53 protein-coding genes (2 of these 53 cut by a window edge) are annotated in these 55,944 nt (G+C 65.1%); 27 read left to right on the forward strand and 26 right to left on the reverse strand.

The window, feature by feature from the left end; all coding sequences use genetic code 11:
• Positions 1-855 carry the 5' portion of a putative bifunctional diguanylate cyclase/phosphodiesterase gene (locus AC1RGE_RS24225; RefSeq protein WP_011064326.1) on the reverse strand. It extends 2,010 nt beyond the left edge of the window, so 855 of the gene's 2,865 nt are visible here — the first part of the coding sequence; its start codon is at positions 853-855; its stop codon lies beyond the left edge, outside the window.
• Positions 856-1,102: 247 nt separating this feature from the next.
• On the opposite strand from AC1RGE_RS24225, the gene uvrD reads away from it, so the two are divergent.
• The 4 genes from uvrD (at position 1,103) to AC1RGE_RS24245 (ending at position 5,451) form a co-directional block, all read left to right on the forward strand.
• Positions 1,103-3,286 (forward strand): DNA helicase II, encoded by a 2,184-nt coding sequence (uvrD, locus tag AC1RGE_RS24230; protein ID WP_011064327.1) that lies wholly within the window; start codon positions 1,103-1,105, stop codon positions 3,284-3,286.
• Between the two features lie 124 nt (positions 3,287-3,410).
• The gene (locus tag AC1RGE_RS24235) at positions 3,411-3,851 is read left to right on the forward strand and encodes an EamA family transporter (protein ID WP_492585151.1); all 441 of its coding nucleotides are present in this window, start codon (positions 3,411-3,413) and stop codon (positions 3,849-3,851) included.
• Between the two features lie 180 nt (positions 3,852-4,031).
• Positions 4,032-4,907 (forward strand): Tim44 domain-containing protein, encoded by an 876-nt coding sequence (locus AC1RGE_RS24240; protein WP_011064329.1) that lies wholly within the window; start codon positions 4,032-4,034, stop codon positions 4,905-4,907.
• 136 nt (positions 4,908-5,043) lie between these two features.
• Entirely contained in the window at positions 5,044-5,451 is a 408-nt protein-coding gene (locus AC1RGE_RS24245) for an SMI1/KNR4 family protein (protein ID WP_011064330.1), read from the forward strand.
• Between the two features lie 71 nt (positions 5,452-5,522).
• Here AC1RGE_RS24245 and AC1RGE_RS24250 read toward each other — a convergent pair whose 3' ends face one another.
• Positions 5,523-7,286, reverse strand: coding sequence for a cation:proton antiporter (locus AC1RGE_RS24250; protein ID WP_011064331.1), 1,764 nt, complete (start codon positions 7,284-7,286; stop codon positions 5,523-5,525).
• Between the two features lie 289 nt (positions 7,287-7,575).
• On the opposite strand from AC1RGE_RS24250, the gene AC1RGE_RS24255 reads away from it, so the two are divergent.
• A complete protein-coding gene (locus AC1RGE_RS24255) occupies positions 7,576-8,061 on the forward strand; it encodes an acyl-CoA thioesterase (protein ID WP_011064332.1) in 486 nt (161 codons plus the stop codon).
• 254 nt (positions 8,062-8,315) lie between these two features.
• The gene (locus AC1RGE_RS24260) at positions 8,316-9,728 is read left to right on the forward strand and encodes an APC family permease (RefSeq protein WP_011064333.1); all 1,413 of its coding nucleotides are present in this window, start codon (positions 8,316-8,318) and stop codon (positions 9,726-9,728) included.
• 7 nt (positions 9,729-9,735) lie between these two features.
• On the opposite strand, the gene pdxY is transcribed toward AC1RGE_RS24260, so the two are convergent.
• Complete coding sequence (pdxY, locus tag AC1RGE_RS24265; RefSeq protein WP_492585153.1) at positions 9,736-10,608, reverse strand: pyridoxal kinase PdxY; 873 nt, start codon at positions 10,606-10,608, stop codon at positions 9,736-9,738.
• Positions 10,609-10,725: 117 nt separating this feature from the next.
• On the opposite strand from pdxY, the gene AC1RGE_RS24270 reads away from it, so the two are divergent.
• Positions 10,726-11,118, forward strand: a complete 393-nt coding sequence (locus AC1RGE_RS24270; RefSeq protein WP_011064335.1) for a DUF3301 domain-containing protein — start codon at positions 10,726-10,728, stop codon at positions 11,116-11,118.
• Positions 11,119-11,139: 21 nt separating this feature from the next.
• Here AC1RGE_RS24270 and AC1RGE_RS24275 read toward each other — a convergent pair whose 3' ends face one another.
• The 4 genes from AC1RGE_RS24275 to dksA form a co-directional block, all read right to left on the reverse strand.
• Positions 11,140-12,102 carry a CobW family GTP-binding protein gene (locus AC1RGE_RS24275; RefSeq protein WP_011064336.1) on the reverse strand — a complete coding sequence of 321 codons (963 nt, stop codon included), beginning with the start codon at positions 12,100-12,102 and terminating at the stop codon, positions 11,140-11,142.
• 145 nt (positions 12,103-12,247) lie between these two features.
• Positions 12,248-12,949, reverse strand: a complete 702-nt coding sequence (locus AC1RGE_RS24280) for a DUF1826 domain-containing protein (RefSeq protein ID WP_015637542.1) — start codon at positions 12,947-12,949, stop codon at positions 12,248-12,250.
• The gene (gene zigA / locus AC1RGE_RS24285; protein WP_011064338.1) at positions 12,949-14,157 is read right to left on the reverse strand and encodes a zinc metallochaperone GTPase ZigA; all 1,209 of its coding nucleotides are present in this window, start codon (positions 14,155-14,157) and stop codon (positions 12,949-12,951) included. Before zigA ends, AC1RGE_RS24280 begins: the two co-directional genes overlap by 1 nt.
• A gap of 30 nt (positions 14,158-14,187) precedes the next feature.
• Positions 14,188-14,592: an RNA polymerase-binding protein DksA gene (gene dksA / locus AC1RGE_RS24290; protein WP_011064339.1), complete on the reverse strand. Its 405-nt coding sequence runs from the start codon at positions 14,590-14,592 to the stop codon at positions 14,188-14,190.
• Positions 14,593-14,713: 121 nt separating this feature from the next.
• Between dksA and AC1RGE_RS24295 the strand changes: the two genes are divergently transcribed.
• Positions 14,714-15,091: a hypothetical protein gene (locus tag AC1RGE_RS24295; protein ID WP_015637544.1), complete on the forward strand. Its 378-nt coding sequence runs from the start codon at positions 14,714-14,716 to the stop codon at positions 15,089-15,091.
• Positions 15,092-15,200: 109 nt separating this feature from the next.
• Here the strand turns inward: AC1RGE_RS24295 and AC1RGE_RS24300 are convergent, their stop codons facing one another.
• The gene (locus AC1RGE_RS24300) at positions 15,201-16,424 is read right to left on the reverse strand and encodes an N-acetylmuramoyl-L-alanine amidase (RefSeq protein WP_401260566.1); all 1,224 of its coding nucleotides are present in this window, start codon (positions 16,422-16,424) and stop codon (positions 15,201-15,203) included.
• 129 nt (positions 16,425-16,553) lie between these two features.
• Between AC1RGE_RS24300 and folE2 the strand changes: the two genes are divergently transcribed.
• Genes folE2 through thrS form a run of 8 tightly spaced genes read left to right on the forward strand, consistent with a single transcriptional unit; the run spans position 16,554 to position 24,117 of the window.
• Positions 16,554-17,447 (forward strand): GTP cyclohydrolase FolE2, encoded by an 894-nt coding sequence (folE2, locus tag AC1RGE_RS24305; RefSeq protein ID WP_015637546.1) that lies wholly within the window; start codon positions 16,554-16,556, stop codon positions 17,445-17,447.
• On the forward strand, positions 17,447-18,112 hold the full coding sequence (locus tag AC1RGE_RS24310; protein WP_015637547.1) for a metal ABC transporter ATP-binding protein: 666 nt from the start codon (positions 17,447-17,449) through the stop codon (positions 18,110-18,112). The genes folE2 and AC1RGE_RS24310 overlap by 1 nt, the downstream gene beginning before the upstream one ends.
• Entirely contained in the window at positions 18,112-18,978 is an 867-nt protein-coding gene (locus AC1RGE_RS24315) for a metal ABC transporter permease (RefSeq protein WP_103407634.1), read from the forward strand. The genes AC1RGE_RS24310 and AC1RGE_RS24315 overlap by 1 nt, the downstream gene beginning before the upstream one ends.
• An 11-nt stretch (positions 18,979-18,989) precedes the next feature.
• Positions 18,990-19,874 carry a metal ABC transporter substrate-binding protein gene (locus tag AC1RGE_RS24320; RefSeq protein ID WP_019093406.1) on the forward strand — a complete coding sequence of 295 codons (885 nt, stop codon included), beginning with the start codon at positions 18,990-18,992 and terminating at the stop codon, positions 19,872-19,874.
• Positions 19,871-20,314 carry a phosphoribosyl-AMP cyclohydrolase gene (hisI, locus tag AC1RGE_RS24325; RefSeq protein ID WP_019093405.1) on the forward strand — a complete coding sequence of 148 codons (444 nt, stop codon included), beginning with the start codon at positions 19,871-19,873 and terminating at the stop codon, positions 20,312-20,314. The genes AC1RGE_RS24320 and hisI overlap by 4 nt, the downstream gene beginning before the upstream one ends.
• Positions 20,304-20,864, forward strand: coding sequence for a gamma carbonic anhydrase family protein (locus tag AC1RGE_RS24330; RefSeq protein WP_011064347.1), 561 nt, complete (start codon positions 20,304-20,306; stop codon positions 20,862-20,864). Before hisI ends, AC1RGE_RS24330 begins: the two co-directional genes overlap by 11 nt.
• A 2-nt stretch (positions 20,865-20,866) precedes the next feature.
• Complete coding sequence (locus AC1RGE_RS24335; RefSeq protein WP_019093404.1) at positions 20,867-22,201, forward strand: dihydroorotase; 1,335 nt, start codon at positions 20,867-20,869, stop codon at positions 22,199-22,201.
• A 26-nt stretch (positions 22,202-22,227) separates the two neighbouring features.
• On the forward strand, positions 22,228-24,117 hold the full coding sequence (gene thrS / locus AC1RGE_RS24340; protein WP_492585155.1) for a threonine--tRNA ligase: 1,890 nt from the start codon (positions 22,228-22,230) through the stop codon (positions 24,115-24,117).
• A gap of 35 nt (positions 24,118-24,152) precedes the next feature.
• Here the strand turns inward: thrS and AC1RGE_RS24345 are convergent, their stop codons facing one another.
• A complete protein-coding gene (locus AC1RGE_RS24345; protein WP_492585157.1) occupies positions 24,153-24,677 on the reverse strand; it encodes a DUF3617 domain-containing protein in 525 nt (174 codons plus the stop codon).
• 131 nt (positions 24,678-24,808) lie between these two features.
• On the opposite strand from AC1RGE_RS24345, the gene cls reads away from it, so the two are divergent.
• Positions 24,809-26,248 (forward strand): cardiolipin synthase, encoded by a 1,440-nt coding sequence (cls, locus tag AC1RGE_RS24350; RefSeq protein WP_492585159.1) that lies wholly within the window; start codon positions 24,809-24,811, stop codon positions 26,246-26,248.
• Between the two features lie 9 nt (positions 26,249-26,257).
• Here cls and cfaB read toward each other — a convergent pair whose 3' ends face one another.
• The 8 genes from cfaB to hflK (AC1RGE_RS24390) form a co-directional block, all read right to left on the reverse strand.
• On the reverse strand, positions 26,258-27,445 hold the full coding sequence (cfaB, locus tag AC1RGE_RS24355) for a C17 cyclopropane fatty acid synthase CfaB (RefSeq protein WP_011064352.1): 1,188 nt from the start codon (positions 27,443-27,445) through the stop codon (positions 26,258-26,260).
• 84 nt (positions 27,446-27,529) lie between these two features.
• On the reverse strand, positions 27,530-28,318 hold the full coding sequence (locus AC1RGE_RS24360; protein ID WP_492585161.1) for an HvfC/BufC family peptide modification chaperone: 789 nt from the start codon (positions 28,316-28,318) through the stop codon (positions 27,530-27,532).
• On the reverse strand, positions 28,309-29,154 hold the full coding sequence (gene bufB, locus AC1RGE_RS24365) for an MNIO family bufferin maturase (RefSeq protein WP_072451912.1): 846 nt from the start codon (positions 29,152-29,154) through the stop codon (positions 28,309-28,311). The genes AC1RGE_RS24360 and bufB overlap by 10 nt, the downstream gene beginning before the upstream one ends.
• 65 nt (positions 29,155-29,219) lie before the next feature.
• Complete coding sequence (gene bufA2, locus AC1RGE_RS24370; protein ID WP_011064355.1) at positions 29,220-29,471, reverse strand: BufA2 family periplasmic bufferin-type metallophore; 252 nt, start codon at positions 29,469-29,471, stop codon at positions 29,220-29,222.
• Between the two features lie 118 nt (positions 29,472-29,589).
• Positions 29,590-31,494, reverse strand: coding sequence for a cation-translocating P-type ATPase (locus AC1RGE_RS24375; RefSeq protein WP_015637557.1), 1,905 nt, complete (start codon positions 31,492-31,494; stop codon positions 29,590-29,592).
• Positions 31,491-32,549, reverse strand: coding sequence for a protease modulator HflK (hflK, locus tag AC1RGE_RS24380; RefSeq protein ID WP_019093400.1), 1,059 nt, complete (start codon positions 32,547-32,549; stop codon positions 31,491-31,493). The genes AC1RGE_RS24375 and hflK (AC1RGE_RS24380) overlap by 4 nt, the downstream gene beginning before the upstream one ends.
• Positions 32,546-33,586, reverse strand: a complete 1,041-nt coding sequence (hflC, locus tag AC1RGE_RS24385; protein WP_019093399.1) for a protease modulator HflC — start codon at positions 33,584-33,586, stop codon at positions 32,546-32,548. Before hflC ends, hflK (AC1RGE_RS24380) begins: the two co-directional genes overlap by 4 nt.
• The gene (hflK, locus tag AC1RGE_RS24390; RefSeq protein WP_492585163.1) at positions 33,583-35,520 is read right to left on the reverse strand and encodes a protease modulator HflK; all 1,938 of its coding nucleotides are present in this window, start codon (positions 35,518-35,520) and stop codon (positions 33,583-33,585) included. The genes hflC and hflK (AC1RGE_RS24390) overlap by 4 nt, the downstream gene beginning before the upstream one ends.
• 245 nt (positions 35,521-35,765) lie before the next feature.
• Between hflK (AC1RGE_RS24390) and AC1RGE_RS24395 the strand changes: the two genes are divergently transcribed.
• Genes AC1RGE_RS24395 through AC1RGE_RS24420 form a run of 6 tightly spaced genes read left to right on the forward strand, consistent with a single transcriptional unit; the run spans position 35,766 to position 41,515 of the window.
• Positions 35,766-36,389: a CDP-alcohol phosphatidyltransferase family protein gene (locus AC1RGE_RS24395; protein ID WP_011064360.1), complete on the forward strand. Its 624-nt coding sequence runs from the start codon at positions 35,766-35,768 to the stop codon at positions 36,387-36,389.
• Positions 36,390-36,399: 10 nt separating this feature from the next.
• Positions 36,400-38,157: a bifunctional alpha/beta hydrolase/class I SAM-dependent methyltransferase gene (locus AC1RGE_RS24400; protein ID WP_011064361.1), complete on the forward strand. Its 1,758-nt coding sequence runs from the start codon at positions 36,400-36,402 to the stop codon at positions 38,155-38,157.
• Positions 38,157-39,503 carry a phosphatase PAP2/dual specificity phosphatase family protein gene (locus AC1RGE_RS24405; protein ID WP_492585165.1) on the forward strand — a complete coding sequence of 449 codons (1,347 nt, stop codon included), beginning with the start codon at positions 38,157-38,159 and terminating at the stop codon, positions 39,501-39,503. Before AC1RGE_RS24400 ends, AC1RGE_RS24405 begins: the two co-directional genes overlap by 1 nt.
• On the forward strand, positions 39,493-39,948 hold the full coding sequence (locus AC1RGE_RS24410) for a hypothetical protein (protein ID WP_015637562.1): 456 nt from the start codon (positions 39,493-39,495) through the stop codon (positions 39,946-39,948). Before AC1RGE_RS24405 ends, AC1RGE_RS24410 begins: the two co-directional genes overlap by 11 nt.
• 9 nt (positions 39,949-39,957) lie before the next feature.
• Positions 39,958-40,581 carry a lysophospholipid acyltransferase family protein gene (locus AC1RGE_RS24415; RefSeq protein WP_011064364.1) on the forward strand — a complete coding sequence of 208 codons (624 nt, stop codon included), beginning with the start codon at positions 39,958-39,960 and terminating at the stop codon, positions 40,579-40,581.
• 1 nt (position 40,582) lies between these two features.
• Positions 40,583-41,515, forward strand: a complete 933-nt coding sequence (locus AC1RGE_RS24420; protein WP_011064365.1) for a phosphatidate cytidylyltransferase — start codon at positions 40,583-40,585, stop codon at positions 41,513-41,515.
• Between the two features lie 5 nt (positions 41,516-41,520).
• Here the strand turns inward: AC1RGE_RS24420 and AC1RGE_RS24425 are convergent, their stop codons facing one another.
• Positions 41,521-41,994: an Lrp/AsnC family transcriptional regulator gene (locus tag AC1RGE_RS24425; protein ID WP_011064366.1), complete on the reverse strand. Its 474-nt coding sequence runs from the start codon at positions 41,992-41,994 to the stop codon at positions 41,521-41,523.
• Positions 41,995-42,153: 159 nt separating this feature from the next.
• On the opposite strand from AC1RGE_RS24425, the gene AC1RGE_RS24430 reads away from it, so the two are divergent.
• The gene (locus tag AC1RGE_RS24430) at positions 42,154-42,768 is read left to right on the forward strand and encodes a LysE family translocator (protein WP_015637564.1); all 615 of its coding nucleotides are present in this window, start codon (positions 42,154-42,156) and stop codon (positions 42,766-42,768) included.
• Between the two features lie 173 nt (positions 42,769-42,941).
• Here the strand turns inward: AC1RGE_RS24430 and AC1RGE_RS24435 are convergent, their stop codons facing one another.
• The 6 genes from AC1RGE_RS24435 to AC1RGE_RS24460 all read right to left on the reverse strand — a co-directional run bounded on the left by AC1RGE_RS24435 (position 42,942) and on the right by AC1RGE_RS24460 (position 50,611).
• Positions 42,942-45,092, reverse strand: a complete 2,151-nt coding sequence (locus AC1RGE_RS24435) for a hypothetical protein (protein ID WP_065364986.1) — start codon at positions 45,090-45,092, stop codon at positions 42,942-42,944.
• Positions 45,079-46,281, reverse strand: coding sequence for a DUF3142 domain-containing protein (locus AC1RGE_RS24440; protein WP_019095998.1), 1,203 nt, complete (start codon positions 46,279-46,281; stop codon positions 45,079-45,081). Before AC1RGE_RS24440 ends, AC1RGE_RS24435 begins: the two co-directional genes overlap by 14 nt.
• Positions 46,282-46,498: 217 nt before the next feature.
• Positions 46,499-48,538, reverse strand: a complete 2,040-nt coding sequence (locus tag AC1RGE_RS24445) for a 2Fe-2S iron-sulfur cluster-binding protein (protein ID WP_103290859.1) — start codon at positions 48,536-48,538, stop codon at positions 46,499-46,501.
• A gap of 23 nt (positions 48,539-48,561) precedes the next feature.
• Complete coding sequence (locus AC1RGE_RS24450) at positions 48,562-49,191, reverse strand: glutathione S-transferase family protein (RefSeq protein ID WP_011064371.1); 630 nt, start codon at positions 49,189-49,191, stop codon at positions 48,562-48,564.
• A 126-nt stretch (positions 49,192-49,317) separates the two neighbouring features.
• On the reverse strand, positions 49,318-50,220 hold the full coding sequence (locus tag AC1RGE_RS24455; RefSeq protein WP_123472578.1) for a LysR family transcriptional regulator: 903 nt from the start codon (positions 50,218-50,220) through the stop codon (positions 49,318-49,320).
• Between the two features lie 70 nt (positions 50,221-50,290).
• Positions 50,291-50,611 carry a hypothetical protein gene (locus tag AC1RGE_RS24460; protein ID WP_011064373.1) on the reverse strand — a complete coding sequence of 107 codons (321 nt, stop codon included), beginning with the start codon at positions 50,609-50,611 and terminating at the stop codon, positions 50,291-50,293.
• A gap of 351 nt (positions 50,612-50,962) precedes the next feature.
• Here AC1RGE_RS24460 and AC1RGE_RS24465 point away from each other — a divergent pair, with 351 nt between their 5' ends.
• The 3 genes from AC1RGE_RS24465 (at position 50,963) to AC1RGE_RS24475 (ending at position 53,324) form a co-directional block, all read left to right on the forward strand.
• Entirely contained in the window at positions 50,963-52,189 is a 1,227-nt protein-coding gene (locus AC1RGE_RS24465; protein ID WP_015637569.1) for a PAAR domain-containing protein, read from the forward strand.
• A 5-nt stretch (positions 52,190-52,194) separates the two neighbouring features.
• Positions 52,195-52,656, forward strand: a complete 462-nt coding sequence (locus AC1RGE_RS24470; RefSeq protein ID WP_011064375.1) for a hypothetical protein — start codon at positions 52,195-52,197, stop codon at positions 52,654-52,656.
• Between the two features lie 281 nt (positions 52,657-52,937).
• Entirely contained in the window at positions 52,938-53,324 is a 387-nt protein-coding gene (locus tag AC1RGE_RS24475) for a hypothetical protein (RefSeq protein ID WP_015637570.1), read from the forward strand.
• A 93-nt stretch (positions 53,325-53,417) separates the two neighbouring features.
• On the opposite strand, the gene glmS is transcribed toward AC1RGE_RS24475, so the two are convergent.
• The gene (gene glmS / locus AC1RGE_RS24480) at positions 53,418-55,250 is read right to left on the reverse strand and encodes a glutamine--fructose-6-phosphate transaminase (isomerizing) (protein ID WP_019095991.1); all 1,833 of its coding nucleotides are present in this window, start codon (positions 55,248-55,250) and stop codon (positions 53,418-53,420) included.
• Positions 55,251-55,260: 10 nt separating this feature from the next.
• Positions 55,261-55,944, reverse strand: the 3' portion of a protein-coding gene (locus AC1RGE_RS24485) for a DeoR/GlpR family DNA-binding transcription regulator (RefSeq protein ID WP_169892547.1). The gene runs 87 nt beyond the window's last position; the window shows 684 of its 771 coding nt (coding positions 88-771); its start codon lies beyond the right edge, outside the window; its stop codon occupies positions 55,261-55,263.

Raw genomic sequence — 55,944 nt, forward strand, 5'->3', positions numbered from 1 at the left:
GGCGTTCAGGGCCAGGGCCAGGCGCGCCTCGCTCTTGCTCAGGGCCTGGTTGGCGGCGTCCAGCTCCAGGCTGCGCTGGGCCACTCGCTGTTCCAGCCCGGTCTGGGCTTCGCGCAGTTGCTCCTCGGCACGGCGGCGCTGCTCCACTTCCCGGGCCAGCTCGCGGTTGAGCTGATCGCTGCGGCCCTGGGCATTCTGCAGGTGCTCGATCAGGGCCTGGTTCTGAAAGCGCCGCAGCAGGCCGCGCTGCATCAGGCGGTTGACCTGCCAGGCCACCACACTCAGGGACACCAGCAGGATCAGCCCGAGCCAGCCCCAGCCACGCTGCTGGTCGTCGCCGCCCCAGAACAGGTAGGCGATGGCCGGCAACAGACATGGCAAGGTGAATGAAAGGAAGGCCTGCAGGCTCACCGCGTAGGCTACGCTGGCCGACAGGATGGCCGCACCGATGAGGCCGAAGACCCAGGCCTGCTGCAGGAAATTGTCGGTGGGCACCAGGGCGATGCCGGCGCAGGCCAGGGTCAGGCCACTGACCGCCGAGCCCAGGAGAAACATGCGTTGCCACACCGGCTGTGCCTGGCGGCTGGGAATCGCCGAATCGAAGGCCGCCACCTGGATCACCCGCAAGGCCACCAGGGCCAGCAGCCAGACCATCCACACACTGAGCAACAGATAGCGCGCCGGGCTCCATAGCAGCCAGGTGCACACCAGGCCGTTGAGCAACATGAACAAGGTCGGCAGCAACGAGCCCTGGTACAGCAGGCGCGTACGCTCCACTGCCATCTCCACGGCGTAGTGCTGGCGGATGACCCGGGGCTCCACAAAGGGCCCGGACAGGTCGGGGTTAAGTGTCATAGGCAGTGTTCTTATAATGGTTGAGCCCGAAACGTCGCCGGAGCATACACAAGCAAAGCCCCGAGCCAAACTGCTCCAGGTCATAAAATCGATAAAACCGGATGGCCCGGCTTGCACCCTGAAAGCGTCCGGGCGAGAAGCGCCAATGGCTGGGGCCTGTGACCAACCGGTCGTCATCGGCGGCTGTTTTATCGGCTAATGCAAAGCCGGGTTTGCCCGGGGTGGCGCCGCCCCCTAGAATGCCCCGATGCGCGATGATCTCTCCCTCCTGTTGAACTCCCTCAACGACGCCCAACGCCAGGCCGTAGCCGCCTCCGTGGGTCGTCAGTTGGTCCTGGCCGGTGCTGGCTCCGGCAAAACCCGTGTGCTGGTGCACCGTATCGCCTGGTTGATCCAGGTCGAGAACGCCTCACCCCACTCGATCCTGTCGGTGACCTTCACCAACAAGGCCGCAGCCGAGATGCGCCACCGCATCGAACAACTGCTGGGCATCAACCCGGCAGGCATGTGGGTCGGCACCTTCCACGGCCTGGCCCACCGCCTGCTGCGGGCCCACTGGCAGGAAGCGGGGCTGAGCCAGACCTTCCAGATCCTCGACAGCGACGACCAGCAACGCCTGGTCAAGCGGGTGATCCGCGAGCTGGGCCTGGACGAACAGCGCTGGCCGGCCCGCCAGGCCCAGTGGTTCATCAACGGGCAGAAGGACGAAGGCCTGCGCCCGCAACATATCCAGGCCAGCGGCGACCTGTTCCTGGCCACCATGCGCGGCATCTATGAGGCCTACGAGGCCGCTTGCCAGCGTGCCGGGGTCATCGACTTCTCCGAACTGCTGCTGCGCGCCCTGGACCTGTGGCGCGACCACCCGGGTTTGCTGGCGCACTACCAGAAGCGTTTCCGCCACGTGCTGGTGGACGAGTTCCAGGACACCAACGCCGTGCAATACGCCTGGCTGAGGTTGCTGGCCCAGGGTGGCGACAGCCTGATGGTGGTGGGCGACGACGACCAGTCGATCTATGGCTGGCGCGGGGCGAAAATCGAGAACATCCACCAGTACTCCGCCGACTTCCCGGACACCGAAGTCATCCGCCTGGAGCAGAACTACCGCTCTACTGCCGGCATCCTCAAGGCTGCCAACGCCCTGATCGCCAACAACACCGGGCGCCTGGGCAAGGAGCTGTGGACCGACGGCGGCGACGGTGAAGCCATCAACCTGTATGCCGCCTTCAACGAGCACGATGAAGCCCGCTATGTAGTGGAAACCATCGAGAGCGCGCTGAAGACCGGCCTGGCCCGCAGCGACATCGCCATTCTCTACCGCTCCAACGCCCAGTCCCGGGTGCTGGAAGAAGCCTTGCTGCGCGAACGCATTCCGTACCGCATCTATGGCGGCCAGCGCTTCTTCGAGCGGGCGGAAATCAAGAACGCCATGGCTTACCTGCGCCTCCTGGAAGGCCGTGGCAACGACGCAGCCCTGGAGCGGGTGATCAACGTGCCAGCCCGGGGCATCGGCGAGAAGACCGTCGAAGCCATCCGCGAGCATGCGCGCCACAGCGATGTATCGATGTGGGAAGCCATGCGCCAGCTGGTGGCCAATAAAGGCCTGACCGGGCGCGCTGCAGGTGCGCTGGGGGCCTTTATCGAACTGATCGAAAACCTCGCCGCCAAGACCCTGGAAATGCCCCTGCACCTGATGACCCAGACCGTCATCGAGCAGTCGGGGCTGATTGCCTACCACGAAGCGGAAAAAGGCGAAAAAGGCCAGGCCCGGGTGGAAAACCTCGAGGAACTGGTGAGCGCCGCGCGCAACTTCGAGAACACCGAAGAGGATGAAGACCTGACGCCCCTGGCGGCCTTCCTCGGCCACGCTTCCCTGGAAGCCGGCGATACCCAGGCCGACGAACATGAAGACAGCGTGCAACTGATGACCCTGCACAGCGCCAAGGGTCTGGAGTTCCCCTACGTGTTCCTGGTGGGCATGGAAGAAGGCCTGTTCCCCCACAAGATGAGCCTGGAAGAACCCGGCCGCCTTGAGGAAGAACGCCGGCTGGCGTATGTGGGCATTACCCGGGCCATGCAAAACCTGGTGATGACCTACGCGGAAACCCGACGCCTGTACGGCAGCGAAACCTACAACAAGGTGTCGCGTTTCGTGCGCGAGGTGCCCAAGGGGCTGATTCAGGAAGTGCGGCTGTCCAACAGCGTCAGCCGGCCTTTCGGCGGCGGCCAGTCACAAAGTACCAGCAGCCTGTTCGGCGGCAGCGAAATCCCGGACACCGGCCTGAGCCTCGGCCAGGCGGTACGGCACTCGGTGTTCGGCGACGGGGTGATCCTCAATTTCGAGGGCGCCGGCGCCCAGGCCCGGGTCCAGGTCAACTTCAGCGAAGGCAGCAAGTGGCTGATGCTGGGCTACGCCAAGCTGGAAGCCATCTAACCCCACCCGCTTGGCTTGTGTAGGAGCTGGCTTGCCAGCGAATCTCACTGGCGAAGACCGGCTCAAGGGCCTCTTCGCCGGCAAGCCGGCTCCTACAGGTCGGTGCAGAAAGGGAAGCGTGAACATGGGCACAGGCTTTTTTTCCTCGTGGACATTCTGGGCCCTGTTGTCGGCAATTTTCGCTGCCTTGACGGCGATCTTCGCCAAAGTCGGGATAGAAAACGTCAATTCAGACTTCGCCACCCTGCTGCGTACCGTGGTGGTTCTTGTCAGCCTGGCCTTGATTTTGTACGCAACGGGCCAATATCAGTCCCTGGGATCAATTTCCCCCAAGAGCTACCTGTTCCTGCTGCTGTCCGGGCTGGCCACGGGCGCATCCTGGTTGTGCTATTTCCGCGCCTTGAAACTCGGCCCCGCTTCATTGGTGGCACCGGTGGACAAGCTCAGCGTGGTGTTCGTCGCGATCATCGGCATGTGCCTGCTGGGAGAGAAGCTCGACCTGCGGCAGTGGAGCGGAATCGGCTTGATCACCGCAGGTGTGGTGCTACTGGCACTGCGCCGCTAACGGCTTTCGGGTTGAACCAGAGCCAGGTCCGCGGGGACCAAAAACCTATCGGCGAGCATGACGCCTGGCGAAGCTGAACCGAGGCTGTCAGGCAAAAGCCCGAAACATTATGCCGCTCGCCACTGACACTTCACCTGTGCAATATGGCGCGCGTGCCATCCACAAATGGGAACCCCCTTTATGAAACGTTTTCTTAGCATCGCCATGGCGCTGTGCATCGGCCTGACGATGAGCCTCGACGCCAACGCCAAGCGCTTTGGTGGCGGCAAAAGCGTCGGCGCTGCCCCGACCCACCAAACCCGCCAGGCGGCGCCAACCGCTCCGGGCGCTCCCGCCGCTGCAGCCACCGCGGGCGCAGCCGGTGCCGCGGGCGCTGCTGCCAAGGCCGGCGGTGCTTCGCGCTGGCTCGGCCCTCTGGCCGGTATCGCTGCCGGTGGCCTGCTGGCCTCCATGTTCATGGGCGGCGGCTTCCAGGGCATGCAGATCTTCGACATCCTGATCATGGCGGTCATCGCCTTCGTGATCTTCCGCTTCATCGCCGCTCGTCGCCGCAAGCAGCAGGAGCAATACGCTCCAGCCGGCCACGCGCCGATGCAGCGCGAAGCCTTCGAGCCCCAGCAGCCTGCCGGCGGTTCGATCTTCGGTGGTTCGCCAGCGCCTGCCGCGCGTCCGGTAATCAACGCACCGGCCTGGTTCAATGAAGAGCGCTTCATTGAAGCGGCGCGCAGCCACTTCCAGTCCCTGCAGCAACACTGGGACGCCAACGAAATGGACAAGATCGCCGAGTTCGTGACCCCACAGATGCTGCAGTTCCTGAAACAGGAACGTGCCGATCTGGGCGACGGCTTCCAGTCGACCTACATCGACAACCTGCAAGTGCAGCTCGAAGGTGTGGATGACCGTGCCGACAAAACCATCGCCACCCTGACCTTCAGCGGTGTGTCGAAGACCTCGCGCTTCGACCAGGGCGAAGTGTTCAGCGAAAGCTGGAACATGGAACGCGCCCAGGGCGACAACCAGCCATGGCTGGTAGCAGGTATCCGCCAGAACGGCTGATTCATTCTGCTGTCACAGCTGTAAGGCAAAACCCCGACTCAGGTCGGGGTTTTGCATTTCACGATTGCACTTATAGCGAGCTACTGTATAAACCGCCGTCAAACAACCGCGCCATAGAGCTAAGAGGACCCAGGCCGTGGAAGAAGTCATCGAACAACTCCGGGAAGCCAACGAACCGGTACCCGTCCCCCTGGAACTGCCGGACGAAGACCAACTGGTGGAAATTGAAGAACAGCTGTTCATCAATATCCCGTTCGTCTTCAAGGAGTTCCTGTTGACGGTCAGCGACGTGGTTTACGGCAGCCTGGAACCTGTGACTGTCACCGATCCGCAATCCCATACCTACCTTCCGGAAGTGGCTGCGACCGCCTGGGACATGGGCGTGCCGCGCGAGCTGATCCCGATCTGCCAGGACGGCGACGATTACTACTGCGTCGAGGAAGACGGCACCGTGGTGCTGTGGTCCGGCGAAGAAGAGCTGATCACCGAAGAATCCTGGGAATCGGTGTGGCACTGGGCGCGGGACGTCTGGCTGGAAAGCTGAGACGCCGCCGCGGCTGCGTGCACCGCGGCGACTGAAACAGCTCGCCGGCGCCCTGCCGGCGAGCGGCAAGGTCAATGCCCACTGTTGTCCTTGCTGTGGTCGAAGGTTTCGATCAGCGCCACCTGCATCCGCGTATGCACACGGATGAACCAGCGCCACAGGACCGCGGCCACCGCCGCCGCCACTACGGCGATCAACACCAGCAGTTCCAAGGTCGGCAGGATGCTCGACGAGAGCGCCGCCAGCAGCAGGAAAATCACCAGCAGCGACAGGATCGGGATCACCTCGGCGATCACCCGACGCACTCGCTGGGTATGGCGCCCGGCCATTTCCGGCTTGACCCCCATCTCCGCCAGCAACATCGACAGTGCCTTGAGCTTGCGATAGGCAGCAATCAGGAACGGCAGCGAAAGCAGCAGCGCCCCGCCCCAGATCAAGGCTTTCTGCCAGCTTGGCTCACTGACCCAATCTTCCAGGTAGGTGCCAATGCGCTTCGCGAAATAGCCACCGGAAAAGAAGATCGCCACCACCAGCGCCAGGTTCACCCCCACTTGCAGCAGGATCTTACGGATCATCGTCGCCAGCAGCGCGCCCTCGCCCTGGGGCTGAATGCTGCGCAACCACTCGCCATACATGCCCAGTACCCGGCTCAGGCGCTTGGGCAGAACCCCTGCCAGCTTCAGCGATAGCGGGTCCGCGGCACGGATCAGGTAGGGCGTGAGCAAGGTGGTGATGGCGGACACCGCCACCGCTACCGGGTAGAGGAAGTCGCTGGTGACCTGCAGGGTCATGCCCAGTGCGGCGATGATGAAGGAAAATTCGCCAATCTGTGACAGGCCCATGCCTACCCGCAGTGAGGTGCGTCCATCATTGCCGGCGATAAAGGCCCCCATGCCGCAGGACAGCATCTTGCCCAGCACCACCGCCACCGTGATCACGGCAATCGGCCAGGCGTATTGCAGGAGGATCTGCGGGTCGATCATCAGGCCGATGGCGACGAAGAAGATTGCGCTGAACAGGTCGCGAACCGGTTCGATCAACCGCTCGATCTTCAGCAACTGGCGGGACTCGGCCATGATCGCACCGATCAGGAAGGCACCCAGGACCATGCTGTACTCCAGTTTGACCACCAGCAGGCAGAAGCCGAAACACAGCCCCAGCACGGTGATCAGCAGCATCTCGTTGCTGTCGAACCTGGCCACGTAGGCCAGCAGGCGCGGCACCAGCAGGATGCCGATCACCAGCGCCACGATCATGAACAGCGAAAGCTTGCCGACGGTGGAGAACACCTCGCCGGAACTCACCGTACCGCTGACCGCGATGCTCGACAGCAAGGCGATGATGCCGATGCCGAGGATGTCCTCGACGATCAGTACGCCGAAGATCAGCTGGGCGAAGCGCTCGTTCTTCATCTTCAGGTCATTGAGCGCCTTGACGATGATGGTGGTGGAGGAAATGGCCAGGATCGCCCCGAGGAACAGCGAATCCATGGTGCTCCAGCCGAACCAGCGGCCGATCTCGTAGCCGATCCAGATCATCAGGACGATTTCCAGGAACGCCGCGATAAAGGCCGTGGCCCCGACCTTGAACAGCTTGCGCAGGCTGAATTCCAGCCCCAGGCAGAACATCAGGAAAATCACCCCCAGCTCGGCCAGGGTCTTGATGGTCTGTTCGTCGTGGATCAGCCCGAAAGGCGGAGTGTGAGGGCCGATGATGAAGCCGGCGACTATGTAGCCCAGCACGACAGGCTGCTTGAGGCGATGGAAGAGGATGGTCACCACGCCTGCGACCAGCATGATCACGGCCAGGTCCTGAATGAAGCTGATGGCATGCATGGCCGGGGCTCTCCTTGGAATGCTGGGCGGGGGTGATCGCCTAAAAAGAATGTTCTGATCAGTAGAAGGAAATATCCAAAATAAAAGCGGAAAATGCCCTGGAACGGGTGTTTTGCAGGTTAACACCGCGACTTCCGGCAGGAAGGCGGTGCAATATTAGGAAACAGATCCACCAGGGCGTGACGACGTGGCCCGGCCCGGCGTCCCGTTATCGATGGTTTGAAAACCCTTTGGAGCCAGCACCCGCAGAGGTGCTCCAGCAACCCCTGCCCAGAACCGTGAGCGTGCTATGGAACCCGGAAACGCCCAACTGTCGATGACGGTATTGATGACCCCTGACATGGCCAATTTCTCTGGCAATGTCCACGGCGGCACCTTGCTCAAGTACCTCGATGAAGTCGCCTATGCCTGCGCCAGCCGTTACGCCGGCCGCTACGTGGTGACCCTGTCGGTGGACCAGGTGATCTTCCGCGAGCCGATCCATGTCGGCGAGCTGGTGACCTTCCTGGCCTCGGTCAACTACACCGGCAACACCTCCATGGAGGTGGGCATCAAGGTGGTCACCGAGAATATCCGCGAGCGTTCGGTGCGCCACACCAACAGCTGCTTCTTCACCATGGTGGCGGTGGACGACCAGCGCAAGCCGGCCCAGGTGCCGCCGCTGCAGCCGGAAACCGCCGACGGCAAGAGACGCTTTATCCAGGCCCGGCAGCGCCGGCAGATCCGCCAGGAACTGGAACAGCGCTACCGGGAAATCAAGGCCGACGGCCCTTGATGCTCAAGCTGCACCGCTGATTCAGCAGGGCCACGGACGGTCCTCCCCCCTCCAGAGCTTCCGGCGCTGCGCCGCCACACTCCAACACCCGCCAGCAGGCTTCTGCGGTCATCCCGAATGGCCAGATCCATCCCTTTTTGACCACATCGAGAGTTATGCCCCCAGGGCACCGCTGCCAGAATCGAAGGGCAAGGCACAAACGCACTCCCCGCCCGGGGAGCCTTCGAGCCAACGAACGCGTGAGAACAATAAAAATGCCCAGCGCCAATGCTCTTTCCAGCAGCCCCCCTGCGTCCGCCCATAACGCCAGCCTCGATGGCGGCTTCACCCACAGTGCCCAGGGCACCTCGCTGCGGCGCATCCTCGGCCTGCCGGCCCTGGTGTTCTTCGGCCTGGTGTACATGGTCCCGCTGACCGTCTTCACCACCTACGGCGTGGTCACCCAACTCACCGGCGGGCGCACCGCCGCAGCCTATGTGATCACCCTGCTGGCGATGATCTTCACCGCCCTTTCCTACAGCGTAATGGTCAAGAAATACCCCATTGCCGGCTCAGCCTATTCCTACGCCAGCCTCAGTTTCGGCCCGGGCATCGGCTTTCTTGCCGGCTGGTCGCTGCTGCTGGATTACCTGTTCCTGCCGATGATCAATTACCTGGTGATCGGCCTGTTCCTCAACCTGGCCTTCCCCGCCGTGCCGGCCTGGGTCTTCGTGGTGGCGACCATCAGCCTGGTGACGCTGCTGAACATCCGCGGCATCGGCTCGGTATCGAGCATGAGCAACCTGATCGTCTGCGCGCAGATGGTCTTCGTGGTGGTGTTCATGGCCCTGGTGGTCCGCCAGTTGGCAGGGGCCGAGAGCCTGGACCTGAGCGCACCCTGGGTCGGCGATGGCAGCCAGGATGGGCTGTTGCCGCTGATGGCCGGGGCCGCGGTGCTGTGCCTGTCGTTCCTGGGCTTTGACGCGGTGTCGACCCTGGCCGAGGAAACCCGCGACCCGCGCCGGGACATCCCCCGGGCAATCGTCATCACCACCCTGGGCGCCGGCCTGCTGTTCATCCTGCTGGCCATGACCAGCCAGCTGGCGTTCCCCGGCAGCAGTTTCAAGGACGCCGACTCGGCGGCCAGCGAGGTCATGCTGCACGCCGGCGGACGCTTCCTGGAGATGTTCTTCACCGCCACCTATGTCGCCGGCGCCGCCGGTTCGGCCCTGGCATCCCAGGCCTCGGTATCGCGCATTCTGTTCAGCATGGGCCGTGACGGCATCCTGCCACGTCGGGTGTTCGGTACCCTGTCCGAGCGCTACAAGACCCCGGTGGTGGCCATTGTCCTGGTGTCGCTGGTGTCATTGCTGGCGGTGGTCATCGACCTCACCACCCTGGCGTCGATGATCAGCTTCGGTGCACTGGTGGCGTTCTCGGTGGTCAACCTGGCGGTGATCAAGAGTCACCTGGGCCAGGGCCAGCCGCGCAGCACCGCACGGCTGTTGCAGTACGGCCTGCTGCCGTTGATCGGCTTTGCCCTGATCGCCTGGCTGTGGACCAGCCTTTCGGCCCTGACCCTGGGCATCGGCCTGGCCTGGTTCGCCCTGGGCCTGCTGTACCTGGGCATACACACCCGGGGCTTTCGCCAGCCCGCGCCGACCGTGCAGTTTTCCGAGCAGGCCTGAGCCCGCCTCAGAAGCCGATCGGCATGGCCTCGAAGCGCACCCGTGGGTGGGCGATGCGGTCCTGGGCGCGCACCAGCTCCAGCTCGTAACTGGCGCAGGCCTGGGTTTCCAGCAGTACTTCATGCACCGCCGCGGCGGTGAATTCGAAGGCCGCCACCAGGCTGTCCCCCAACAATACCCGGGCCAGGAACAGGCCTGAGGTCAGGTCGCCCACCCCCACCGGCTGGCGCGGGAACGCCAGTAATGGACGGCGCAGGTGCCAGCTGCCGTCAGCGGTCACCAGCAGCATCTCGAAACCGTCCACCAGCTTGCCCGGGTAGTCCAGGTGCTTGACCAGCACCGCCCTGGGGCCCTTGTCCAGCAGCGACCGGGCCATGCCCAGGCAGTCGAACAGCGATTGCGGCTTGCGCCCGCAAAAGCTGTCCAGCTCCAGCTGGTTGGGGCAGAGAAAATCCGCCATGGCCACGGCCTCGTCCAGCAGGAAGTCGCTGACTTCAGCCGGCACGCTGCAGCCCTTCTCCGGGTGGCCCATCACCGGGTCACACAGGTACAGGGCCTTGGGATTGACTGCCTTGATTCGCGCCACACCGCTGAGGATCGCCCGGCCCTGGGCCGCGCTGCCCAGGTAGCCGGACAGCACCGCGTCGCAGTTGCCCAGCTCGCCGATGGCGGCAATGCCTTCCACCAGCTCGGGAATCTGCTGTGGCGCCAGCACTTCCCCGGCCCACTGACCATACTGAGTGTGGTTGGAGAACTGCACCGTATTCAGCGGCCAGACATTCACCCCAACCCGCTGCATGGGGAATACCGCGGCACTGTTGCCGGCGTGGCCGAAAACCACATGGGACTGGATCGCAAGCAGGTGGGGCGTACGTTTCATGCAGGATTTTCCATAAAACCGGTGGAATTCAAGCCGCGCAGTATGCGACTAAACGCAGCCTGTACGACAGACCGGAGTCGCAGTTAAGCTGACGCCACCTCGTTGGAGCAAACCTTCATGCTGACCCTTGGAAACATCTTTGTGCTGATGCTACTGGCAACCGCTGCTGCCTGGCTGTGGCACAACCACGGCCTGCGCGAACGGGCCCTGGAGCGGGTCAAGCAGCACTGCGCGCGGCTCGACATCGAGTTGCTGGACGGTAACGTGGCGCTCAAGCGCATCGGTTTCGTCAAGGATGGCAATGGCCGGCGGCGCCTGGCGCGGGTCTACAACTTCGAGTTCACCGTGACCGGCGAAACCCGTCATGCCGGGACCATCACCCAGTTCGGCGCCCACAGCACCCATATCGAGCTGGCGCCCTACCCGTTCGAAGCCAAGGAGCCCCTGCCCAGTGCCGAGGTGATCGAGCTGAGCCAGTGGCGCGAGGAACATCGCAAGTTCAAGCCGTAAGAGTGGCGTGCACGCCGTTTCCTACAGGCGACAGGCATCGAGACTGGCCTGCAGGACGGCAATGTCCTGAGGGCTACTGAAGATCAGTTCCAGGCGCGAATCCCGGCGCCATTCGCTGGGCAGCCAGTTCAGCGGTGAATTATCCAGCCCGTTGCCCGACCGCCAGCCTTGATCACTGTGGAGCACCAGCTTGGCCCGGCGCCAGTCGAGGTTCTGCAGCCAGTGCTCGACCCGGACCAGATCGAACTGCTGGCTGGGGTGCCAGCGCCAGCCGATGCTCCAGCCATCCTCCTGGGACTGGCTGAGGCAGATCGGCAGCGTCGGATCGCTCCACACGGCCGGCAACTGGGCCAGGCCCTGGGGAATGTCCGACTGCTCCAGGGCCGCTTCGGCGCTGGCTCCCAGGCCCGGCAGCTCGGCCAGGGGCAAGGCGGCATGGCGGGTCCAGAACAAGGGAAGGTCCGGCAATTGCTCCAGCACCCGCAACCTGTCGCTGTCGCTGAGCAGTTCGTCCTTGTTCAGTACCAGCAGGCCGGCGCTGGACAGCGCATCCTGCTGCGCCCGGGGCAACGGCTTGCCAGCGGCCAGCGCCTGGGCATCCAGGACCAGCACGCAGGGTTGCACCGCCAGCACGCCCTTCCAGGGCGCTTCATTCAACTGCTTGAGCAATTGGGCCGGGTGGCCGAGGCCCGAGGGCTCGATAAGCAGGCGGTCCGGCCGGGCCTTGCGCAACAGGCGGCCCAGGCCCACCTGGAACGGTGCACCGTTGACGCAGCACAGGCAGCCGCCGGCCACTTCGCCGAGGGCGATGCCATCTTCGTCGCGGGTCAGCAGGGCCGCGTCCAGGCCGATCTGGCCAAACTCGTTGATCAGCACCGCCCAGCGCTCGGCGGCCGGGCGCTGGCTCAGCAGATGGCGGATCAGGCTGGTCTTGCCGGCGCCCAGGGGGCCGGCGATCACGTGGGTGGGGATGTTCTGCAGCATGGGAAGGGGTCCGGGAAACCTGTGAGGTGATGCTACGCCCTTCCCGCCCTGGGCGAAAATCCGCTCGATTCGACGCCGCTCTTGGGAGCGCTGAAGGTCCTGCGGAGCTTCGCCCAGGCTCGGCAAGCGGCTGCACGGGCCTAGGTCAACCCAGCCAATCGAGGGTGAGGATCAGCCGGCGTTCCCCTGGCGCTGGCTGCGGCGAGCGGTGGATCAGGCCAAAGCCTTCGTTGCCGTGCCATTTCTCGCCCTTGAACAGCGCCACGTCGCCGCTGGCGATCTGCTGGATCTGTGCCGGGTCCCGTGGTTCGCCCTCGGCCTGCCCCAGTTTCCTGCGGTCCATGGCGCCTTCGCGCAGCCATTGGCTGCCGGCTCCGGCGTAGGTGGTAATCAGCCGCACCGGTACATGGTCCACGTGAAACCGCGGGCACATGGCCTTGTCCAGGACCCGCAGGCGCAGCCCGACGCGCCTGGCCCCGAGCAGGCAGGCAAAAGCGCTGACCAGCCAGGCAACATCGGCGATAAAGCCTTCATAACCCTGCAGATCACTGAACCCCGAAGCCAGGCCGCGCAGATTGGGTTGCGCGTCTTCGTCGGGCAGTTCCAGGGACAGGGATTCGGCCAGCGGCTGGTCCAGGGACAGCAGCAACTCGGCGAAATCGGCGATGTGGGCCGGCAACTGGCGCTGCCAGAGGCCAAGATTGACCTCATCCTCCAGCACCTGGGCGAGCACCGCCGGGGTGCTGCCGATGGCCTGGCGGCGAGAGACCGGCGCGGTCACGCTCGGCAGCAGCAGCCATCTGGGCGGATTGGCCAGTGGAGTCACCGGCAAGTTCAGGGTCAGCATCAGGCCGCTTCCTCGTCATGCCAGGGGCCAAAGGGATCGTTCAGCAGGCTCCAGCCCTCGACGCCGAGGGCCATTTCATCGTCATCCAGCAGGCACAGGTCGAGCTCCGCGCAAAGCCGGGTGAAGTCGATGTTCTGGCCGATGAACACCAGTTCCTGGCGGCAATCGCCGGTGGCCGCGGTCCAGTTGTGCATGATCGCCGCGGTGCCTTCTTCGTCCTGGGGCCAGTGCTGCTTGGGCACGAAGCGCCACCAGCGCCCGGCAAAGCCATGGCGCATCAGGCCACCGGCCTGGGACCAGCTGCCGGCTTCCTGGTACTTGCTGGCCAGCCAGAAGAAGCCCTTGGAGCGCAGCAGCTTGCCGTTGACCCAGGGCCGGTTGATGAAGTCGAAGAAGCGCTGGGGATGGAACGGCCGCCGCGCCCGGTAGGCGGTGGAAGCGATGCCGTACTCCTCGGTTTCCGGCACATGCTCGCCGCGCAACTCCCGCAGCCAGCCCGGGGCCTGGGCCGCGCGCTCGAAATCGAAGCGCCCGGTGTCGAGGATCTTCGCCAGCGGTACCTGGCCCATGACCATGGGCACGATCTCGGCCTGGGCATTGAGGCTCTTGAGGATGGCCAGCAGTTCCTGGCGCTGGTCGCTGCTGATCAGGTCGATCTTGCTGACCAGGATCACGTCGGCGAACTCCACCTGTTCGATCAGCAGGTCGCTGATGGAACGTTCATCGTCTTCGCCCAGGGTTTCGCCCCGGGAAGCCAGGCTGTGCGCGGCCTGGTAGTCCAGCAGGAAATTCATGCCGTCGACCACCGTGACCATGGTGTCGAGCCGGGCGATATCCGCCAGGCTCTGACCGGATTCATCGCGAAAGGTGAAGGTTTCCGCCACCGGCAGCGGCTCGGAAATCCCGGTGGATTCGATCAGCAGGTAGTCGAAGCGCCCGTCGCGGGCCAGCTTGCCCACCTCCTCCAGGAGGTCTTCACGCAGGGTGCAGCAGATGCAGCCGTTGCTCATCTCCACCAGTTTTTCTTCGGCGCGATTGAGGCTGACATCGCGCTGCACTTCGCTGCCATCGATGTTGATTTCGCTCATGTCGTTGACGATCACCGCCACCCGCAGGTGGTCGCGGTTGCGCAGGATGTGATTGAGCAAGGTGCTTTTGCCGGCGCCGAGAAAGCCGGACAGCACGGTAACGGGGAGACGGTCGGTCATGGGTTGTTCCTCATCAGGATCGCGGCTGGGTCAAAGCGCCCGTTGATGGCGTTCGCGCAGCTCTTGGCGTTCTTTGGCTTCGATACACAGGGTGGCGGTGGGCCGCAGCAGCAGGCGCTTGAGGCCGATGGGCTCGCCGGTGTCGCGGCACCAGCCGTATTCGCCACGGGCCAGGCGCTCCAGGGCTTCGTCGATCTTGTCCAGGAGCTTCTTTTCCCGCTCCAGCAGGCGCAGCTGCCACTGGCGCTGCTCTTCGGCGCTGCCGATGTCGGCGGGGTCGCTGTGGGGTTCCTGCTCGCGCAGCTGGTCGAACTCGCCGGCAATGCGCTCCTGCAGATCACTGCGCTGGGCCAGCAGCAGCTGGCGAAAGAAGCCCTGCTGGGCTTCGTTCATGTAGTGCGTCTCGGGTTGGGCGAGAAGGTCTTGTTCAGTCATGGCGAGTCACGGGTCAGGCTGTGTTTTAATGTTATATTATAACAACACAAATTAGCCAACCCTCCCTTGCCGCCCACGACGAAGGGCGCGATGCTGCGCCCCTGTCGTCACGAGAATCGCCATGCGCCCTGTCCTGCCCACCCTGCTTTCAGGCCTGTTGCTGCTGGCTGGTCACGCCAGCGCGGCGGTGCCCAGTACCCTGGCCACCTGCACCCGCAGCGCCACTCTGCTGGCCTGCGTCGACCCGCTGGGCAACGCCTACAGCGTCGCCACGGCCGGCAGCACCACCTACCTGCGCGGCTTCGAGGTGATCGGCAAGCGCTATTGGGCGCAGACCAACAGCCGCTACGGGCAGCTGACGTTCTTCACCGGCCTGGCCTCCGACGGCGAGGCCTGGGTGGGCTACAGCCAGCGCGTGGGCTGGACCACACGCAACCGCTTTTCCAGCTCCGGCGGCAGCCGCGGGCAGTTCACCTGCAGCCGCATCAGCGGCTGCTAGCTCCCTTTCCCGTACCTCTTGCGTAGAAGCCGGCTTGCCAGCGAAGACATCCTCAGCCACAACACTCACCGGCCTCTTCGCCGGCAAGCCGGCTCCTGCAGGTCGGCGTTCAGGCGGGGCGGTTGTTCTTGGTTTCCTGGAGCCAGGCCATGTAGCTGTTAACCGGTGGGTTTTTCTCGAAGTAGCGCTGCAGGCCGTTGAACAGGCCATCGGCAATCGCCTGCTGGTGGCGCGCGGTGACCAGGCGCTGGCTGTCGCGGCTGTTGGAGATGAAGCCGGTTTCCACCAGGATCGACGGCACGTCCGGTGACTTGAGCACCGCAAAACCGGCCTGTTCCACACGCTTCTGATGCAGGGTGGTAATGCCCGACAGACTCTGCAGCACAGTCCCGCCCAATTGCAGGCTGGCGGCGATGGTGGCGTTCATCGACATGTCGACAATCACCCCCGCCAGCATCGGATCCTTGTCCTTGAGGTTGAGCAGCGTCGTCGCCCCCAGCAGGTCGGCGCCGTTTTCCCGCTGGGCCATCAAGCGCGCGGTGGCCGAGGTGGCGCCACCTTCGGACAGGGCGTACACCGATGCGCCGGATGCGGTAAGCCGCGGCGCGGCATCGGCATGCACCGAGATGAACATGTCGGCCTGGTGCTTGCGGGCAATCTCCACGCGTTTGCGCAGCGGCACGAAGAAATCATCGTTGCGCACCAGCTTCACGTCGAAACCCTTCTCGCGCTTGAGCCGCTTGGCCAGCAGGCGGGCGATGGCAAGCACCACATCCTTCTCCCGTTCGCCCTTGGCCCCCACGGCGCCCGGGTCCTTGCCGCCATGGCCGGGGTCTACTACCACGATGATGTCGCGCTTGGGATGGGGCTTGCCTGTCGTGGCCTCGGGCTTGGCCAGCGGCGCGGCGGCCGCAGCGATCGGCAGGGGCAGCCTGGTGGCATTGGACAGATCCAGCACCAGCCGATGGCCCTGGCCATCCTGGGGCGGCAGGAGAAAACTGTGGAGCTGCACCGGCTCGCGCAGGTCGAGGACGATCCGCGTATCGCCCTGGCCGAAGTGCCCGGAGCGAATGGCGCGGATCACCGTGTTGGCCAGGGCCAGCTGGCTGAAATCACCGCTCAGGCGCGCGCCGTTCAAGTCGATGATCAAGCGCTCCGGGGCACTCAAGCTGAAGGTCTTGTATTGCACCGGGCCGCTCAGATCGAGCACCAGCCGCAACTTTTCTGCGTCCTTCCACAATCGTGCGTTGCGAATCTGCGCGGCGCGGACACTCCAGGGAAACATCAGGGCCGTACCGGCCAACAGCAGGTTGAGCAATTGACGTCTGTGCATGGCAAATACCGCGAAAAAAGGAGCGTCCCTACTCACAAGACAAGATAAACAACCGTCGAGGAAAAATTTCCCATCGAATGTATTGTTATAATATAACATGTGAAATCACTTCCCACGACGGACCTGTTCATGAACGCGCTGACTCTGCCGGATATCGCCGCGCAGGCCTCACGCCAAGCCTTGCCCCTGGAATGGGTGGGCATGTGCGGCATTGCCTTACCTGTAGTGATCAACAACCAGCCAAGCGCAGCCAAGGCCGATGCCGGTGTCAGCCTCGACGATGGCGAGGCCCGGGGCATTCACATGTCGCGCTTGTATCTGGCCCTGGAAATGCTGGAACAGGAGAACCTCACCCCCGCTCTGCTCCGGCGGATCTTGCAGCGTTTTCTCGATAGCCATGAAGGCCTGGCCCACAGCGCCTACCTGCGCATTCAGTTGGATCTGCTGTTGAAACGCCCGGCCTTGGTCAGCCCGTTGGCCGGCTGGAAAAGCTACCCGCTGAGTATCGAAGCGCGGCTGAAAAACGCGATGTTCCACGTGGAACTAAAAATCGACGTGCCTTATTCCTCCACTTGCCCCTGTTCGGCGGCGCTGGCGCGGCAGTTGATCCAGCAGCAGTTCATCGAAGATTTTGCCAACCGGCCGTTGCAACACGCCGACGTCCTGGCCTGGCTGGGATCGCCCCAGGGCATCGTCGCGACGCCCCATAGCCAGCGCAGCAACGCGGCATTGCATCTGCGCCTGGATGATTTCATCGACGAACTGCCGTTGATTGCCCTGATCAACGATGCGGAAAACGCCCTGGGCACCGCCGTGCAAACCGCGGTCAAGCGTGCCGACGAGCAGGCCTTCGCCCTGGCCAACGGGCAGAACCTGATGTTTTGCGAAGACGCCGCCCGCCGCTTGAACCTAGCCCTGCGCCGTTCCCCCGGAATCAACGCCTTTCAATTGCGGGTCGTGCACGCCGAAAGCCTGCATGCCCATGACGCCGTGGCCGAAAGCCGCTGGAACTGGGAGGCCTGATGATCCGCTGCGAACACCTGCGTTGGGGCGCTCCGGGGCAACCCCTGACTCCAGCCCTGGATCTGCACCTGCCCAGGGCCAGCCTGAGCGCGATCATTGGCGCCAACGGGTCGGGCAAGAGCAGCTTGTTGAAAGTCATCGCCGGGCTGCAGAAACCACTCGCGGGCAAGATCCACCTCGGCACTGCCCGAGGCGGCTTGTCCTTCTTGCCGCAGCAGCAACACCTGGATCGACAGTTCCCCATCAGCCTGGAAGAACTGGTGGCCGGCGGCTTCTGGGGCAAGCGTGAACCGGCCAGGGTCAGGGCAGAAAAGCTGCGCACGGTCCTCGAAGACTGGTGCCTGAGCGGCCTGGAAAAGCGCCCGTTGATGGCCCTTTCCGGTGGTGAATTGCAACGCGCCCTGCTCGCCCGATTGAGCCTGACCGAAGCCCCCTTGCTGCTGTTGGACGAGCCCCACGCCGCCCTCGACGAAACAGGCCAGGCCCTGCTCTGGCGCCACTTGTACAACTGGCACGCTCAGGGCCGGACCCTGGTGGTGGTCTGCCATGACCTGGCCGCCGTGCGCCAGCACATCCCCCAGACCCTGCTGGTAAAAAGCAGTGGCTGCGTATTCGGCCCCAGCCTGGAGCTGATCGCCCCACAATCCTGCGCGCAGGTGGCTTGATGCACTTCGCCGCACATTTCTGGCAGCCGTTCAGCGAATTCATGTTCATGCGCCGGGCCCTGCTCGGCGGCCTGCTGCTGGCCTGCAGCACCGCGCCCTTGGGGGTGTTCCTGATCTTGCGGCGCATGAGCCTGATCGGTGACGCCGTGGCCCACGGCATTCTCCCGGGCGCCGCCCTGGGCTTCTGGTTCGCCGGGCTCAGCCTGCCGGCGCTGACCCTGGGCGGCCTCGGTGCCGGGTTGGGCATGGCCGGGCTGGCCGCCTGGATCACCCGGCGCACCGGCCTGCGGGAAGACGCCAGCATCGCCGCCATCTACCCCATTTCCCTGGCCAGCGGCGTGCTGATCCTCGGGCTGGCGGGCAAGCGCCTGGACCTCTTGCACCTGCTGTTCGGCTCGGCCCTGGCGGTGGATGGCCCGACCCTGAACGGCATGCTGCTGGTCTCGCTCTTCAGCCTGCTGGCCATGGCGCTGATCTACAAAGCCCTGCTGCTGGACACCCTCGACCCGCTGTTCCTGCACAGCGTCAGCTGCCTCGGCCCCCTGGCCCACGGCCTGTTCCTGACCTTGGTGGTGCTCAACCTGGTGATAGGTTTCCAGGCCATCGGCGCGCTGATGGTGGTGGGCCTGATGATGCTGCCGGCCGCCGCCTCGCGCTTCTGGAGCCGACGCCTGCCCGCCCTGATCGGCATCGCCGCGCTGTTTGGCTGCCTCTCGGTGTGGCTCGGCCTGCTGCTGTCGTTCCACTACTCGCTGCCCAGCGGCCCGGCCATCGTGCTGGTGGCCGGCGGCCTGTACCTGCTGTCCGTGGTGTTCGGCCCGGTGCACGGCTTGCTGCACCGCCCACCTTTGCTCACATCCCCATGAGGTGTTTCCCGATGCGCGCTCTACTCGTGCTGTTCAGCCTGCTGTTGCCCTTGTCGCTGCCTACTGCCCAGGCGGCGGACAAGCTGGCGGTGGTCACCAGCTTCAGCATCCTCGCCGACATGACCCGCCAGGTCGGCGGTGAGCATGTGCACATCACCAACCTGGTGGGTGCCGACGAGGATGCCCACACCTACGAGCCGAGCCCGGATGACGCCAAGGCCCTGCTCAAGGCCCGGCTGATCATCAAGAATGGCCTGGGTTTCGAACCCTGGCTGGACCGTCTGGTGGCCAGCACCGCCACCCAGGCCCAGGTCGTCACTGCCAGCCGCGGGGTTATTCCACGCACCCTGGAGGAAGACGGCGAAAGCGTTCCCGACCCTCATGCCTGGCACAACCTGGCCAACAGCGAGCTCTATGTGAGCAACATCACCAAGGCGCTGATCGCTGCCGACCCGGCCCACCAGGCCGACTACCAGCGCAACAGCCAGGCCTACCTGAAACAGATCTATCGCCTGCTGGCCGAGGCCAAGGCCAAGCTCGGTTCCCTGCCCCCGGGCAACCGCAAGATCGTCACCTCCCACGACGCCTTCGGCTACCTGGGCCAGGCCTACGGTATCGACTTCATGGCGCCCCAGGGCCTGTCCACCGAGCGTGAACCTTCAGCCGCCGAAGTGGCTGCGCTGATTACCCAGATCCGCAACGCCAAGGTCAAGGCAGTGTTCATGGAGAACATCAAGGACGCTCGCCTGCTCAAGCAGATCGCCGACGAAAGCGGCGCCCATATCGGCGGCACCCTGTACTCCGATGCGCTCTCGGCCAGCGGTCCGGCCAGTACCTTCACCGGCCTGTTCGAGTACAACCTCGACACCCTGTACCAGGCCCTGAGCCGACCATGATCCGCCGCCCACCGCTGTCGCTGCTGGATCTGGAAGCCGCGCCCCAGGGCAGCCGCTGGGCCTTGACCGCGGTGCTCGACGCCCTGCCCTGGAACAGCGATGGCCTGATCGCCGCCATTGCCCAGCAGCACGACAGCGGCGAGGTGCTGATGCTGGCCTGGATGAACCGCCAGGCCCTGGGCGAAACCCTGGCCAGCGGCCAGGCCTGCTACTGGTCGCGCTCGCGTCGGTGCCTGTGGCGCAAGGGCGAAAGCTCCGGGCATCGACAGCGCCTGATCGAAGCGCGCCTGGACTGCGACGGCGATGCCGTGCTGCTGCTAGTGGATCAGCAAGGACCGGCCTGCCACACCGGGCGCCCCAACTGTTTCTACAACGCCATTCGCGATGGCGCGGTGGAAGTCATCAGTTCCCCCTTGAAGGACTCGCGCCATGATTCGTAAAAACCCCTCCGGCGATCTGCCCGTGATCGCCGAATCCGCCTACGTCGACAAGACGGCCATCATCTGCGGCAAGGTAGTGATCGGCGACAACGTCTTCGTCGGCCCGTACGCGGTGATCCGCGCCGACGAAGTGGACGCCAGCGGCCAGATGCAAGCCATCACCATCGGCGCCAACTCGAACATCCAGGATGGCGTGGTGATCCACTCCAAATCCGGCGCGGCGGTGACCATCGGCCAGCACACCTCCATCGCCCACCGCTCCATCGTCCATGGCCCCTGCGTGGTCGGCGACCGAGTGTTCATCGGTTTCAACAGCGTGCTGTTCAACTGCGAAGTGGGCGACGGCAGCGTGGTTCGACACAACTCCGTGGTGGATGGCCGCGACCTGCCGCCGGGTTTCTACGTGCCCTCCACCACCCGCATCGGACCCAAGACCGACCTGGCGCAGTTCCCTCCCGTGAGTGTCAGCGCCTCGGAGTTTTCCGAAGACGTGGCGCGCACCAACGTCGACCTGGTGCGTGGCTACAAGGCCCTGCAGAACGAGTTTTGAGCATGAGCCGAATCCTCATCCGCAACGCCCGCCTGGTGAACGAAGGGCGCGAATTCGACGCCGACGTGCTGGTGGCGCACGGGCGCATCGACACCATCGGCAGCCTGGACCACCTCAGCGCCGAGATCGAAATCGACGCCCGCGGCCAGTGGCTGCTGCCGGGCATGATCGACGACCAGGTGCACTTTCGCGACCCCGGCGCGCCGGACAAGGGCAGCCTGTACAGCGAGTCGCGGGCGGCGGTGGCCGGTGGCATCACCAGCTTCATGGACATGCCCAACACCTCGCCGGCGACCCTGGATCTTGCCGCCCTGAACGACAAGAAGCGCCGCGCAGCGAGCGTTTCGGTGGCCAACTATGGCTTTCACTTCGGGGTCAGCAACGACAACCTCGACCTCGTCGCCGCCCTGGACCCCACGGAGGTGGCCGGGGTCAAGGTGTTCATGGGGGCCTCCACCGGCAACATGCTGGTGGACGATCCCGAGGTGCTGGACCGGCTGTTCCGCCAGGTGCCGACCCTGCTCCTGGCCCACTGCGAACACACCCCCAGCATCCAGGCCCGGCAACAGCGCTGGCTGCAACTCTATGGCGAGCAGATTCCCGCCGCCGCCCACCCGCACATCCGCGATGCCGAGGCCTGCTTTCGCTCCTCATCCCTGGCGGTGGAACTGGCGAAGAAACACGGCACTCGCCTGCACGTACTGCACCTGACCAGCGCCCGGGAGCTGGCGCTGTTCGAGGACCGGCCCCTGGCGCAAAAGCGCATCACCGCCGAGGTCTGCGTGCATCACCTGCTGTTCGATGACCGCGACTACCCGCGCCTCGGCCACCTGATCAAATGCAACCCGGCGATCAAGACCCAGGCCGATCGCGATGCCCTGCGCCAGGCCCTGAACAGCCAGCGCCTGGATGTCATCGGCACCGACCACGCGCCCCATACCTGGGAGCAGAAACAGCTGCCTTACAGCCGCGCGCCCTCCGGCCTGCCGCTGGTGCAGCATGCATTGCCAGCGCTGCTGGAACTGGTGGCCGACCGGGTGCTGCCCCTGGCCACCCTGGTGGAAAAAACCAGCCACCGAGTCGCCGACCTGTTCGCCATTCCCGATCGCGGCTACCTGCGCGAAGGCTACTGGGCCGACCTGGTGCTGGTCCGCGCCGAGCCCACAGGCCTGGCCGTGGACAGCCAGCCGATCCTCGCCCACTGCGGCTGGACGCCCTTTGCCGGCCAGCGCTTTCGCCACAGCGTCAGCAGCACCCTGGTGTCGGGCCAGCTCGCCTGGCACCAGGGCCGCCTGTACCACGACTGTCAGGGCCTGCCCCTGCGCTTCACCCGTTAATAGCCCGACACCAAGGACCACCGAAGATGATCCGCATCACCCTGCCTGATGGCGCGTGCCGTGAGTATGACCAGCCGTTGTCCGTTTTCGAGGTGGCCGCCAGCATCGGCAGCGGCCTGGCCAAGGCCGCCGTGGCCGGGCGAGTGAACGGCCAACTGGTGGACTGTGACTACCTGTTGCACAGCGACGCCCGCTTGAGCATCGTCACCGCCCGCGACCCCGAGGGCCTGGAAGTACTGCGCCACTCCTGCGCGCACCTGCTGGCGATGGCGGTGAAACAGCTGTTCCCTTCGGCGCAGGTGGCCATCGGCCCGGTGATCGAGGATGGCTTCTTCTACGACTTCGCCCACGAGCGCCCCTTCACCCCAGAGGACCTGGAACTGATCGAGGCGCGCATGCATAGCCTGGCCGCCACCAATCATTCGGTGCGCCGCCGGGAATTGTCCCGGGAGCAGGCCCTGCAGCATTTCGCCGACCAGGGCGAGCACTACAAGGTCGAGCTGATCCGCGACTTGCCGCCAGATGCCGTGCTTTCGCTGTACCGTCAGGGGGATTTCGAAGATTTGTGCCGTGGGCCACACCTGCGTTCCACTGGCCAACTGCGCGCCTTCAAGCTGACCAAGGTGGCCGGTGCCTACTGGCGTGGCGACGCCCGCAACGCACCGCTGCAGCGGATCTATGGCACCTGCTGGGGCACCCGCCCGGAACTGGAGGCCTACCTGTTGCGCCTGGAACAGGCGCAACAGCGCGACCACCGCAAGCTCGGCCAGCAGCTGGATCTGTTCCATTTCGACGACTGCGCGCCGGGCTCAGTGTTCTGGCACGCCAAGGGCTGGACCCTGTTCCAGGAACTGATCGGCTACATGCGCAGGCGCCAGGAACAGGCCGGCTACCAGGAAGTGAACACCCCCGACGTGATGGACCGCGGCCTCTGGGAAACCTCCGGGCACTGGCAGAACTACCGCGACCACATGTTCACCACCACCACGCAAGACCAGCGCACCTTCGCCCTCAAGCCGATGAACTGCCCCGGCGCGGTGGCGATCTTCGGTCATGGCCGCAAGAGTTACCGCGACCTGCCACTGCGCATCGCCGAGTTCGGCAAAGTCCACCGCTACGAACCTTCAGGGGCCCTGCACGGCCTGTTGCGAGTGCGCCATTTCACCCAGGACGACGCCCACATCTTCTGCACCCCGCAACAGATGCAAAGCGAATGCGCCGCCACCATTGCCCTGGTATACGACATCTACAAGGAGTTCGGTTTCGACCAGGTGGCGGTGAAGCTCTCGACCCGCCCCGACCACCGCATCGGCAGCGATGAGGTCTGGGACCAGCTGGAAGAGGCCCTGGTCGGTGCCTTGCAGAGCATGCACATCGACTACCGGATCAACCCCGGGGAAGGTGCCTTCTACGGCCCCAAGCTGGAGTTCGTGCTGCGCGACGCCATCGGTCGCGACTGGCAGTGCGGCACCCTGCAGGTGGACCTCAACCTGCCCGAGCGCTTCGCCATCAGCTACATCGACGAGCGCGGCGAACGCTGCCAGCCGGTGATGCTGCACCGGGCGCTGTTTGGTTCCCTGGAACGCTTCATCGGCATTCTCCTGGAACACCATGGCGGCGCCCTGCCCCTGTGGCTGGCACCGCAACAAGCGGTGGTGCTGAACATCAGCGAAGCCCAGGCCGACTACGCCCGGGCCATCAGCGACAGCTTGCGCCGTCACGGGCTGCGGGCCAGCGCCGATCTGCGCAACGAAAAGATCGGCTACAAGATTCGCGAACACAGCCTGCAGAAAGTGCCTTACCTGCTGGTGGTCGGGGTAAAGGAAAAGGACGGAGGCTACGTCAGCCTGCGCAGCCGAAATGGCGAAGACCTGGGCCGCCTGAGCCTGGAGCAGGCCCTGGCCCGGATGCGCTAGGCGCTGCCCGGGGCACGGGCAGCGTCAGCCAAAAGTCAGGAGGCGCGGGGTTTGACCGTGCCGCAGTCCTGGCCCAGCCACACGGCGCGGGTGTCCATGCTGCCCTTCTGCTGCAGGCCGGTGGCGTTGAAGGTGCCGGCCACGTTGGTGGTGAACTCACGATCGCTGATGAACGTGGCCACTCCATTGCCCTGGGCCTTGGGGCAACTGAAGCGGAACTTCCATTGATTGCCACTGCGTTCGGTCACCTGCTGCTGGCAACCCGACTGCGGGTCCTGCAGCGGGATGGTGTCCGACTGCACCTGGGCCGGTGTCAGGCACACCCGAATCCCCTTGCCGCCCATGGTCACACCCTGTTTCTCCAGCGTCGCCCGCTGTTGCGGGGTCATCTGCTGCTGCAACTGGCCGAGAATCAGCGACAGGTCCGGCATGTTCTGGTCGTCGATCTTCATGTTGCTGCTGGTCAGCTCCCACAACCCCGGCTGCAGCATCTGCGCCTGCGCCACCACCGGAAGCGCCAACCCCGCCGCCAAGGCCCAACCCAGTAAACGAAGTTTCATCGAATGACTCCTAGACAATAGTGGCCGTTAGACTTCAGCCGGGGCACGGTGTTGCATGCAGAATAAAATAGCGACATTCACCGTGGAACATGGTCTGTTAGGCATTGAATCTTCAGGAGCAAGGCTGCCCCATGGATTATTTTGGCCCGCACATCTTCGGCTATCTCATCGCACTGCTGCATTTTCTCGGGTTGATCGCCGCGATCCACGCGGTACTCACCGTCAGGACCGCCCAGGGCGCCATCGCCTGGGCCCTGTCGCTGCTGTTCATGCCCTACCTGACCCTGATTCCCTACCTGGTGTTTGGTCGCAGTACCTTCGACGCCTACATCCAGGCCCGGCGTCAGGCCAACGTGGAAATGCACAAGGCCATCAATGAGCTGAACTGGCGTCCCTGGGTGGAAGAAGCCCTCACCGCCCGCGCCTCCAAGGCCTACGCCTCGCTGCGGGCCATGCCCAAGCTGGGGCGCATGCCGTGCCTGGCCAACAATCAGGTACGCCTGCTGGTCAACGGCGACGCCACCTTCGAAGCGATCTTCAACGCCATCCGCCGCTCCCACAAGGCGGTGCTGATCCAGTTCTTCATCATCCACGACGATGACCTGGGCCGGCGCCTGCAACGCCTGCTGCTGGAAAAGGCCGCCGAGGGCGTGTCGATCCACCTGCTCTACGACCGCATCGGCAGCCACTCCCTGCCCGCCAGCTACGTACAGACCCTGCGCGACGCCGGGGTCCAGGTGCACGCCTTCGCCACCCGCAGTGGCTGGCTCAACCGCTTCCAGGTGAACTTCCGCAATCACCGCAAGATCGTGGTAGTGGACGGCATGCTGGGGTTCGTCGGCGGGCATAATGTCGGCGACGAATACCTGGGCAAGACGCCGCCCCTGGCGCCCTGGCGCGATACCCACGTGCAGGTCAGCGGCCCGGTGGTGGCCTGCCTGCAGGAGTCCTTTGCCGAAGACTGGTTCTGGGCCGCCCGGGAACTGCCGCCGCTGATCCTCCCGGACACCTACCCGGACGACGGTGTGCTCTGCCAATTGCTGGCCAGCGGCCCGGCCGATGCCTACGAAACCTGCTCGCTGTTCTTTGTCGAGGCCATCCACGCGGCCACCGAGCGGGTGTGGATCACCAGCCCGTACTTCATTCCCGATGAGGCGGTGTTCGCTGCCCTGCGCCTGGCGGTGCTGCGGGACGTGGATGTGCGCATCCTGCTGCCCGCCCGCCCGGACCACCGCATCGTCTATGCCGCCTCCAGCCTGTACGCCTTCGAAGCGGTGCGCGCCGGGGTGCGGGTATTCCGCTATCAGCCGGGGTTCCTGCACCAGAAGGTGGTGCTGATCGACAACGAAATCAGCGCCATTGGCAGCGCCAACCTGGACAACCGTTCGTTCCGCCTGAATTTCGAAGTGATGCTGCTGACGGTGGACGACGACTTCGCCACCGAAGTGGAACACATGCTGGAAGCCGACTTCGCCAAGGCCCGGGAAATCGCCAAGGAAGAAAGCCGCCAGACCCACCGCCTGCAACAACTGGGCATGCGGGTCGCGCGGCTGATTTCTCCGATCCTTTAAGGGCCAGGCTTATGGATGATAGAGGTCATCCCGGGTCCAGGGCAGTTCATGGCTGCCATCGGCATGGGGCTTGACCGCAAGGATCTGGTGCAGGTTGATCCAGCCCTTGGCAAAGGCATAGGCGCAGCCCGCCAGGTACAGCCGCCAGATCCGTAGCGCCTGCTCCGGAACCTGCCTGGCGGCGGCTTCCAGATTGTCTTCCAGGCGTTCGCTCCAGTGATCCAGTGTCCGCGCGTAATGCATGCGCAGGCTCTCGACATCGACAATTTCCAGCCCCGCCTCGCTGATGAACGCCGAGATCATTGCCAGGTGCGGCAGCTCGCCATTGGGAAACACATAGCGCTCGATGAAGTCCCCGGCCCCGCGGCCCACCGGGCGGCCGTCGGTGTGCTTGGCGGTGATGCCGTGGTTCATCACCAACCCGCCCTCGCGCACGGCCCTGAACAGGGTCTGGCAGTACTCCGGCAAGTTGGCGTGGCCGACGTGCTCGAACATGCCGACACTGACCACCTTGTCGAAGCGGCCATCCTGGGGCAGGTCGCGGTAATCCAGCAGTTGCAGGTCCACCAGGTCGTCCAGGCCTTCGGCGGTCACTCGCTCGCGGGCCAGGGCCAGCTGTTCCTTGCTCAAGGTGATGCCGAACACCTTGGCGCCGAACTCACGGGCGGCGTAGCGGGCCAGCCCGCCCCAGCCGCACCCGACATCCAGCAGGTAGTCCCCCGGTTGCAGGCGCAGCTTGCGGCACAGGTGGCGGAATTTGGCTTGCTGGGCCTGTTCCAGAGACTCGCTTCCGGTCTCGAAATAGGCGCAGGAATAGGCCATGTCGCTGTCGAGCCACAGTTGGTAGAAGGCGTTGGAAAGGTCGTAGTGATAGGAAATCGCGGCAGCGTCGGTCGCCTTGTCGTGCAGCGAGCGCACCGGCTGGTTGCCGTCGTCATCGTCGAGCAAAGCCTGGCTCAGTTCGTCGCAGACCCGGATGACTTCGCTGATGGAACCTTCCAGTTCCAGTTTGCCCTCGACAAAGGCGCCCCCCAAGGCGTCCAGGCTAGGGTGAGTCAGCTGCGCCACCAATTGCGGGTCCTTGACCACGATCGTGACGTTGGGCTCCGGCCCCAGATTGAATTCATGGCCGTCCCAGAGCCGCAGGCGTAAAGGCAAATGCAGATTCTGTAAGGCCGGTGGAAGTTGCGCGAGCATGGAAAATCCCCCCTTGTTTCAGACGTCTGAAATGAGGGTAGACCATCCTAGAAAATAGCAGGCTATCGATTTGATAGTGGTTTTCTATGATTCGCTGCGCATCACCAGGCCATCTTCGACCCACTGTTTCAACCAGGTAACCGCCTGCAGCGGGGCCCCCTCGGCATAAGTGACGGCCAGCCCGGCGCAGAGTTCCGCAAAATTCCACCGTTGCTCGATCATGCCCCGCAGCGCTGTGGCCTCTTCGGCTGGCAGGCTGCGATAACGGCAGACCCGGTCCGCTCGCCAGACCAGGCACAGCTGCTGCTGATCGAGTAAAGCACTGCGGGGGAAATCCGCCTGCTCCTTGACCGCGCGCCACTGGGCCACGCTGTTGTAGCGGCAGTCGAGCCATTGCACACAGGGCGCCAGGCGCAGTTGCAGCTGCGGCCATTGCTCGACATCCAGCCCGGCCATGGCGGCCACCGTCAGCACCTGGGCTTCGGCTGCGTCGAAGGCCAGGGTGAAGGCCCACTCCAGGCGCGCCAGTTCCGCCAGGGGGGCGCCCTGCTCCGGCACCAGATGGCCCAGGATGAATTCGGCAAAGCCCTGCCCCAGCCAGCGCAGGCTGAAATGCCGGGACGGGCACTGGCGAATGTAGGCCTGCGTCAGGGCCTGGAATTCTGTATCCCCCAGCCAGTGCCGGATGGCCGGGAAGTCGCTGGCCATGACCTCCTGCAACCGGGCCATGTAGGCATTGTGATAGATCGCCAGGCCGGTCTCGACATCCAGGGTCGGGCCACCGATCAGGCTGTCTTGCAGGACGGCGCGGGCCTGGGCCTGTTCGCCCAACAGATAGGCTTCAAAAGCCAGTTGCCAGTCGTTCAGGCGCATTGCTGCCTCCCGGCCAGGGTCTGTTGCCCGAGATCTCGGGCCTTGTGCAGTTCGCTGAGCAGCTCTTCCAGGGGCGGGAAATGATCGTCGCGCTCCAGCAGGGTGGCCACCGGCCCCAGGTGTTCAAGGGTGCGTTGATACAGCGCCCACACGGGATCGCAGACCGGGTGGTCGTGGGTATCGATCACGTAGTCGCCATAATCCTGGTGCCCGGCCAGATGCAGTTGCCGCACGCGCTGCGCCGGCAGCGCCTGGATGAAGTGCCAGGGATCGAAACCATGGTTGCGCGAACTGACGTAGACGTTGTTCACATCCAGCAGCAGTTCGCAGCCGCTGAGCTGGCTCAAGGCGGCGAGAAACTCCCACTCGCTGAACTCGTCGGCCGCCGCCCGCACATAACTGGAGACGTTCTCCAGCACCAGGGGGCGCTCCAGAACGTCCTGCACCTGACGCACTCGCCCTGCCACGTAGTGCAGGCTCTCCTCGGTGTAGGGCAGCGGCAGCAGGTCGTGCAGTTGATGGGCGTTGCCCCGGCTCCAGCACAGGTGATCGGAGATCCACGCCGGGTTTGCCCGGCTGGCCAGTTGCCTGAGCCGCAGCAGGTAATCCCGGTCCAGGGCATGGGGCCCGCCGATGGACAGCGACACCCCGTGCATCACGATGGGGTAGCGCTCGGCGATCGCATCCAGGTAATACAGCGCCTTGCCGCCCTGCACCATGAAGTTCTCGGACACCACTTCAAACCAGTCGACGTCCGGCGCCTCGTCGAGAATCTGCTGGTAGTAGGCACTGCGCAAGCCCAGGCCATAGCCCAGGCTGGAAGAAAATTCAGACATCGCCAACTCCTTGCCAAGTGGCCGCAGTGGTTGCCAACCCCACTGCGGCAGCACTCGAACGCCGCTTACTCGCCGACTTTGCCGCCTGCTTTGTCACACGCGGCCTGGGTCATGGCCTTGAAGCCCTGGCCTTTGCAGGCGCCCATGCCCTTGCAGGCGTGGTCCTTGGTCTTGCAGTCGTTCTGCCCTTTGCAGGCGTTGACGCCGTAGCAGTGCACCTGGGCATCGGCAGCAGACGCTTGAGTCACGACACCGGCAAACAGCGTGGCGGCAGCAAAAGCCAGGGCAGCGCCGGCGGCGGTTTTCTTCATGTTCATTTTTGTTTCCTCAATAGTCGCAGGGGATCGGCGGGTGCTTGTGCAATCCCGTCATAGCACTAGAGAGAGGAAGCATCCCGGCGTTACAGCCGGGATGAAAAAAACTGCGCGGCGGCGTCTACAGCTTCAACAGCGGCTCCTGGAAACGCAGCAGGCGACCGGCATTGCCCAGCACCAGCAAGGTGCTCAGGTTGTGCAGCACCGCAGCGATCATCGCCCCCGCCGCCCCCAGCCAGCCGAACGCGGCAAAGGCGACGATGGCCAGGGTCCAGCCCAGGCCGATGATCACGTTGACCTGCAAGGTCCGCCGGCATTCACGGCTCAGGCGCACGCAGGTGCCCAGGCGTCGCAGGTCGCTGCCGATCAGCACCACATCCGCCGAAGCCAGGGCGATGTCCGCACCACCGGCGCCCATGGCCACCCCCACCACCCCGGCCTTGAGAGCCAGGGAGTCGTTGATGCCGTCGCCGACCACCATCGGCCGGAAGCCCTTGTCGATCTCCTCCAGTACCCGCTCAAGCTTGTCTTGCGGCAGGGCCTGGGCCTCGACGTCGGCGATTCCCACTTCCAGCGCCAGGCTGTCGGCCACACTCTGGCGGTCGCCGGTGAGCAGCAACTGCCGGCCCAACCCCAGTTCGCGCAACTCGCCCAGGGCATGCCGGGCCTCGGGTTTGACGCTGTCGGCCAGCAACAGCCAACCGAGAAATTCGCCATCAAGCGCCAGGCCGGCAATCGGCCCGTCGTGCCCCGGCACCGGGCTGGTATCGATACCCAACTGGCGGAACAGCTCCGGGCGGCCAAGGGCCGCTTCGCCCTCCTCGGTACGGGCCACCACACCCAGGCCCTGGCGTTCATGAATGTCCCCCAGTGGCCATTGCTCTTCCTGGGGCACCAGCCCTGCCAGGGCCCGGCTGACCGGGTGGCTGCTGGCCGAGCCGAGGCTGGCGGCCAGAGTGAGCAGGCTTCGCTGGTCTTCCCGGGGGCTGTCGATGGCCTGCAAACGCAAGGTGCCGTACGTCAGGGTTCCGGTCTTGTCCACGACCAGGGAGGTCAGGTCCGCCAGCTCCTCGAGAAAGGCCGAACTGCGAATCAGGATGCCGTGGCGCGCGGCCACAGCGATTCCGGCGATGGCGGTGGCCGGCGCCGACAGCACCAACGCGCAGGGACAGGCCGCCACCAGCACCGCGAGCATGGCTTGGGCATCGTTGGTGATGAACCAGGTCACCGCCGCCAACAGCAACACCAGCACCATGTAACTGCCGGCATAGCGCTCCAGCAAACGGGTGATGGGCGGCTTGGCGCGCTCGGCGCTTTGCATCAGGGCAATCACCTTGCCCAAGGTCGACTCCTCGCCGGTACGGGTGACCTGCACACGCAACAGCCCATCGAGATTGATTGCGCCGCCAAATATCTGCATGCCCTGAACCGCTTCCAGGGGGACCGATTCGCCAGTGATCGGCGCGGTATCCAGGCTCGCCTGGCCGGACACCACCAGACCATCGGCGGGCACCCGATCGCCGGCGCGTACTTCCACCAGGTCGCCGGCCTTGAGGCTGGCGTTGTCCACTTCCACGACGCTGCCATCGGCCCGTACCTGTCGCGCCAGGCTGCGGGTCAAGCGGCCCAGGGCGTCGATGGCTTCCTGGGAGCCGATCACGCTGCGCTCTTCCAGTACGTGGCCGAAGATCATGATGATCGGCAACAGGGCCGCGGTCAGCAGGTCGCCAGTGGCCCAGGCGCCGAGCATCGCCAGGGCGATCAGTTGGTCGGTAATGCCGTGCAGGCTCGGGTAACGCAGGCTGAACCAGGCCGAGCGCATCACCGGCACCGCCACCAGCAGCGAGGCGACACCCAACAGCAACTGGCTGACGCCCACCTGCCCTGGGGCCAGCCAGCGCCAGACCAGGCCAAGGGCCAGAAGCCCCAGGGCGAGCATGGCCAGGGTCAACTGGCGGGCGGCGCTGCGTTGCTCGGCCGAGGTCAGCATGCTGGCGGGGGGCGCGGCATGGGTGGTGGCAGTCATTGTTCGGCTCCCTGAATGATCAGGCGTGAATCGTCTTGGGGATTGACCGTGGTCACCGAACCGGCCTGCCCGAGAATCTTCGGCAGGCGTTCACGGTAGATACGCAGCAGCATTTCCGGGTCGGTGCCGTTGCGCTGCGCCTGGGCCAGGCTCTGCACCGTGGCAGTCTGGGCCCGTGCCAGGGCCAGCCGTTCGCTGGCCTGGGCATGGGCCACTTGCAGGCTGCGGTCCGCCTGCTGGTTGGCGCCCTGGGTCAGCTTTTCCGCTTCGGTGCGGGCATTGGCGACCGCCTTGTCGGCTTGCTGGCTGGCAGTGAGCACCGCGTTGAAGGCGCTGACCGCCGGGCCGGGCAGGCTCGATTGCACATCCACCCGCGTTGCCTCGACGCCAATGCCCTGGCCGCTGGCGGTCAACTGCGCCAGGCGCTGGTTGATGCTTTGCAGCAGATCGCCCCGCAGCCGCTCACGATGCTCGGCGGCCTGGTTGTCGCTGCCGATCAGTTCCGGGCGCGCCACCAGGATGGTGTCCAGGTCACGGGCGGCGGTCAGGGCCACGGCACTGCGGGTCACCAACCGATCCAGGGCCGGCAGCACGTGGTCAGCCTGGAGCACATAGGCGTAGGGATCGCTGACCTTGTAGAACACCCGCACGTCCAGCTGTACCACACCGGCATCGCCAGTCAGCAGGTAACCGGACCCGGCCAGGGTGTCGTTCAAAGGCGTGGCCAGGGTGGCAACCCGGTCCCCTTCCAGAGCCGCCTCGGAACGCAGCAAACCCTCCACCCGCCGCTCCAGTACCCGGTCGGCGGCGGGCAGCAGCACCACCTGCTCAAAAGGCTGGGGCCAGGCCAAGAGCAATCCGGCGCTCTGCACCCTTTCCAATTTGCCAAAGTGCAAGACCATGGCCCGGTTCTGCGGGTCTATCTGCCGCACATTGGAGAAGGCCCAGGCCAGCGCCGCCAGTACTGTCACCCCGTACAAGGCGATGAATGCCAGACGCCCGGCCTGGATCCACGGGCTGCTCAACTCATTTGTTCCACGTGGAACCTTATTCATGGTTGCGAACCAGCAGCTTTGCCCGGCAGGTTTGGCGGGCCATCCACCAGCACCCGGAAAGGCGCCGCGTCGGTGCGCAGGATCAACTTGGTGCCCGGAGTCACCACAGTACCCAGGGTGTCCAGTGAACGCAGCAAGTTGTACAGCTGCGGGGAACTGGCGTAGGCGCGGCCATAAATCTGCGCCGCTTCAACCCGGGATTGCGCCTCGATATCCGCGGCCTTCACCGTGGCATCGGCCTGGACGATCCGCGCATCGCGTTCGGCGCCAGAGCGGATTTGCGCCGCTTCGCGCTTGCCGATGGCGGTGCGTTCCGTGGCGATGGTTTCACGCTCGGCGCGCATGCGGTCCACGGTGGCGGTCAGGGTCACCGAGGGCAGGGTCAGACGCTCCACTCCCACCTGCACCACTCGCACTCCATAAGTGGAAAGCAATTGCTGTTCGATCTGCTGGCGCAGTTGCGCTTCGAAGTCGGCAATGCGCACCTGGCTGGCATCGGTGTTCACCAGGTTGGCCAGATCGAAGCTGCTGGCGGTGGTTTCCAGGGCCGAACCGACAAAGGTGCGGATCTGCCGCGCCGCTTCGTCCGGCTGGTTCTGCACCGCCCGCATGAAACGCTGCACATTGTCCGCATCGCCCTGGACCCGCCAGGCCACGTAGGCCTGGACGATAATCCGCAAACCGTCGCGGGTGCCCACATCCTGCAAGCCACTGGAGGTGGTGCGCAGGCGCAGGTCCACCGGGATCGCCGCTTCAAAGGGTGCCGGCCAGCGCCAGTTCAGGCCCGGCTCCAGCAGCACCCGCGCCGGGTTGCCGAAGCGGGTGATTACCGTGGCTTCGCCGGAGCGCACTTGCACTAGGCTCGCCGCGGCCACGGCAAACAGCACCAGTAGCACGGCCCAGCCCATGCGCCGCCAGGGGAAAGGCCCGGCCTCGGCCGGCGCCCCATGATGATGGTGGTGATGCCCGTGATGGTGGTGATGGCCGTGCCCGTGGTCGTGGCCGGCGTGATCGTGGGAATGGGAGGACTGGCTCAATGGACGGCTCCTGGCTGAGCGGCTTTACGCGGCGCCGAAGGGTCGGCCGGCAAGGTGAACGTACGCAGGTCGAGGGTCGGCGCGCTGTCGCCCCCCAGACGGTGATCAAGAATCAGCAGCTTGGCCTGGCTCAGTTGGCTCAGGTACTGCTCGAGGACGAAGGCCTGCCCCGCACTGGCGAAGGCTTTCTGTTCGGCGGCAAAGCGCAGGTCGGCAGCCTGGGCCGCCGCCTGCACTTCGCGCGCATCGGCCTGGGCCTGGTCGCGGGCCACGCTGGCTTGCAACTGCGCCTGGTTGGTCTGCTCGGCAGCCGCTCCACGTTCCCGGGAAATCAGCGCCTGGGCGCCAATCTGCGCCGCTTGCACACCGTGGTAGGCATTGGCCGCGCCAGCCGGTGGATGGATGGCCTCGACTACCGTGGCGAGAATCTCCACCCCGCTGTCGAGCCGATCCAGATCGCCCTGCACGGCCCTGCCGATGTCATCGGCCAGCCCGGTGCGGTCCTGCCCCAGCAGGCCATCGAGGGTGCGCGAGGCAAAGTCGTGCACCAGCACGCGGCTGGCGGTGCTGCGGATCAGCGTCGGCACATCGCTGCTGTTGTAAGTGGCGGCCAGCGCCGCAGCGTCGCCCAGGCCGATGCGGTAGACGAAGCGCACGTCCATGTTGACGATCTGAAAGCTCTGTTGCTGGGCATTGCCGCTGGCGATCACCTGGGATTTGTCATTCACGTGGCTGGCATCCCACAGGCGGTTGGCAATGGCGGGGGCCGGGCCTTCGGCGGGGGCCGCTTGAAGCGGCTGCGAGTTTTCGCCCACGCTGGTGGCCAGTTCATGGACCACGCCGTTTTCCACCGTCAGTACCCGCCCCAGGGGCCAGGGCAGGCCCAGATGCAGGCCCGGGCCAAAGACCTGTACCGGCTTGCCGAAACGCTCGTAAATACCGCGATTTTGCATGGAAAGTTCATGAACGCCGGTCAACAGCCAACCTACCGCCAACACCACCAGCAATACCGGTACAAAGGCCCGGCGCATATAGGCGAAGGCCCAGATCTGCCGCAGATCGATGCCAAAACGGTTGTGCAATTCATGCTGCAGGCTGAGCAGGGGTTGGGGCGGCCAACGCAGCATGTCGGCAACAAAACTGTGGGCCAGAAGCCGGGGCTCCAGCTGTTCGCGCTGTGGGCTGAACAGCGACAGCACCGCGCGCAACAACAACTCGCCGGCCACCAATGCCGGCAGCAGCCCCGTCAGCACCGCCAGCCGTACTGGCCACAAGGCCGTGTCGCTGCTGAACAACAGGCACAGGGCGCTCACCAGCAAACAGATAATCGCCGCCCGCAGCAGCTGCGCCAGGGCGCCGGCTTCCGGCCATTCCCCTGGGTGCTCCTGGGCCAGTTGGCGCTCCAGCACCAGCAGGGCAAACGCCAGCAGCAGAGCCAGCACCGCCACCACGCTGGCACTCAGGCCCAGGGCGGTGGCGGGCAACGACAGGTTGAACACCTGCACCACGCTATACAGGATCAGCAGCGACCAGCCACCAAGCCACAGGGTAGGCGCGCCGATCTGCTGCAACAGGCGCCGCCCGCGCAGGGTCAGGGCAGCCGCCAGCCGGCCCTGTGGCTGCCGATCCTCCCCGGCCTCGGGCGTGACAACCGGCGCCGGGGTGATTACCTCTTCGCGCCAGCGGCTGACCCAGCACGCCGATTGCAGCCCGGCCACCACCACCAGCAAGGCACACGAAAGGTTCACCAGCAGTGCCGGCCAGATGGTCAGCGCCGCAAACAGATCGACAAACACCGCCGCCACCAGCCCCAGCACCGCCAGGCCCAGCAAAGCGGCGCCCCAGCGCTGCAAACGCGCCGCATGGGACGCCGCCTGCTGAAACCGTGGCAAGGCAGCCACCTCGCCACCTTGCGTCTCAAGATCGACTTGCATACCACCCCGCCGCTCTGGTCCGGCCCTGTGGATAAACCCACGGGCCGAAGAAATTCGAAACAATTCGTTACTATATAACGAGCCGAGTGAAATTTTTGTCCCCCGCCATGCCTTTTCATCTATTGCGTACGTCGTAGACACAGAGACAGCTGTTTGCTCATGACAAAACTTCTGATGTCAGCCCCCTGGCATTTAAGGCAATAATCCAGCCCTGCTCACCGCGTGCGACAAGGAACCGTCCCATCATGCTCTCGATTTACCAGCTCAAACCGCGCTTTCAGAACCTGCTGCGGCCGTTGGTGCAGCGCCTGTACGACAACGGCACCACGGCCAACCAGATCACTGTCCTGGCCGCCGTCATCTCGGTCCTGGTCGGCACCGTCATCGCCCTGTTCCCCGGCCATGCCTGGCTGTTCGCCCTGATTCCCCTGTGGATGATCCTGCGCATGGCGCTCAATGCCATCGACGGCATGCTGGCGCGGGAATTCGGCCAGCAATCGCGCCTGGGGGCCTACCTCAACGAACTCTGCGACGTGGTCGCCGACAGCGCCCTGATCCTGCCTTTCGCCCTGTTGCCCGGGGCCAGCCTGCTGCTGGTGCTGGCCGTGACCCTGCTGGCGCTGTTCAGTGAATACGCCGGGGTGCTCGGGCCCATGGTCGGGGCCTCGCGGCGCTACGACGGGCCCATGGGCAAGAGCGACCGCGCCTTCATCCTCGGCGTGCTGGCCACCGGCATCGCCCTGGGCTGGCTCAGCGCCCTGTGGATAAACGGCGTGCTGGCACTGGTGGCCGCACTGCTGGTCTACACCCTGATCAATCGGGTCCGCCAGGGCCTCAAAGAAGTTCAGCACAATGCTCCCTCTGCATAAGGAAATGGCTATGCGCGACGCTCAACACCAGACGTTCCGAACCCATGACGGTGTCGAACTGTTCTACCGCCACTGGCCAGCCACTGAAGTGGCCCCTGGCGAACCGCGGCAAGCGGTGATGCTGTTCCACCGCGGTCACGAACACTCCGGGCGCATTGCCCACCTGGTGGAAGAGCTGAACCTGCCCCAGTTCGATTTCTTCGCCTGGGACGCCCGTGGCCATGGCCAGTCGCCGGGCGCCCGTGGCGACAGCCCGAGCTTCGCTACCAGCGTGCGCGACGTGCAGACCTTCTGTGATCACCTGGGCAGCGCCCACGGGATCGCCGAGGAAAACATCGCCGTGGTGGCCCAGAGCGTGGGCGCGGTGATCGCGTCCACCTGGGTCCACGACTACGCGCCGCGCATCCGCTCCCTGGTGCTGGCCTCGCCGGCGTTCAAGGTCAAGCTGTACGTGCCCTTCGCCCGGCCCGGCCTGGCCCTGATGCGGCGCTTTCGTGGCAACTTCTTCGTCAACAGCTACGTCAAGGCGCGCTTCCTGAGCCACGACCCGGAGCGGGTCCGCAGCTATGACAGCGACCCACTGATCACCAAGGCGATCTCGGTGAATGTACTGCTGGGCCTGTATGAAGCGGCAGACCGGGTGGTAGCCGACGCCCAGGCGATCCAGGTGCCGACCCAGTTGCTGATCTCCGGCTCCGACTTCGTGGTGCATCGCAAGCCCCAGGAGCAGTTCTTCGAGCGCCTGGGCAGCCTGCACAAGGAAAAGCACATCCTCCCGGGCTTCTTCCACGACACCCTGGGGGAAAAGAACCGGGCGCCGGCCATGGCCAGCATCCGTCGCTTCATCCTGCAGAATTTCGAGCGCCCGCTGAACCGCCCTGCCCTGCTGGACGCCGACCGCCTGGGCGTTACCTGCGCCGAGTCCGAAGCCCTGGCCGCGCCGCTGCCGCACAATTCCCTGCGCGACCTGTACTGGCGCGCCACCCGCGCCAGCATGCGCCTGGGCAGCCAGCTGTCGGCGGGGGTCAAGCTGGGCTTCGACACCGGTTTCGACTCCGGCAGCACCCTGGACTACGTCTACCGCAACCGCCCCACCGGGCATTCCGCACTGGGCCGGATGATCGACCAGAACTACCTGAACTCCATCGGCTGGCGCGGCATCCGCCAGCGCAAGCTGCATGTGGAAGAACTGCTGCGCCTGGCCATGGAAAAACTCCGTGAGCAAAACAGCGAAGTGCGCATCGTCGATATCGCCGCCGGCCACGGCCGCTACATCCTCGAAGCCCTGCAAGGGGTCAGCCCGCTGCCGGAATCGATCCTGCTGCGCGACTACAGCGATATCAACGTGCGCGACGGCAGTGCGCTGATCCAGGAAAAAGGCCTGGGGGACATCGCCCGCTTCGTCAAAGGCAACGCCTTCGACCGCGAGGACCTCGCAGCCCTGGACCCGAAACCCACCCTGGCGGTGGTCTCCGGGCTCTATGAGCTGTTCGCCGACAACCAGATGGTCGGCGGCTCCCTGGCGGGCCTGGCCAGTGCCGTGGAGCCCGGCGGCTACCTGGTGTACACCGGCCAGCCGTGGCACCCGCAGCTGGAACTGATCGCCCGCGCCCTGACCAGCCACCGCGAAGGCCAGGCCTGGGTCATGCGCCGCCGCACCCAGGCGGAGATGGACCAACTGGTGGAGGCCGCCGGCTTTCGCAAGGTCACCATGCGTGTGGATGAATGGGGGATTTTCAGCGTATCCCTGGCGCAACGGGTGCAATGATGGCCGCAGGCGCCTTGCCGGCCCGGGAGCCGGGCCTGCTGAAACCCGCGGTGCTCTGGCTGCTGTTGCTGGCACCGCTGTTCTTCAGCACCTACGGCTTCGCCACCTGGGTCACCGCCCAGCGCGACGACGTCGGCAGCATGGTCTTCGACTGGGAACGGCACATGCCGTTCTGGGGCTGGACCATCGTGCCCTACTGGTCCATCGACCTGCTCTACGGCTTCTCCCTGCTGTTGCCGCGCAGCCGTGACGAGCTCAAGCGCCACGCCCTGCGCCTGCTCACCGCCCAGGTGATCGCGGTCAGTTGCTTCCTGATCTGGCCATTGAGCTTCACCTTCTCCCGGCCGGAACTGGACGGGGTTTTCGGCTGGCTGTTCGCGGTGCTGGCCGGCTTCGACAAGCCCTTCAACCAGGCGCCGTCGCTGCACATCGCCCTGCTGGTGGTGCTCTGGGTCTGCTACGCACGGCATACCCAGGGTTTCTGGCGCTGGCTGGTGCATGGCTGGTTCGCGCTGATCGGGGTCTCGGTGCTGAGCACTTATCAACACCACTTCATCGATGTACCCACAGGCGCCCTGGCCGGCTGGCTGTGTGTCTGGCTATGGCCGCTGGACCGTCCCAGCCCATTGTTCAGTGCCCGTGCGGCCCAGGACCCGAAGCGCCGCCAGCTGGCCCTGCGCTATGGCCTGGGTGCGGCGCTGTTCGCCGGGGCAGCCTTTGCCTGGGGCGGCGCCGCGCTGTGGCTGATCTGGCCCGGCGTGGCGCTGTTGCTGGTGGCCTTGAACTACGCCCTGCTGGGTGCCGAGGGTTTCCAGAAGCGCCAGGACGGCAGCCTCAGCCCCGCTGCACGCTGGTTGCTGGCGCCTTACCTGGCGGCGGCCTGGATCAACTCGCGGCTGTGGACAAAAAAACATCCACAGCCGGACCCGGTTGTGGATAACGTCTGGCTCGGGCGCCTGCCGACACCGGCCGAGCTCAAGGACAGCCCGTTCGACGCCGTGCTCGACCTGTGCGCCGAGCTGTCCCTGGACAGCCGCGGGCTGCGGGCCTACCAGAGCCTGCCGGTGCTGGACCTGTGCGCCCCCAGTGCCGAGCAGTGCCTGGCCGCCGCCCACGCCATCGAACGCCTGCGCCAGCAAGGGCCGCTGCTGGTGTGCTGCGCCCTGGGTTATTCGCGCAGCGCCACGGCGATTGCCGCCTGGCTGCTGCACAGCGGCCGCGCAGCCACGGTGGATGCCGCCATCGTGCAGATCCAGCGGGCCCGCCCGCAGATCGTCCTGCACCCCGCCCACCGCCAGGCGCTGCAAGCCCTGAGCAGCGCCGGGAGAACGGCCCATGTCCACTGAAATGCAGCTCTACAGCGTGGCCAGCCTGCTGCGCCGGGGCCGCGCCCTGGATCAGTTATCCACAGGCCTGACCCTGCTCGGCGCGCTGTATGGCCTGGGCCAGTACCTGCTGACCAGCGTCACCCTGGGCGGGCTGCTGGTCAGCCTGGCCCTAGTGCTGCTGGGGCTTGTGGAAAAGTACCTGGCGCTGCGGGTAGCCTTCGACGCCGACCTGTTTCAACGCGTGGCCGACGCCCCAACTACCCTGGAACACAGTACCCAGGCCCTGGACCAGGCCCTGAGCGCCCTCGGCCTGCAACCCGCGCAGCGCGGCGGCCGGCCCTGGGACCAACGCAGCCGCGGGGCCCTGGGCCTGCTGCGCCGCCAGGCATTACTGCTGGCAGCACAAGTGCTGGTGATACTGAGCGTGATCCTGGTCAGCCCCTGGCTGACCTTTGCCGGATAAGGAATGCCCATGTTCGAACCCCTGGTCGCCAATCTCATCACCTCCGCCGCCCGCAGCATCACCGGCGCCCGCAGCCTGTGGCTGGGCTCGGCACCGCGCGCGGTGCAGCGGATCTACTTCGCCAACCACAGCAGCCACGGCGACTTCGTACTGCTCTGGGCCTCCCTGCCGCCGGCCCTGCGCAAACTGACGCGGCCCGTGGCCGGCGCCGACTACTGGCAGAAAAGCAACCTGCGCCGCTACATCATCAATCGGGTGTTCAACGGCGTGCTGATCGACCGCGAGCGCAAGGAGGCTGTGGATAACAACCCCCTGCAACCCATGATCGATGCCCTGGAGAACGGCGACTCGCTGATCATCTTCCCGGAAGGCACGCGCAACCCCGAAGACGGCCTGCTGCCGTTCAAGAGCGGGATCTACCACCTGGCCAAACGTTATCCACAGGTTGAGGTGATTCCGGTGTGGATCGCCAACCTCAACCGGGTCATGCCCAAGGGCCGCTTCCTGCCCCTGCCGCTGCTGTGCACCACCAGTTTCGGCGCCCCCCTGACCCTGGAAGAAGACGAAACCAAGGAACACTTCCTCGAACGCAGCCGCGCCGCGCTGCTGGCCCTGGCCCCGGAGCACGCCTGAGATGGATAAGCAGACCCTGATGTTATTCGGCGGCATCGGCGCCATTCTGGTGCTGGCCTCGCTGATCGGTTTCATCCTCCAGTGGCGCACCCGTGGCGCGCCCAACCCGGTGATCGACAACCTCAATGCGCGGATCAATGCCTGGTGGGTGATGGTGCTGGTGATCGGTATCGCCTTCTGGCTCGGCACCGCGGCGGTGATCCTGCTGTTCTATGCGGTGTCGTTCTACGCCCTGCGGGAATTCCTCACCCTGACCCCGACCCGGCGCAGCGACTACCCGGCCCTGGTGGCGGCCTTCTACCTGGCCCTGCCCCTGCAATACCTGCTGATCTACTCCGACTGGTACGGGCTGTTCTCGATCTTCATTCCGGTCTACGTGTTCCTGCTGCTGCCGATCCTCGCGTCGCTCGGTGGCGACAGCACGCACTTCCTGGAGCGTGCCTCCAAGGTCCAGTGGGGGCTGATGATCGCGGTGTTCTGCGTGTCCTTCGTGCCCGCCCTGCTGACCCTGGACATCGCCGGCTATGAAGGCCGCAACCTGCTGCTGATCGCTTACCTGGTGATCGTGGTGCAGCTCTCGGACGTGCTGCAGTACGTCTGTGGAAAACTCTTCGGCAAGCGCAAGATCGCCCCCAACCTGTCGCCGTCCAAGACCGTGGAAGGCTTTGTCGGCGGCATCCTGCTGGCTTCGATGATCGGCGGGGCGCTGTTCTGGATCACCCCGTTCAATGTCTGGCAGTCATTCCTCATCGCCCTGCTGATCAACCTGCTGGGCTTTGCCGGCGGCATCGTCATGTCGGCGATCAAGCGCGACCGCGGGGTCAAGGACTGGGGGCACATGATCGAGGGCCACGGCGGCATGCTCGATCGCCTGGATTCGGTGTGCTTTGCCGCGCCGATCTTCTTCCACCTGGTGCGCTACTGGTGGACCTGAACCCTTCAACCCGGTAGATGCCCCAATGGCAGGGGCCCCGGGGTTTTCACCGTGTGAATCGCGAAGTTGCTGCGGATGTCGCTGACCCCGGGGATCTTCAGCAAGTGGCCGGTCAGGAAGCGGTCATAGCCACGCAGGTCCGGGACCACCACTTGCAGCAGGAAATCCGATTCACCCGATACCAGGAACGCCGAGATCACCTCCGGCAACTGCAATACCGCCTGGCGGAAGGCTTCGGCCTCGGCATCGTTGTGGCGCTCCACCTTGACCCCGACGAACACGGTCAGCCCCAGGCCCACCTCGTCGCGGTCCAGGGTGGCCTGGTAGCCACGGATCACCCCGGCCTCTTCCAGCATGCGCACCCGACGCAGACAGGGTGACGGCGACAGGCCGATCTCTTCGGCCAGTTGCACGTTGCTCAGGCGACCATCGCGCTGCAGCGCGGCGAGGATCTTGCGGTCATAGGCATCAAGTTTCATGTTTGGCATATCCAGATGGTGATTCCGTTCATTAGTGGAACATTATGCCAATTTCAGCTTTCCCGTTGGTTGATTACGCAAGCACCTGCCCTGCCCTGTGGCCCTAAACTGGGCGCACCGACTCGACAACGAAGGGGGTGCAAGGTGGCGCAACTGTGGATGTATTTCCTGGCTCTGGCGGTGGTCTACCTGCTGCCCGGCCCCGACATGATCCTGCTGCTGCAAACCGGCGCCCGCCAGGGCAAGGCCCAGGCTCTGGCCACCGCGCTGGGCCTGGCCCTGTCCCGCGGCTGCCATGTGGCCCTGGCCGCGCTGGGCCTGGCGGCGCTGTTCAAGGCCGCGCCCTGGACCTTCGACCTGGTACGCCTGGCGGGCGCCGCCTACCTGCTGTGGATTGGTATCCAGTGCCTGCGGGCGAACCTGTTGCCCAACCTTGAGCCCGGCACCGCCGCAGCCACACCCCTGCGCTGGCGCGAGGCGATCCAGCGCGGCCTGTTGACCAACCTGCTGAACCCCAAGGCATTGCTGTTCTGTTCGGTACTGCTGCCGCAGTTCGTCGATCCCCAGGCCGGTGCGGTGGTCCCGCAATTCATGACCTTGGGGGTGCTGCTGGTGGCCGTGGGCGGCCTGTTCGACTGCTGCTACGCCCTGGCCGGTGCCGGGCTGGGCCGCTGGATGCAGCGCAGCCCGTCGGCGCAACGAGTGCAGCAATGGCTGTTCGGCAGCCTGCTGATCGGCTTCGCCCTGCGCCTGACGTTCGTCCAGCAGGCCTGACGACACCTGTAGCCGCTGCCGAGCCTCGGCGAAGCTGCGCGAAGGTCCGCAGGACCTTGCCTGGCGATCCCCGTCAAAATGTTCGCCCCAGAGATCGCCGCGACCGCTGCGTCGGAGTGCCGCCCAGCTCGTACGCAGCCTGCGGCAGCGGCTACAGGATCCTGGGCACGCTTTTATGTCGCCTTGTGCGAGGACACCGCGCGGCGGCGTCGGAACAGGTAGGCCGTCCCCAACAGCAGCACGCCGGCACCGGCGCCGGCAGCCAGCCTGTGCTCGGCCACCGCGGAACGGGATGCGTCCAGCCACTGGGTCAGGTAGCGCTTGTTGGCGCTGCCGAAGTCCGGTTCCTCACAGTTCATGCCGAAGTTGCCGGCCCACTCCACAAAGGGACCGTTCTGCACATAGCGCCGGTAGTACTCGATCTCGGCATCGCTGCCCCGGGTCCAGCGCGCCGCCTTGCACAGCACCGCGGCATAGGCCTGGCTGGTGTGGGGCAGGAAGTCCGCCGCCTGGTTGCCCAGCTCGCCGGCCACGTAGCGATAGTGGTAGCGCACATCGGGTTCGGCAGTGGTGGCCTGCTGGCGCTGCACTTCGTCGGCGCTGATCAGCGGGCCAGCCTGTACCGGCGGGATTTCCAGGCTGTAGCTGCCCCACAGGCTGTGGTAGTCCGGACCCATCTCGTAGCCGAGGATCTCCATCCCCGACGCCCGTGCCAGCTTGCCCGCCTGGTAATAGGCCTCGGCTCGCCGGGTTGGCAGCCAGGCCGACTCGGCGCTGCGCCGGTACTCGCCGTAGGCCTTGGCGATCGCCTGGCGCTCGGGGGTGTAGAAGTAGCCCCAGCCCTCTTCGTAGCGGCCCTCGCGCAACAGCCGCCGGCCCAGCAGTTCGCGCACCTGGGCGGCAATCGGCAGGCTCTCGTAGTAGGCATCGGGCTGCTGGGGGACGAGCGGCGGCGCCGGAACCTGGGCGTCGACGAAATGCTTGAGTTCATCCAGGGTCAGCACCCGCTCAGCCACGGTTGCCGCGTCGTGCCAGTAAATGTCGCCACTGCGGTAGAGCAGCTCGAACGCCTGCACATAGTCGCCACGGTCCAGGGCCAGCAAGGCGCTTTCGCCTTCTACCCGGCAGCCCGGCTTGAGGTCTTCATAGTTGCCGTCGTAGTCGCCGCGAAAGCCCCAGCTCTCGTCCCGGGGGAAAGCCGCGGCGGCCTTGGCGTAAGCGGCTGCGGCCGCAGCCTTGTCGCCGTCGCGCACGGCCAGCTTGGCCCGCAGCCACCAGGCCAGGCCACCGTCGCCGGCATGCTCGAGCAGCAACCGGGTGGTGGCGAAATCGCCGTTCTGGTAATTCAGCGCCGCCAGGCGATCGGCGTTGTCGAACGTGCCGGCGGTGCCCTGGCTCAGCAGCTTGATCAGTTTTTGCTCGGCCTCCGGCTTTTCACCGAAGGACCAGCCCTGGTGCGAAACCAGTGAAGCCGTGAGCAAGCGCGCCACCGAGGGCTGCTTGAGCTGCTCCAGCAATTGCGCGTCCGACAGGCCGCCCAACTCGCCCACCACCTGCTTCAGCGAGCTGTAGCCGACCTCCGACCCCAGCAGGTTCTGGCTGGCATACAGATCGATGGCCTCGCTCCAGTGGTTCTGGTTCTTCAGAATGCGCGCCTCTTCCCCCAGGCTGGCGATGCCCAGCTCCAGGGGGTCGCTGAAGCCGTCGATGCTCAGTTGGCGGGTCTGGACGAAGGCCTGGCGCGCCGCCAGCAAGGTGTCGCTGCGCCCCTGGTCGTCCAGCTCGTTGGCCTCTTCACTGATGGCTTGCAGGGCCCGGCCCAGGGAGTAGGCGGCCCAGGTACTGCGCAGCGCCCGCTGCTCGGCGGGCAGCGCCAGCACCTTGCGGAAATACTCCGCCGCCAGCTCATGATCCCCGGCGCCGAAGGCCACTGCGCCCGCGGTGTAGAGGTTGATCTGCGGCGGCAGGCTGGCCCCTTGCTGCTCCGCCACGCGCCCGTCATTGAGCGTGCGCAACTGCCCGACCAGGGCTTTCTGGGCGTCGTCCAGCCCTTGCTGTTCCGCCCAGTTGCGCGCCTGTACCTCGTAGCTGTCAGGCAGGTTGTAATCGCGGCTGAAGGCATCCTTGACCACTGGCTTGAGCCCGACGATGGGCTTGCCCAGGCGGGACACTTCGAACTGGAAGCTGCCTTCGGGTAACTGCGCCAGGGTCTGCGGGCGATCCTCCAGCAGGCGCATGGGGAAGGTCGGACCGCAGGCCAGGGCCGGGGCCAAGGGCAGGCACAGGCTCAGGCACAGCAGGTAGCGGGATCTAGGGACGAACATGTGCAGCTCCTTGGTCAATTTTTGTACAGCGGGCCCAGCCCACGGCCCGGGTGCCGCCCGCCGCCAGACGGCCGGCCTGCTGGCGGGTCAATAGCAGCTGGCCGTCACGCAGCTCGGCGGAATAACCGCCCAGCCCGTCGAATCCGTCGCATTGGGCAACGGCCAGGGTCAGTTGTTCAGGCAAAGGGCGGTCGAGATTGCCCGGGTTGTCCAAGCGGATATCGAAGAGACCGTCCTGCTCCTGCAGGCTGATGCCCAAGCGGCTGTCCAGCACGTCTCCACGGGCCACCGCGCGCAGGGTATCCAGGCTCCAGGCGCGGACATCGCCCTTGAGCGGCAGGCGAAACCAGATCAGCCCGGCCAGATGGGCCGGCGGATCATTGCGCAGGGTCTTGGCCAGTTGGCTCAGTTGCTCGGGGTCGGCCATCAGCTCCCGGCGCTGGCCCCGGCGCGCAATGGGCGCCTCGCTTTCCACCACTGGAGCCTGGGCGGTGCCGGGCAGCAAGGCCACGCCGTAGGCAGGCAGGGCCAGGTAGAACGGCTTGTCGCTGACCCCAGCCCAGCGCCTGGCCCATTGTTCAGCCTGGTGCGGGTCGAACAGCCCGCGCCGGGGGTCGCTGACCGCATGCACCTGGAGCACGCTGCTGTCGACCTGAGCCAGCAGCCCGGGCAACTCGCGGCTGTCGAGCCAGGCGGGCAGCGCGGTGATGCTCAGGGCCAGCTGCTGCGGCAGCACCTCGCGCAGCCGCCGCAGAAGCCCGGCATAGGCCGGCAGCCGGGCGCTGCCGGCATCGTGGTCGATCTCCAGGCCGGCCAGGGTCAGGCCCTGCCCTTGCCAGTCGGCCAGCAGTTGCTGCACCTGCTGGAGGATGTCGTCCTGGTTCAGGGACGGCAGTTGGCCATCCAGGCGCACCACCGCAATCAGTGGGCGACCGTCTTGCTTGAGCAAGGCGGCGTCGATCCGCGCCCGGCTCCAGCCGGCCTGTGGAAAAGCCTGCAGGGCCAGCACCCGGACGGTGGAAAAGTCCGCCCGCGAGCCTGCCAGGGCGTCGGCGTGGGCCGGGGTCCACTGGCGTTGCCAGATATAGAGTTGCTGATCCAGCGGCGGCCCCTCTTCATGACGACAGGCATTGAGCAGCAGCCCGCAGACCAGCACGGCGCAAAGACGGAGCAAAACCCGGGGGAGCATGAATCGTTGATTCCCTTTAACGCAAAAGCCCCGGAATACCGGGCGCCATACACCTGATCGACATCGCCTGTAGCCGCTGCCGGGCCCACGAGGCAGCGAAAAGAACCGCAGGGCTTTCCCCCCTCACTTACAACCCGCAGCTACCGCGACAAAGCAGCCGCCAGCCTACGCAGCAGCGCGGTTGGCAGCAATCGCCGCAAGGAGTTTTTTCCCGCTTCTACAGGTCCAGCACCAACGCTGGCACCAGGTTATCCACAGCCGCCGGCACCGCGCAGCAGATCAGCACCTGCCCCGGTTCCGGTAACTGTGCAGGCACCTGTGGATAATTCACCTGGCCGCTGATCAACCGAGTCTGGCAAGTGCCGCAGGAGCCGCCACGGCAACTGAATGGCGGATGCAGGCCGGCACTCTCCGCCAGTTGCAGCAGGCTGCCGCTGGCCGGCTCCCAGGACAGCTCCCGGCCGGCCTGCTGGAACCGCACCGCCACGGCCCGGGTGGCGGCAGGCGGTTGGGCAAAGGGCACGGCCTCGGGGTCCGGCCGGCGGCGCAGGGTCGAAGGGCCGAAGGTTTCGGCATGGATCTGCCGGTCGTCGATATCCAGGTCCCGCAGGCTGTCGTACAGGCCCTGGGTAAAGGCCCCGGGGCCGCAGAGCACGAAGTCTGCGCGGTCAAGATCCAGGTCCGGTTGCGCCAGCAGCAGTTGCACATCGATGCGCCCGCAATGATCGAAGCCAGCCCCCGGCCGGGCCCCGGCTTCCGGCTGGCTGAGCAGGCGCAGCAGCCGCACTGAATCCCCAGCCTGCGCCAGCAGGGTTTGCAGCTCCTTGGCAAAGGGTTGCTCGGCAAGCGTGCGCGAACCCTGGATCAACCAGGTGGGCCGGGTATGCCGGGTGCGCAGGCCCTGGTACAGCACCTCCCGCAGCATCGACAGCAACGGTGTGATGCCGACCCCGGCCGCCAGCAGCACCAGTGGCTGTGACGACAGCGCATCGGCAGTGAAACGCCCCTGCGGGGCGCGGGCCTGCAGCAAGTCGCCGACCTTGAGTGCCTGATGCAGGTGGCGGGAAACCTGGCCCTCGCGCTTGACGCTGATACGCAGAAAATCATCGGAAGGCGCGCTGGACAGGCTGTAGGTGCGAATCAGCGGCTGGCCGTCGAGCACGACTTGCACGGGCAGGTGCTGGCCGGGCACAAAGCTCGGGGCGCCGGCTGCATCCGCCGGTTCCAGGTAGAAGGAGCGAATGCTGCTGCTTTCGTCCTCGATCCGGGTCACCCGCAATGGCCGCCACTGCTGGCCCAGGGCCGTGGCGCGCAGCCGAGCCTCGGCTTGCGGCCAACTGCCGGTCAGCAGGCTGTTGGGGGAAAAACCCTGCAACTGCCAACGCAGGGACAGCGCCGCCGGGCGCCGTACCAGCCGCTCCACGGTAAAGCGCCACAACCGCTCGGCGCCCTGGAAGGCCTTGACCAGCGGCCCGTCGTGGATGATTTCGGTGCGGCCGCTGAGCTGCAGCAACTCACCGCTGTGAAAGTCGATGAACAACAAGCCGGCCCGGGGGTTGAGCAGCAGGTTGCCCAGGGTGTTGAAGTGCAGGTTGCCGGCAAAATCCGGGATGGTCAGGCAATTGCCCTCGACCCGGACGAACCCGGCCTGGCCGCCACGGTGGGACACATCCACTGAGCGCTGGCCGTCCAGGTCGACGTAGCTGGCGACAAAGAAAGTGTCGGCGCCACCGATCAGGGCCCGAGCCTCAGGATCCAGGCCGTCGCGATACTGTGCCGGCCGGCTGGCGGGGTCGCTCAAGGCCACCTGCTGCAGCTCGCGCTGCTGGATGTATTGCGGGCAATTGCCGAACGCCTGTTGCACCGTCACGCTGAAGCCGTGGCGGTCCACAGCACTGACCCGGCCATTGAGGCGGTTGCGCCGCCGGGTGTGCAGTTCAATGCCCAGCAAGCCCAGGGCCGCACCTTCCTGCAACTGCACGGGGTCGTCGGCGGCCGGCAGGCTGCCCAGGCGCAGCCGGGTCGCCTCGGGGGCCTGGGCGAAACCGGGCGGGCCTTCGAGAATGCTCGCCCAGGGGTTGCCCTGGGCATCCACCGCGCCCACCAGGATGAACGGCAACTGCCCGTAGAACTGCCGGTGCTGATCCGGCATCGCCTGGCGGATCACCTTGGTGCCAAAGGCCTCCATGCGCTCGGCCACTCCGGCCCGGGCCTGCAACTGCCGCTCGCCGGCATGCCAGGGGGAACTGCTGCTCATGGTGCTGCCTCCGCAGGTGCGCCTCAGGCGCTTTTGAGCCCCGCCGCCGTGGACGGCATGGGCACGAAGCCCGGCAAGGCCTCGATCCGCGCCAGCCAGGCCCGCACGTTGGGATAATCGGCCAGGGACACGTTGCCCTCCGGCGCGTGGGCGATATAGCTGTAGCCGGCGACGTCGGCGATGGTCGCCTGTTCACCCACCAGGAACGGCCGGTTCGCCAGTTCCTGGTCCATGACCTTGAGCAGGCCGTGGGCGCGGGCAATGACCTCCTCGGCATTGAAGGTGGCGCCGAACACCGTGATCAGTCGCGCCGCCGCCGGACCGAAGGCGATCGGCCCCGCCGCCACCGACAACCAGCGCTGTACCTGCGCCGCGCCCACCGGGTCGGTGGGCAACCAGCGGCCGCGGCCATAGCGTTGCGCCAGGTACACCAGGATCGCGTTGGAGTCCGCCAGCACCGTGCCCTGGTCATCGATCACCGGTACTTGGCCAAAGGCGTTGAGGGCCAGGAATTCGGGCTGCTTGTGGGCACCCTGGGCCAGGTCGACAAAGATGGTTTCGGTAGGCAGGTCCAGCAGCGACAGCATCAGCTCGACGCGGTGAGCGTGGCCGGACCGGGGAAAGTTGTAGAACTTGATGGGAAGCAGGGACATGCTCGACTCCGCAGGCTGGGACGCGGTCGAAGGGCCGCGCTGGCAGGGCCATCTTGGTCCATGACGCAAAACAACAGAATCACCAGAAATCGCAATCCGGCATTTCAGCCAGTGCAATAAAGCTGATCAAGTATTGAGCGATGGATGCTCGCGCAGGGCCTGCACGGCGAAATCGACAAAGCTGCGCACCCGCGCCGGCGCCTTGCGACCGCCCTGGTACACCACGTGGATCGGCAAGGGCGGCAGCTCGAAATCCGCCAACACGATCTGCAACTGGCCGGCAGCGACCTGATCGGCCACCTGATAGGACAGCACCCGGGTCAGGCCCAGCCCCAGGCAGGCGGCACTGATGGCGGCCTGGTTGGCGCTCACCAGCAGCCGCGGTTCCGGGCGCAGGCTCAGAGCGCGCCCGGCGTCGTTGAATTGCCAGTGGCGCGCCTGGCCGGTGGAGGATGGCGCAATCAGCGGAGCCTGGCGCAGGTCATCGGGGTGCTGGGGGCAACCTTGGGCCGCCAGGAATCCGGGGGCTGCACAGACCACCCGGCGCACCTGGCCTACTCGGATGCTGTGCTGGCCGCTGTCCGGCAATTCGCCGATGCGCACCGCCACATCGATGCCTTCATCCACCATGTTCGCCACTCGGTCCACCAGCAAGGCGTTGATGCTGACCTGTGGATAACGCTGCAGGTAGCGCACCAGCAGCGGGGTGACGAACAGATCGCCGAACAGCACCGGCGCAGTCAGGCTCAGTTGCCCCCGTGGCTGGGCGTGGATGCCGGCGGCCGAGGCCTCGGCATCCTGCACCTCGGCGAGAATGCGTCGGCAGTCCTCCAGATAACGTTGCCCGGCTTCGCTCAGGTGCACCTTGCGGGTGGTGCGTACCAGCAACTGGGTGCCGATGCGCTGTTCGAGGGCTGCCACGGCCCGGGTGACGCTGGCCGCCGACAGGTTAAGGCGCCGCGCAGCCGCGGCGAACCCCTGCTCCTGGGCGACACAGACGAACACCTGCATTTCCTGAAACCTGTCCATGTCTTATCTCACCTGGCAGCGCCCGCCCGACAGGCGCCCCGCACGCGCAGCATAATCCACGGCCACGACGTCAGGGAGCGCACCAGGTCTGCACCTCGTGCTTGTCGAATCCGGGGCAACGGTTGGTTTTGGCAATCAACCGGTAAGGTTGGTCTTGGGCGTAGGAAAAATAGAAGTAGTACTGCTGATCTTCACCGTATAGCCAATAGGAAGAGGAACCCTGGTTGATCAGAGTCGGTTCAAAGGTCCAGATGGACGATTCGGCAGGAATGAAATTGGTTCGGTCCATCAGCAGCAAGAGGCTGTTGGAGAGCACTGGGGTCAGGACTCCCAGGCCCAGGACAGCCACCATCAGAACGATCATCCATCCATGAATCAGGCGAAGTGTCATTGGTTTTCCATTAGCGCGCTAAAAAATTCCGGCCTGTGCATAAGTCGGGATTCGCCGGGGCGTCCACTGGCACTCGCAGTGGATTCGCAGAACCAAAACTGTCGCACAAAAATAACGCTCTGATTTCAATTGTTTTTCGAAGATCCAACGCGGACAGGCGAGCAAGGACAAGGGTGCACCCCAGACGTTTGGTTCCTTCCCGCCGGCGGCGTGAAGCGCGAGTGGTCCCCTGTGACGACAGACTGCCTTCCAGCTCTTGCCGCGCCCCCGGTTACTCTTTGATAATCCGCCGCTCGGGCCACCCACTGGCCCCAGGGAAGATGCGTATCGCATCGCAGGCGGAGTCTCAGCATGGATGTACAGGCCGCAGCGCGGTTGGGCGACGACATCGCCCATGGATTCGGAGTTGCTGCCATGCTCGCCGGCGCGGTCGCAGGCGCTCTCATTGGCGCGGCCATCATTGCGGCGACCGCGGCAACAGGCGGCCTGGCGGTGGTGATCCTGGCGGGTTCGGTCGCCGCCGGTGGCCTGTCGATGTTCCAGCTGGTGAAGGGGCTGTCGACCATCTTCGATCTGCCCGAGCCAACCACCGGTGAACTCATAAGGGGCAGTCCCAACGTATTCGTCAACTTGCGCAATGCCATGCGTGCCGGCGAGGACGTGTCCAGTTCCTGTACCGGCTTTCCCGTGGCGCATCCCCCCTGGCCCTTCCCGGTCACCATCGCCGAAGGCAGCGCTACCGTGTACATCAACGGCAAGCCGGCGGCGCGACTGAGCAGCAAGATGACCTGCGGCGCGCATATCAAGTCCGGTAGCCCGAACACCTTCATCGGCGGTCCGACGCTGCAGGTGGAATTCGTGCTGGATATCGAGGGCTGGCTGCATACCGGCCTGGAGGCGCTGGGCCTGGTCGCCGCCGCCGGCGCGCTGGTGCTGGCCGCCATGGCCGGCCTCGCGGCCCTGCTGACCACCGTGGCGGTGGGGGCCGCGATCTATGGCGGCATGGAGTTGCTGGGCCAGCTCGGCGACCGGCTCGGCCCGGGCTACCGTGACCTGCTGCAAGGTATCGCCGGCCTGGCGCTGCTCGGCGCCGGGCCGAAAATGGCCAAGTTGAGCGCCGAACGCAATGCCGCGCGACTGGCCAACCAGTCGCAGGTGCTCGAGGTGCGCACGGCCGCCCAGGTCAACGAGGCGATGGTCGCCGAGGGCAACTTGCCGGCTTGGCTGGAAGGCACCCAGGTCAAGACCGAAATAGTGCCACCGGGAAGGCAATACCAGATGGTCGTCGCCAAGGGCCAGGCCGAAGCCATCATGCAGGGCAAGCCAGCCTTCGGAGGTTTCGCCGCCCCCGAGCCGATTCCCAGCCAGGCCTATGCTCGGGATAAACTGGTGATCCTCGATCGATTCAAGACAGACGTATCCCATGTGATCACCGTCGAAACCACCGCACCGCAAAAGATTCACAGTGGTATCACCGGCCCGCTGGAGAACTACAAGGGCGGCGTGCAGCAGGTGGAGTTCGTCGGTGACAGGAATCTGAAAATTGTCGGCACGCCTGGTGTGCTGCCTGTGGAGTGAAAGTTGTGATTAGTGATTTCGAGCGGATCCGCGAAGACGGCAAGGTCATCGACGAAAACATGACGGTGGACCAGATGATCGCCCTGGGGTGGTCTCCTTGCCGGGTCGTCGAGGCTCGCTGGCGCTGGCAGGAACAGCTCCTGAGCGTGGTCAACAGCCGCGGCCTGCTGGCGATCGTGGTGCCGGATCGGCAACACCTGGCCATCCTGTGGAACGATGACGATACGGGCGTGGCCGCAACCCTCTACGTGGTCTCCGGCGACCGCCAGCAACAGATCAGGATTGCCGACCAGTTACTGATCAATGGCCAGCTCGAGGCAGGTATCTACAGCTGGTTCGAACAGTTCCCGCAGGTTTCGCCCAGCATCTTTACCTGCATGTTCAGCCGTCAGCGTGACCAGGCAATGTTCAGGGTGGATATCGACGCGTCGACTGGCGACATTGTTTCGATACAGCATTCGCGCTGAGCGCTGTTCAGCGCCGCCACGCCTGAGCGACGAGCGCTGCAGGCAGGCAAAGGGAAATAACAAAGAGGGGAGCTTGGCTGGGCTCCCCTCTTGCTGTGTCAGCTTCGATGATCCAGGACCATCACTTGAGTGATAGTGAAGATTAAAGACTGTCTCGCCGGCCCAAGAAAATATCGCCCCGAATGCTGTCGCGGAATTGTTTCCTACTGATGCTGGCAGCGGCATGGCGCTGAGATGGGCTTGCCAATTTGGCAACCCATCACAGTAGAGAGAGGCCTGATATGCCCACTTTGAATCCTGCAATCACGCTGGTCGGCAACCTTGACCAATTCAACCATGATGGTTTCGAGATCGAAGCCATGAACTTCCTCTTCGATCGCCTTGATCGTGGCAACCTGACGGTGGATGGCGAGCCCCTGTACATTGGCAATCAAGCTGTCCATCACTACACCTGGCGCGACAAACAACGTAACCGCACCTGCTCAATGTTCTACACGTATGGCAATACCCCGAGCAGTCATCTTTCGGTTTATGGCCTGGGCAAACACGTTGGTGACAGCGACAAGGAATACGCGCTCTACACCTGGATCGACAAGAAAGAACAGCTGTACACCCTGGCCCCAACCCGCAGCGATTCACGCTTTCGCTCGCTGCTAGCGCCCAACTGAGTCGGCGCCATGTGAAGCAGCCCCCTGCAACAAGGCGCTCATCTGGAGCGCCTTGTTGCAAGAGCGAGCACCTGGGCGGTCACTGTGGACAACTCACTCCACGGTCACCGACTTGGCGAGGTTGCGCGGCTGGTCGACGTCGGTGCCCTTGAGCACGGCCACGTAGTAGGACAGCAGCTGCAGCGGGATGGTGTAGAGGATCGGCGAGAGGATGTCGTGGATGTGCGGCATCTGGATCACGTGGGTGCCTTCGCCATTGGTCATGCCGGCCTGCTCGTCGGCGAACACGATCAGCTCGCCGCCACGGGCGCGCACTTCCTGCAGGTTGGACTTGAGCTTTTCCAGCAGCTCGTTGTTCGGTGCCACGGTAACCACCGGCATGTCGTTATCCACAAGCGCCAGGGGGCCGTGCTTGAGCTCGCCGGCCGGATAGGCTTCGGCGTGGATGTAGGAAATCTCCTTGAGCTTGAGCGAGCCTTCCATCGCCACCGGGTACTGGGCACCACGGCCGAGGAACAGGGTGTGGTGCTTGTCGGCAAACAGCTCGGCCGTTTTTTCCACCACGCCATCCATGGCCAGGGCTTCGCCCAGGCGGATCGGCAGGCGACGCAGCTCTTCCACCAGCTCGGCTTCCACGCCGGCGGCCAGGGTGCCACGTACCTGGCCCAGGGACAGGGTCAGCAGCAGCAGGCCCACCAGTTGGGTGGTGAAGGCCTTGGTGGAGGCCACGCCGATCTCGCGACCGGCCTGGGTCAGCAGGGTCAGGTCCGATTCACGCACCAGGGAGCTGATGCCGACGTTGCAGATCGCCAGGCTGGCGAGGAAGCCCAGCTCCTTGGCATTGCGCAGAGCGGCCAAAGTGTCGGCGGTTTCGCCGGACTGGGAGATGGTCACGAACAGGGTGTCGGGCTGCACCACCACCTTGCGGTAGCGGAACTCGCTGGCCACTTCCACCTGGCAGGGAATACCGGCCAGTTCTTCCAGCCAGTAACGGGCGACCATGCCGGCATGGTAGCTGGTGCCGCAGGCGACGATCTGCACATTGCGCACCTTGGCGAACAGCTCGGCGGCTTGCGGACCGAAGGCCTGGACCAGTACCTGGTTGGCGCTCAGGCGGCCTTCCAGGGTGCGCTGCACCACGGATGGCTGCTCGTGGATTTCCTTGAGCATGAAGTGGCGGAACTCGCCCTTCTCTGCCGCTTCGGCGCCATCGCGGTACTGCACCGCTTCGCGTTCCACGGCCTTGCCGTTGATGTCCCAGATCTGCACGCTGTCGCGGCGGATTTCGGCGATATCACCTTCTTCCAGGTACATGAAGCGGTCGGTGACCTGGCGCAGGGCCAACTGGTCGGAGGCGAGGAAGTTTTCCCCCAGGCCCAGGCCGATCACCAGCGGGCTGCCGCTGCGGGCCGCAACCAGGCGGTCCGGCTGGCTGGCGCTGATCACGGCCAGGCCGTAGGCACCATGCAGCTCCTTGACGGTGGCCTTGAGGGCCTTGGTGAGGTCTCCCAGGTCCTTGAGCTTGTGGTTCAGCAAGTGGGCGATGACTTCGGTGTCGGTGTCCGAAGTGAACTCGTAACCCAGGGCGCCGAGCTGCGCGCGCAAGGCTTCGTGGTTCTCGATGATGCCGTTGTGCACGATCGCCAGGTCGCCGGAGAAATGCGGGTGGGCGTTACGTTCGCATGGCGCACCGTGGGTGGCCCAGCGGGTGTGGGCGATGCCCAGGCGGCCGACCAGCGGCTCACTGGCCAGGGCCTGCTCCAGTTCGCTGACCTTGCCCGGACGCCGCATGCGCTCCAGCTTGCCCGCATTGGTATAGACCGCCACACCGGCGCTGTCGTAGCCGCGGTATTCGAGGCGCTTGAGGCCTTCCAGCAAAATGGCGGTGATATTGCGTTCAGCAACGGCGCCAACAATTCCACACATGGTTTCTCTCCTAGCTGACAGCCGCGCAAATCAGAGTTATGCCGCGGGCCTGGATCTGGTCGCGGACCTCTAAGGGCAGGCGATCATCGGTAATAAGGGTATGGACGCTGCTCCACGGCAGCTCCAGGTTGGGAATCTTGCGGCCGATCTTGTCGGATTCGACCATCACCACCACTTCCCGGGCCACTTCGGCCATGACCCGGCTCAAACCCAGCAGTTCGTTGAAGGTGGTAGTGCCACGGGCCAGATCGATGCCATCGGCACCGATAAACAGCTGGTCGAAGTCGTATGAGCGTAGAACCTGCTCGGCCACCTGGCCCTGGAAGGACTCGGAATGCGGGTCCCAGGTGCCACCGGTCATCAACAGCACCGGTTCGTGCTCCAGCTCGCTCAGGGCGTTGGCCACATTCAGCGAGTTGGTCATGACCACCAGGCCAGGCTGCAGGCCCAGCTCGGGGATCATCGCGGCGGTGGTGCTGCCACTGTCGATGATGATCCGGGCATGCTCACGGATACGCTGCACCGCAGCGCGGGCAATGGCCTGCTTGTAGAGGGATACGGGCTGGCCAATATCGCTGACCAGTTCCTGGGGCATGGTGATCGCTCCACCATAACGGCGCAGCAGCAAGCCATTGCTCTCCAGGGCGGCCAGGTCCTTTCGAATCGTAACTTCAGAGGTTTCGAAACGCTTGGC

It is taken from the genome of Pseudomonas sp. GW823-FHT02C05, assembly GCF_058797595.1.

Coding starts and splice junctions, on each gene's coding strand:
- AC1RGE_RS24455 (WP_123472578.1), bottom strand. CDS start 50,220: ATGGACAGGTTTCAGGAAATGCAGGTGTTCGTCTGTGTCGCCCAGGAG.
- AC1RGE_RS24375 (WP_015637557.1), bottom strand. CDS start 31,494: ATGACTGCCACCACCCATGCCGCGCCCCCCGCCAGCATGCTGACCTCG.
- cls (WP_492585159.1), top strand. CDS start 24,809: ATGGATTATTTTGGCCCGCACATCTTCGGCTATCTCATCGCACTGCTG.
- AC1RGE_RS24250 (WP_011064331.1), bottom strand. CDS start 7,286: ATGCATGCCATCAGCTTCATTCAGGACCTGGCCGTGATCATGCTGGTC.
- AC1RGE_RS24400 (WP_011064361.1), top strand. CDS start 36,400: ATGCGCGACGCTCAACACCAGACGTTCCGAACCCATGACGGTGTCGAA.
- AC1RGE_RS24415 (WP_011064364.1), top strand. CDS start 39,958: ATGTTCGAACCCCTGGTCGCCAATCTCATCACCTCCGCCGCCCGCAGC.
- hflK (WP_019093400.1), bottom strand. CDS start 32,549: ATGAATAAGGTTCCACGTGGAACAAATGAGTTGAGCAGCCCGTGGATC.
- AC1RGE_RS24475 (WP_015637570.1), top strand. CDS start 52,938: ATGCCCACTTTGAATCCTGCAATCACGCTGGTCGGCAACCTTGACCAA.
- AC1RGE_RS24255 (WP_011064332.1), top strand. CDS start 7,576: ATGGAACCCGGAAACGCCCAACTGTCGATGACGGTATTGATGACCCCT.
- AC1RGE_RS24345 (WP_492585157.1), bottom strand. CDS start 24,677: ATGAAACTTCGTTTACTGGGTTGGGCCTTGGCGGCGGGGTTGGCGCTT.
- AC1RGE_RS24395 (WP_011064360.1), top strand. CDS start 35,766: ATGCTCTCGATTTACCAGCTCAAACCGCGCTTTCAGAACCTGCTGCGG.
- hflK (WP_492585163.1), bottom strand. CDS start 35,520: ATGCAAGTCGATCTTGAGACGCAAGGTGGCGAGGTGGCTGCCTTGCCA.
- glmS (WP_019095991.1), bottom strand. CDS start 55,250: ATGTGTGGAATTGTTGGCGCCGTTGCTGAACGCAATATCACCGCCATT.
- AC1RGE_RS24240 (WP_011064329.1), top strand. CDS start 4,032: ATGAAACGTTTTCTTAGCATCGCCATGGCGCTGTGCATCGGCCTGACG.
- dksA (WP_011064339.1), bottom strand. CDS start 14,592: ATGACTGAACAAGACCTTCTCGCCCAACCCGAGACGCACTACATGAAC.
- AC1RGE_RS24300 (WP_401260566.1), bottom strand. CDS start 16,424: ATGCACAGACGTCAATTGCTCAACCTGCTGTTGGCCGGTACGGCCCTG.
- AC1RGE_RS24330 (WP_011064347.1), top strand. CDS start 20,304: ATGATTCGTAAAAACCCCTCCGGCGATCTGCCCGTGATCGCCGAATCC.
- AC1RGE_RS24420 (WP_011064365.1), top strand. CDS start 40,583: ATGGATAAGCAGACCCTGATGTTATTCGGCGGCATCGGCGCCATTCTG.
- folE2 (WP_015637546.1), top strand. CDS start 16,554: ATGAACGCGCTGACTCTGCCGGATATCGCCGCGCAGGCCTCACGCCAA.
- AC1RGE_RS24260 (WP_011064333.1), top strand. CDS start 8,316: ATGCCCAGCGCCAATGCTCTTTCCAGCAGCCCCCCTGCGTCCGCCCAT.
- AC1RGE_RS24460 (WP_011064373.1), bottom strand. CDS start 50,611: ATGACACTTCGCCTGATTCATGGATGGATGATCGTTCTGATGGTGGCT.
- AC1RGE_RS24310 (WP_015637547.1), top strand. CDS start 17,447: ATGATCCGCTGCGAACACCTGCGTTGGGGCGCTCCGGGGCAACCCCTG.
- AC1RGE_RS24440 (WP_019095998.1), bottom strand. CDS start 46,281: ATGCTCCCCCGGGTTTTGCTCCGTCTTTGCGCCGTGCTGGTCTGCGGG.
- AC1RGE_RS24315 (WP_103407634.1), top strand. CDS start 18,112: ATGCACTTCGCCGCACATTTCTGGCAGCCGTTCAGCGAATTCATGTTC.
- AC1RGE_RS24320 (WP_019093406.1), top strand. CDS start 18,990: ATGCGCGCTCTACTCGTGCTGTTCAGCCTGCTGTTGCCCTTGTCGCTG.
- AC1RGE_RS24425 (WP_011064366.1), bottom strand. CDS start 41,994: ATGAAACTTGATGCCTATGACCGCAAGATCCTCGCCGCGCTGCAGCGC.
- pdxY (WP_492585153.1), bottom strand. CDS start 10,608: ATGAAACGTACGCCCCACCTGCTTGCGATCCAGTCCCATGTGGTTTTC.
- zigA (WP_011064338.1), bottom strand. CDS start 14,157: ATGACCGACCGTCTCCCCGTTACCGTGCTGTCCGGCTTTCTCGGCGCC.
- AC1RGE_RS24405 (WP_492585165.1), top strand. CDS start 38,157: ATGGCCGCAGGCGCCTTGCCGGCCCGGGAGCCGGGCCTGCTGAAACCC.
- thrS (WP_492585155.1), top strand. CDS start 22,228: ATGATCCGCATCACCCTGCCTGATGGCGCGTGCCGTGAGTATGACCAG.
- bufB (WP_072451912.1), bottom strand. CDS start 29,154: ATGTCTGAATTTTCTTCCAGCCTGGGCTATGGCCTGGGCTTGCGCAGT.
- AC1RGE_RS24430 (WP_015637564.1), top strand. CDS start 42,154: ATGTATTTCCTGGCTCTGGCGGTGGTCTACCTGCTGCCCGGCCCCGAC.
- AC1RGE_RS24295 (WP_015637544.1), top strand. CDS start 14,714: ATGCGCCCTGTCCTGCCCACCCTGCTTTCAGGCCTGTTGCTGCTGGCT.
- AC1RGE_RS24335 (WP_019093404.1), top strand. CDS start 20,867: ATGAGCCGAATCCTCATCCGCAACGCCCGCCTGGTGAACGAAGGGCGC.
- bufA2 (WP_011064355.1), bottom strand. CDS start 29,471: ATGAACATGAAGAAAACCGCCGCCGGCGCTGCCCTGGCTTTTGCTGCC.
- AC1RGE_RS24280 (WP_015637542.1), bottom strand. CDS start 12,949: ATGCTGACCCTGAACTTGCCGGTGACTCCACTGGCCAATCCGCCCAGA.
- AC1RGE_RS24465 (WP_015637569.1), top strand. CDS start 50,963: ATGGATGTACAGGCCGCAGCGCGGTTGGGCGACGACATCGCCCATGGA.
- AC1RGE_RS24360 (WP_492585161.1), bottom strand. CDS start 28,318: ATGCGCCTGAACGACTGGCAACTGGCTTTTGAAGCCTATCTGTTGGGC.
- AC1RGE_RS24235 (WP_492585151.1), top strand. CDS start 3,411: ATGGGCACAGGCTTTTTTTCCTCGTGGACATTCTGGGCCCTGTTGTCG.
- AC1RGE_RS24450 (WP_011064371.1), bottom strand. CDS start 49,191: ATGTCCCTGCTTCCCATCAAGTTCTACAACTTTCCCCGGTCCGGCCAC.
- uvrD (WP_011064327.1), top strand. CDS start 1,103: ATGCGCGATGATCTCTCCCTCCTGTTGAACTCCCTCAACGACGCCCAA.
- AC1RGE_RS24445 (WP_103290859.1), bottom strand. CDS start 48,538: ATGAGCAGCAGTTCCCCCTGGCATGCCGGCGAGCGGCAGTTGCAGGCC.
- AC1RGE_RS24410 (WP_015637562.1), top strand. CDS start 39,493: ATGTCCACTGAAATGCAGCTCTACAGCGTGGCCAGCCTGCTGCGCCGG.
- AC1RGE_RS24275 (WP_011064336.1), bottom strand. CDS start 12,102: ATGCTGCAGAACATCCCCACCCACGTGATCGCCGGCCCCCTGGGCGCC.
- cfaB (WP_011064352.1), bottom strand. CDS start 27,445: ATGCTCGCGCAACTTCCACCGGCCTTACAGAATCTGCATTTGCCTTTA.
- AC1RGE_RS24270 (WP_011064335.1), top strand. CDS start 10,726: ATGCTGACCCTTGGAAACATCTTTGTGCTGATGCTACTGGCAACCGCT.
- hisI (WP_019093405.1), top strand. CDS start 19,871: ATGATCCGCCGCCCACCGCTGTCGCTGCTGGATCTGGAAGCCGCGCCC.
- AC1RGE_RS24435 (WP_065364986.1), bottom strand. CDS start 45,092: ATGTTCGTCCCTAGATCCCGCTACCTGCTGTGCCTGAGCCTGTGCCTG.